The 55283-nt window shown below is 57.4% G+C and carries 57 protein-coding genes and 1 tRNA gene (1 of these 58 only partly in view); 28 read left to right on the top strand and 30 right to left on the bottom strand.

What is annotated here, in order from left to right; translation table 11 throughout:
- A protein-coding gene (locus B3797_RS05500; protein WP_311790592.1) for a LacI family DNA-binding transcriptional regulator crosses the window boundary here: on the bottom strand, positions 1-910 show its 5' portion. The gene continues 110 nt to the left of window position 1, outside the view; the window shows 910 of its 1020 coding nt (coding positions 1-910); it begins with the start codon at positions 908-910; the stop codon falls past the left edge of the window.
- A gap of 98 nt (positions 911-1008) precedes the next feature.
- Between B3797_RS05500 and B3797_RS05495 the strand changes: the two genes are divergently transcribed.
- On the top strand, positions 1009-2022 hold the full coding sequence (locus B3797_RS05495; RefSeq protein WP_311790591.1) for a Gfo/Idh/MocA family protein: 1014 nt from the start codon (positions 1009-1011) through the stop codon (positions 2020-2022).
- A gap of 5 nt (positions 2023-2027) precedes the next feature.
- On the opposite strand, the gene B3797_RS05490 is transcribed toward B3797_RS05495, so the two are convergent.
- Together B3797_RS05490 and B3797_RS05485 are read right to left on the bottom strand one after the other, a co-directional pair.
- Positions 2028-2912 (bottom strand): sugar phosphate isomerase/epimerase family protein, encoded by an 885-nt coding sequence (locus tag B3797_RS05490; protein ID WP_120455289.1) that lies wholly within the window; start codon positions 2910-2912, stop codon positions 2028-2030.
- Between the two features lie 21 nt (positions 2913-2933).
- Positions 2934-3965, bottom strand: coding sequence for a Gfo/Idh/MocA family oxidoreductase (locus B3797_RS05485; protein ID WP_311790590.1), 1032 nt, complete (start codon positions 3963-3965; stop codon positions 2934-2936).
- Positions 3966-4540: 575 nt separating this feature from the next.
- Between B3797_RS05485 and B3797_RS05480 the strand changes: the two genes are divergently transcribed.
- On the top strand, positions 4541-5464 hold the full coding sequence (locus B3797_RS05480; protein ID WP_311790589.1) for a TIM barrel protein: 924 nt from the start codon (positions 4541-4543) through the stop codon (positions 5462-5464).
- A gap of 10 nt (positions 5465-5474) precedes the next feature.
- Positions 5475-6644, top strand: coding sequence for a Gfo/Idh/MocA family oxidoreductase (locus B3797_RS05475; RefSeq protein ID WP_311790588.1), 1170 nt, complete (start codon positions 5475-5477; stop codon positions 6642-6644).
- Positions 6645-6923: 279 nt separating this feature from the next.
- Here the strand turns inward: B3797_RS05475 and B3797_RS05470 are convergent.
- From B3797_RS05470 to aspA, 6 genes are all read right to left on the bottom strand, one after another.
- Positions 6924-6999: transfer RNA gene (locus B3797_RS05470), tRNA-Phe, on the bottom strand.
- A 107-nt stretch (positions 7000-7106) separates the two neighbouring features.
- Positions 7107-7688 carry a division control transcriptional repressor DicD gene (dicD, locus tag B3797_RS05465; protein ID WP_311783265.1) on the bottom strand — a complete coding sequence of 194 codons (582 nt, stop codon included), beginning with the start codon at positions 7686-7688 and terminating at the stop codon, positions 7107-7109.
- 54 nt (positions 7689-7742) lie between these two features.
- The gene (locus B3797_RS05460; protein WP_311790587.1) at positions 7743-9443 is read right to left on the bottom strand and encodes a protein-disulfide reductase DsbD; all 1701 of its coding nucleotides are present in this window, start codon (positions 9441-9443) and stop codon (positions 7743-7745) included.
- Positions 9419-9733, bottom strand: a complete 315-nt coding sequence (cutA, locus tag B3797_RS05455; protein WP_120455299.1) for a divalent cation tolerance protein CutA — start codon at positions 9731-9733, stop codon at positions 9419-9421. The genes B3797_RS05460 and cutA overlap by 25 nt, the downstream gene beginning before the upstream one ends.
- 75 nt (positions 9734-9808) lie before the next feature.
- Positions 9809-11110, bottom strand: a complete 1302-nt coding sequence (locus tag B3797_RS05450) for an anaerobic C4-dicarboxylate transporter (RefSeq protein ID WP_311790586.1) — start codon at positions 11108-11110, stop codon at positions 9809-9811.
- A 99-nt stretch (positions 11111-11209) separates the two neighbouring features.
- Positions 11210-12646 (bottom strand): aspartate ammonia-lyase, encoded by a 1437-nt coding sequence (aspA, locus tag B3797_RS05445; RefSeq protein WP_311790585.1) that lies wholly within the window; start codon positions 12644-12646, stop codon positions 11210-11212.
- Between the two features lie 347 nt (positions 12647-12993).
- Between aspA and B3797_RS05440 the strand changes: the two genes are divergently transcribed.
- The 4 genes from B3797_RS05440 (at position 12994) to B3797_RS05425 (ending at position 16229) form a co-directional block, all read left to right on the top strand.
- Positions 12994-13452 carry an FxsA family protein gene (locus B3797_RS05440; RefSeq protein ID WP_033749241.1) on the top strand — a complete coding sequence of 153 codons (459 nt, stop codon included), beginning with the start codon at positions 12994-12996 and terminating at the stop codon, positions 13450-13452.
- Between the two features lie 237 nt (positions 13453-13689).
- Positions 13690-13983: a co-chaperone GroES gene (locus tag B3797_RS05435; protein WP_021507766.1), complete on the top strand. Its 294-nt coding sequence runs from the start codon at positions 13690-13692 to the stop codon at positions 13981-13983.
- A 45-nt stretch (positions 13984-14028) separates the two neighbouring features.
- A complete protein-coding gene (gene groL / locus B3797_RS05430; protein WP_120455310.1) occupies positions 14029-15678 on the top strand; it encodes a chaperonin GroEL in 1650 nt (549 codons plus the stop codon).
- 194 nt (positions 15679-15872) lie between these two features.
- Positions 15873-16229, top strand: a complete 357-nt coding sequence (locus B3797_RS05425) for a DUF4156 domain-containing protein (RefSeq protein WP_120455312.1) — start codon at positions 15873-15875, stop codon at positions 16227-16229.
- 139 nt (positions 16230-16368) lie between these two features.
- Here B3797_RS05425 and epmB read toward each other — a convergent pair whose 3' ends face one another.
- Positions 16369-17397 carry an EF-P beta-lysylation protein EpmB gene (gene epmB, locus B3797_RS05420; protein ID WP_311790584.1) on the bottom strand — a complete coding sequence of 343 codons (1029 nt, stop codon included), beginning with the start codon at positions 17395-17397 and terminating at the stop codon, positions 16369-16371.
- 41 nt (positions 17398-17438) lie between these two features.
- On the opposite strand from epmB, the gene efp reads away from it, so the two are divergent.
- The 3 genes from efp to B3797_RS05405 all read left to right on the top strand — a co-directional run bounded on the left by efp (position 17439) and on the right by B3797_RS05405 (position 18426).
- Positions 17439-18005 (top strand): elongation factor P, encoded by a 567-nt coding sequence (gene efp, locus B3797_RS05415; RefSeq protein ID WP_311783259.1) that lies wholly within the window; start codon positions 17439-17441, stop codon positions 18003-18005.
- Positions 18006-18056: 51 nt separating this feature from the next.
- Positions 18057-18188: an entericidin A/B family lipoprotein gene (locus tag B3797_RS05410; RefSeq protein ID WP_120455318.1), complete on the top strand. Its 132-nt coding sequence runs from the start codon at positions 18057-18059 to the stop codon at positions 18186-18188.
- Positions 18189-18291: 103 nt separating this feature from the next.
- A complete protein-coding gene (locus B3797_RS05405) occupies positions 18292-18426 on the top strand; it encodes an entericidin A/B family lipoprotein (protein ID WP_033749247.1) in 135 nt (44 codons plus the stop codon).
- Between the two features lie 33 nt (positions 18427-18459).
- Here the strand turns inward: B3797_RS05405 and B3797_RS05400 are convergent, their stop codons facing one another.
- Positions 18460-18984 carry a lipocalin family protein gene (locus B3797_RS05400; RefSeq protein WP_311790583.1) on the bottom strand — a complete coding sequence of 175 codons (525 nt, stop codon included), beginning with the start codon at positions 18982-18984 and terminating at the stop codon, positions 18460-18462.
- A gap of 134 nt (positions 18985-19118) precedes the next feature.
- Between B3797_RS05400 and epmA the strand changes: the two genes are divergently transcribed.
- Positions 19119-20096, top strand: a complete 978-nt coding sequence (gene epmA / locus B3797_RS05395) for an elongation factor P--(R)-beta-lysine ligase (protein WP_311790582.1) — start codon at positions 19119-19121, stop codon at positions 20094-20096.
- Between the two features lie 182 nt (positions 20097-20278).
- Here the strand turns inward: epmA and degS are convergent, their stop codons facing one another.
- The 3 genes from degS to zapG form a co-directional block, all read right to left on the bottom strand.
- Positions 20279-21343, bottom strand: a complete 1065-nt coding sequence (degS, locus tag B3797_RS05390; RefSeq protein WP_311783256.1) for an outer membrane-stress sensor serine endopeptidase DegS — start codon at positions 21341-21343, stop codon at positions 20279-20281.
- Positions 21344-21435: 92 nt separating this feature from the next.
- Positions 21436-22806, bottom strand: a complete 1371-nt coding sequence (gene degQ / locus B3797_RS05385; RefSeq protein ID WP_311783255.1) for a serine endoprotease DegQ — start codon at positions 22804-22806, stop codon at positions 21436-21438.
- Between the two features lie 109 nt (positions 22807-22915).
- Positions 22916-23317 carry a Z-ring associated protein ZapG gene (gene zapG / locus B3797_RS05380; protein WP_120455884.1) on the bottom strand — a complete coding sequence of 134 codons (402 nt, stop codon included), beginning with the start codon at positions 23315-23317 and terminating at the stop codon, positions 22916-22918.
- Between the two features lie 175 nt (positions 23318-23492).
- On the opposite strand from zapG, the gene zapE reads away from it, so the two are divergent.
- From zapE to sspB, 5 genes are all read left to right on the top strand, one after another.
- A complete protein-coding gene (gene zapE / locus B3797_RS05375) occupies positions 23493-24620 on the top strand; it encodes a cell division protein ZapE (protein ID WP_311783254.1) in 1128 nt (375 codons plus the stop codon).
- Between the two features lie 228 nt (positions 24621-24848).
- Entirely contained in the window at positions 24849-25277 is a 429-nt protein-coding gene (gene rplM, locus B3797_RS05370; protein WP_033793286.1) for a 50S ribosomal protein L13, read from the top strand.
- Between the two features lie 15 nt (positions 25278-25292).
- On the top strand, positions 25293-25685 hold the full coding sequence (gene rpsI / locus B3797_RS05365) for a 30S ribosomal protein S9 (RefSeq protein WP_031375459.1): 393 nt from the start codon (positions 25293-25295) through the stop codon (positions 25683-25685).
- A gap of 327 nt (positions 25686-26012) precedes the next feature.
- Positions 26013-26654 (top strand): stringent starvation protein SspA, encoded by a 642-nt coding sequence (gene sspA / locus B3797_RS05360; protein WP_033749254.1) that lies wholly within the window; start codon positions 26013-26015, stop codon positions 26652-26654.
- Positions 26655-26657: 3 nt separating this feature from the next.
- Entirely contained in the window at positions 26658-27143 is a 486-nt protein-coding gene (sspB, locus tag B3797_RS05355; RefSeq protein WP_311783253.1) for a ClpXP protease specificity-enhancing factor, read from the top strand.
- Positions 27144-27195: 52 nt separating this feature from the next.
- On the opposite strand, the gene B3797_RS05350 is transcribed toward sspB, so the two are convergent.
- Positions 27196-28614 (bottom strand): glutamate synthase small subunit, encoded by a 1419-nt coding sequence (locus B3797_RS05350; protein ID WP_311783252.1) that lies wholly within the window; start codon positions 28612-28614, stop codon positions 27196-27198.
- A gap of 54 nt (positions 28615-28668) precedes the next feature.
- Positions 28669-33138 (bottom strand): glutamate synthase large subunit, encoded by a 4470-nt coding sequence (gene gltB / locus B3797_RS05345; RefSeq protein WP_311783251.1) that lies wholly within the window; start codon positions 33136-33138, stop codon positions 28669-28671.
- An 850-nt stretch (positions 33139-33988) separates the two neighbouring features.
- Between gltB and arcB the strand changes: the two genes are divergently transcribed.
- Together arcB and mtgA are read left to right on the top strand one after the other, a co-directional pair.
- A complete protein-coding gene (arcB, locus tag B3797_RS05340) occupies positions 33989-36331 on the top strand; it encodes an aerobic respiration two-component sensor histidine kinase ArcB (RefSeq protein WP_311783250.1) in 2343 nt (780 codons plus the stop codon).
- Between the two features lie 884 nt (positions 36332-37215).
- Complete coding sequence (gene mtgA, locus B3797_RS05335) at positions 37216-37935, top strand: monofunctional biosynthetic peptidoglycan transglycosylase (RefSeq protein ID WP_311790581.1); 720 nt, start codon at positions 37216-37218, stop codon at positions 37933-37935.
- Between the two features lie 3 nt (positions 37936-37938).
- Here the strand turns inward: mtgA and npr are convergent, their stop codons facing one another.
- The 11 genes from npr to B3797_RS05280 all read right to left on the bottom strand — a co-directional run bounded on the left by npr (position 37939) and on the right by B3797_RS05280 (position 45930).
- On the bottom strand, positions 37939-38211 hold the full coding sequence (gene npr / locus B3797_RS05330) for a PTS phosphocarrier protein NPr (RefSeq protein WP_311783248.1): 273 nt from the start codon (positions 38209-38211) through the stop codon (positions 37939-37941).
- Entirely contained in the window at positions 38208-39062 is an 855-nt protein-coding gene (gene rapZ, locus B3797_RS05325; RefSeq protein ID WP_311783247.1) for an RNase adapter RapZ, read from the bottom strand. The genes npr and rapZ overlap by 4 nt, the downstream gene beginning before the upstream one ends.
- A gap of 54 nt (positions 39063-39116) precedes the next feature.
- A complete protein-coding gene (gene ptsN, locus B3797_RS05320; protein ID WP_120455344.1) occupies positions 39117-39596 on the bottom strand; it encodes a PTS IIA-like nitrogen regulatory protein PtsN in 480 nt (159 codons plus the stop codon).
- Positions 39597-39752: 156 nt separating this feature from the next.
- Positions 39753-40040: a ribosome hibernation promoting factor gene (gene hpf, locus B3797_RS05315; protein ID WP_311783246.1), complete on the bottom strand. Its 288-nt coding sequence runs from the start codon at positions 40038-40040 to the stop codon at positions 39753-39755.
- Positions 40041-40061: 21 nt separating this feature from the next.
- Complete coding sequence (gene rpoN, locus B3797_RS05310) at positions 40062-41495, bottom strand: RNA polymerase factor sigma-54 (protein WP_311783245.1); 1434 nt, start codon at positions 41493-41495, stop codon at positions 40062-40064.
- Between the two features lie 47 nt (positions 41496-41542).
- Positions 41543-42268, bottom strand: a complete 726-nt coding sequence (gene lptB / locus B3797_RS05305; RefSeq protein ID WP_311783244.1) for an LPS export ABC transporter ATP-binding protein — start codon at positions 42266-42268, stop codon at positions 41543-41545.
- A gap of 5 nt (positions 42269-42273) precedes the next feature.
- Positions 42274-42822 (bottom strand): lipopolysaccharide ABC transporter substrate-binding protein LptA, encoded by a 549-nt coding sequence (gene lptA, locus B3797_RS05300; protein ID WP_120455351.1) that lies wholly within the window; start codon positions 42820-42822, stop codon positions 42274-42276.
- Positions 42791-43369, bottom strand: a complete 579-nt coding sequence (lptC, locus tag B3797_RS05295) for an LPS export ABC transporter periplasmic protein LptC (RefSeq protein WP_120455353.1) — start codon at positions 43367-43369, stop codon at positions 42791-42793. Before lptC ends, lptA begins: the two co-directional genes overlap by 32 nt.
- Positions 43366-43932 carry a 3-deoxy-manno-octulosonate-8-phosphatase KdsC gene (kdsC, locus tag B3797_RS05290; protein ID WP_311783243.1) on the bottom strand — a complete coding sequence of 189 codons (567 nt, stop codon included), beginning with the start codon at positions 43930-43932 and terminating at the stop codon, positions 43366-43368. The genes lptC and kdsC overlap by 4 nt, the downstream gene beginning before the upstream one ends.
- A gap of 13 nt (positions 43933-43945) precedes the next feature.
- Positions 43946-44932 carry an arabinose-5-phosphate isomerase KdsD gene (gene kdsD / locus B3797_RS05285; RefSeq protein WP_311783242.1) on the bottom strand — a complete coding sequence of 329 codons (987 nt, stop codon included), beginning with the start codon at positions 44930-44932 and terminating at the stop codon, positions 43946-43948.
- A 17-nt stretch (positions 44933-44949) separates the two neighbouring features.
- A complete protein-coding gene (locus B3797_RS05280; protein ID WP_311783241.1) occupies positions 44950-45930 on the bottom strand; it encodes a calcium/sodium antiporter in 981 nt (326 codons plus the stop codon).
- Positions 45931-46155: 225 nt separating this feature from the next.
- On the opposite strand from B3797_RS05280, the gene mlaF reads away from it, so the two are divergent.
- The 7 genes from mlaF (at position 46156) to murA (ending at position 50961) form a co-directional block, all read left to right on the top strand.
- Complete coding sequence (gene mlaF / locus B3797_RS05275; protein ID WP_311783240.1) at positions 46156-46971, top strand: phospholipid ABC transporter ATP-binding protein MlaF; 816 nt, start codon at positions 46156-46158, stop codon at positions 46969-46971.
- 4 nt (positions 46972-46975) lie between these two features.
- Positions 46976-47758: a lipid asymmetry maintenance ABC transporter permease subunit MlaE gene (gene mlaE / locus B3797_RS05270; RefSeq protein WP_311783239.1), complete on the top strand. Its 783-nt coding sequence runs from the start codon at positions 46976-46978 to the stop codon at positions 47756-47758.
- 4 nt (positions 47759-47762) lie between these two features.
- A complete protein-coding gene (gene mlaD, locus B3797_RS05265) occupies positions 47763-48308 on the top strand; it encodes an outer membrane lipid asymmetry maintenance protein MlaD (RefSeq protein ID WP_311790580.1) in 546 nt (181 codons plus the stop codon).
- A 13-nt stretch (positions 48309-48321) separates the two neighbouring features.
- Positions 48322-48954 carry a phospholipid-binding protein MlaC gene (gene mlaC / locus B3797_RS05260; RefSeq protein ID WP_311783238.1) on the top strand — a complete coding sequence of 211 codons (633 nt, stop codon included), beginning with the start codon at positions 48322-48324 and terminating at the stop codon, positions 48952-48954.
- Positions 48955-48956: 2 nt separating this feature from the next.
- Positions 48957-49262, top strand: coding sequence for a lipid asymmetry maintenance protein MlaB (mlaB, locus tag B3797_RS05255; RefSeq protein ID WP_311783237.1), 306 nt, complete (start codon positions 48957-48959; stop codon positions 49260-49262).
- A 115-nt stretch (positions 49263-49377) separates the two neighbouring features.
- Entirely contained in the window at positions 49378-49635 is a 258-nt protein-coding gene (gene ibaG / locus B3797_RS05250) for a BolA family iron metabolism protein IbaG (protein WP_120455370.1), read from the top strand.
- Positions 49636-49701: 66 nt separating this feature from the next.
- Positions 49702-50961: a UDP-N-acetylglucosamine 1-carboxyvinyltransferase gene (murA, locus tag B3797_RS05245; protein ID WP_311790579.1), complete on the top strand. Its 1260-nt coding sequence runs from the start codon at positions 49702-49704 to the stop codon at positions 50959-50961.
- A 68-nt stretch (positions 50962-51029) separates the two neighbouring features.
- On the opposite strand, the gene B3797_RS05240 is transcribed toward murA, so the two are convergent.
- Together B3797_RS05240 and ispB are read right to left on the bottom strand one after the other, a co-directional pair.
- Positions 51030-51332, bottom strand: coding sequence for a helix-turn-helix domain-containing protein (locus B3797_RS05240; protein ID WP_120455374.1), 303 nt, complete (start codon positions 51330-51332; stop codon positions 51030-51032).
- Positions 51333-51582: 250 nt separating this feature from the next.
- Positions 51583-52554 carry an octaprenyl diphosphate synthase gene (gene ispB / locus B3797_RS05235; protein WP_311783236.1) on the bottom strand — a complete coding sequence of 324 codons (972 nt, stop codon included), beginning with the start codon at positions 52552-52554 and terminating at the stop codon, positions 51583-51585.
- A gap of 256 nt (positions 52555-52810) precedes the next feature.
- On the opposite strand from ispB, the gene rplU reads away from it, so the two are divergent.
- The 3 genes from rplU to cgtA all read left to right on the top strand — a co-directional run bounded on the left by rplU (position 52811) and on the right by cgtA (position 54797).
- On the top strand, positions 52811-53122 hold the full coding sequence (gene rplU, locus B3797_RS05230; protein ID WP_033749281.1) for a 50S ribosomal protein L21: 312 nt from the start codon (positions 52811-52813) through the stop codon (positions 53120-53122).
- Between the two features lie 15 nt (positions 53123-53137).
- A complete protein-coding gene (gene rpmA, locus B3797_RS05225; RefSeq protein WP_006121751.1) occupies positions 53138-53395 on the top strand; it encodes a 50S ribosomal protein L27 in 258 nt (85 codons plus the stop codon).
- Between the two features lie 229 nt (positions 53396-53624).
- Positions 53625-54797 (top strand): Obg family GTPase CgtA, encoded by a 1173-nt coding sequence (cgtA, locus tag B3797_RS05220; protein ID WP_120455378.1) that lies wholly within the window; start codon positions 53625-53627, stop codon positions 54795-54797.
- A 40-nt stretch (positions 54798-54837) separates the two neighbouring features.
- Here the strand turns inward: cgtA and B3797_RS05215 are convergent, their stop codons facing one another.
- Entirely contained in the window at positions 54838-55254 is a 417-nt protein-coding gene (locus B3797_RS05215; protein ID WP_096072476.1) for a hotdog fold thioesterase, read from the bottom strand.
- Positions 55255-55283: the final 29 nt, after the last annotated feature.

Here is a 55283-nt window from a genome sequence, read left to right as displayed (position 1 = left end):
GGGCGTGACGCTGGGTGTTCTGATCGAGCGTTAAGGTGAGGATGCGCTGCTGCAACAGGCGGCGCGTGGTGGCGTAAAGCTCATGCGTAATGTAAACCACGTCGCGTTCGCGGCGGTGGCGCGCCAGCGCCTGCGAAATCTCGCTGTTGCCGAGGCCGGTGTTATAGATGCCGACAATCGCCGGCGACTCCACCAGCGCCTTCTCCAGCAGCTTGCTGATGCGCTCGCGCTCCTCCTGTCCGGCCAGCACTTCGCGCAGCGCCAGATGCGGAAAGCGCTGCTGCAAAACGTCGCGAAAGCCTTCAATGCGCTGGCGATGCGCGCGATAGTCGACGCGGCCGCTGATCATCAGCACCTCGCCCGCGCGGGCCAACATGCTGCCCATCATCAGCCCGGCGGTGCGTCCGGCTTTAAGCTGATTGATACCTACATGCAGCAGCCGCTCGGCATCGGGCAGATCGGAAACCAGCGTAATCACCGGCACGTCGCGCGCTTTGCAGTCGCGCAGCGCCTGATAAATCGCAGGATGCTCATGAGCGAAGACCATCAGCCCATCCATCCTGCGGCTGCTGGCAATAATATGCGCCGCCAGCTTCTCCGGCGCGTTCTCGGCGATAAAGGTGCGCTGCAGGCGCAGGCGGCGATAGCCGAGCGCGTCGGCTAACTGCTGAAAATCCTGCGCCAGCTGCTGGAAGAAAAAGGAGTCGTTGCCGCTGAGGATCACTTCGATTTGCCACGGGTGACGGTGCTCTTCCGGCAGGATGCGGTTAAGGCCCGCCGCGCGCGCCGCGTCCAGTACCTTTTTCGTCATCGCTGGCGACACGCCGCCGCGTTCGTTGAGCACCCTGTCCACGGTCGCCACGCCAACGCCTGCGGCGCGCGCCAGGTTGCTGAGCGTCATTCGCTTCATGCTGAGTGAATTCCATCAATTTCTGCGTTCAGCCAGCCTGACAGAACGGGCTATTTTGACAAGGCCAACCATCCTGAACTGTGAAGAGGAAACCGAAAATGTCGCCAGTAACTCAACGCGTTGCCCTGATCGGCAGCGGCTTTATCGGCCAGGTTCACGCTGCGAATCTGGCGGCGCATCCTGGCGCCCATCTGGCGCTGGTGTGCGACCTTGACGAGACGCGCGCCGACGCGCTGGCGCAGCGGTATGGCGCGCGTGCCGGGCGCGTCAGCGAGGCGCTCAGCCGCGATGATATCGACGCGGTGCTGATCGCCAGCTCGACGCCGACCCACGCCGACTTTCTGGCGCAGGCGGTGAATGCGGGCAAGGCGGTCTATTGCGAAAAGCCCATCGACCTGTCTCTGGCGAAGGCGCGCGCGGTAGTGGAAAGCATTACGCCGCTGAAGGTGCCGGTTACCGTCGGCTTCAACCGCCGCTTCGACCGCAGCCACCAGCAGCTTAAGCAGCAGATTCAGCAGGGCGCGATTGGCATGCCGGAGCTGATCCAGATGGCGTGTCGCGCGTCGGAAATGCCGTCGCTAGAGTACCTGCGCGCGTCGGGCGGTCAGATGCGCGACCAGGCGATACACTTTTTCGATCTGCTGCGTTTTCTCACCGGGGATGAGGTAGAGGTTGTCGGTGCGCTGGGCGCGACGCTGGCGCAGCCTGCGCTGCGCGAACTGGGCGATGTGGATACCTCGGTGCTGATGATGCGGCTTGAGCGCGGCACGCTGGCGCAGCTCGACAACACGCGGCGCACCGCTTACGGCTACGATGAGCGCATCAGCGTGGTGGGATCGAAAGGGATGCTGGCGTCTGAGCCGCAGGCGACGCGCGGCGCGACGCTTTATCAGGAGAGCGGCATCACTCAGCCCGGCCTGTTTCCGGACTGGTTTAGCCGCGTGCGCGATACTTACTACGCCCAGCTGGATGCGTTTCTGCGCCATCTCGGCGGCGAAACGGTGGCGGATCTGCCTAGCCTGATGGATGGTCTTCAGGCGCAGGCGATTGCCGAAGCGGCCTGCGAATCGCTGGCCAGCGGGCGTTTCGTTCAGGTGGAGCGGCTGGTGTAAAGCGATTACCGGCTCAGCAGCTCGCGTTCAATCAGCTCACGCGTCTCTACCGCCTGGACTTTCATCTTCTCCGGATAGCCGAACAGCGCGGAAGCGATAATGGATTCGCCGCCCACTTTATAGGTGCGGTTGGCGAAATCCATCTCGCGCAGCGTCTGGAACAGGGTATCAAAGTCAACTTCGCCTTCGCCGACGCCAACGTGCTGGTGGATCGTAGCGTCCACGCCCGGCGGGTTAACGATATAGCGGCAGTGCTTGGTATGGTTCATGGTATCGGCGATCAGGACGTGGGAAAGATCGTCACCGGCATACTCCAGCATCGGCCTGACGTCGCCTTTACCGTTGTCGTAGAAAAAGGTGTGCGGCACGCTGTAGACATATTTCACGTTGTCGCTGCGGAACGATTTCACCATATCGGCGGTTTCGTTGCTGTTCTCGCAGAAATCCCACGGATGCGACTGGATTTCGACGCGAATATTCTCGCGCTCAAAAATCGGCAGCAGCTCTTCCATCGAGCGGTAGAACATCTCTTCGCAAATCTCCGGCTCGTTCGGGTTGCCGGAGAGTTCGGTGTTGATCACCTGCACGCCCATTTCGACTGCGATTTCGATCATGCGCTTCCAGTTTTTCACCGCCGCCTGACGACGCAGCTCATCCGGGCCGGACCAGCGATAAACCACGATAAACGAGGAGATCTCTACCCCGGTGGCGTTCAGCGCGTTTTTATATTCGCGCATGATTTCGCGGCTGGCCTTCGGGTGCTTATAGAACGGGTTGATCTGCGGATGAGGCGATTGCTCGATATATTTATATCCCCACTCCGCCACCTGGTGCACCATGCGGGTGATGCCCATATCCCTGATTACATCCACATCAAAAGCGATTTTCATCTTAACTACTCCAGGCTTAAGTTAGCGTTCTTCGTTAAATACCACGCCGATCTGCCGACGCGCCTCATCCATCGCGCGCAGCGTCAACAGCGACGTCGCCAGCGAGCGAACCGGCGAATCAGTGAGGCCCTGGCCTACGCACCAGGCAAAATGGTTGATTTCATGGCAGAGCTGCTGGTAGCGGTTAGCGGGTTCTTCCCAGTGCAGCGTATGACGCCTGTCGCTGGAAACCAGACGGAAGTTGCCAGGGGCGTAGAACTGGCCGTCGAGGTAGAGCGTGGCGTCGCGTCCGGCGATCACCGCCGTACCCGGCGTGTTGCTGAACAGCGTGGTGTGCAGCACCGACTGCATGCCCTGCGCATGGGTAAAGATCATCGCGGTCTGGCCGTTGACGCCACCCGGCGCGGGTTCGCCCTGCGCAATAATGCGCTCGGGCGCGCCGCCGACCAGAATACTAAAGGCGACAAGATAGCTGCCGAGATCGAGCATTGGCCCGCCGGCGAGATCGGCATTGAAAATACGATGATCCGGAGTAAAAAATTCGCCGTGGTCTGCAATGAGGCTGTGAACCTCGCCCAGCGCGCCGTCCGCCAGCAGCTGGCGGATAACGTCATATTTCGGCGCGAAGTCGCACCACATCGCTTCCATGCAGAGCCGCTGCGCCCGCTGCGCCGCCTGCTGCAGCTCTTCGCCCTGACGCGCGTTGAGCGCCAGCGGCTTTTCAATCAGTACATGTTTCCCTGCCTGCAACACGCGCAGGCCATCGGGAAAATGGTGGTTATGCGGCGTGGCGATATAGACCGCGTCGATATCATCGCGCGCCAGCAGCGCATCGATGCCGCCGCACGCGTGAGGAATGGACCATTTATCGGCGAACGCCTGCGCTTTCTCGCGGCTACGCGATGAAACAGCAACGAGCTGCTGGCCGGTATGGCGGCACAGCGCGTTGGCAAAGTGATCGGCAATCCAGCCGGGGCCGACAATGCCCCAGCGCAGCGCAGGGATCTGTTGCGCATCGGGCAGTCGCGGAGCAGGTAAGGTAGAGGGAAACATAATATCTCCAGATTTATTAGCACGTTAATGGAGCGCGGCGGCTAACCGCTTCGTCCGCCAGGCTTTCACTATAGAAAGCCTGCTGCTGCCCTCTCTAACCCTTTGATGATGGAATCCCATCAACCCTTCTGCTGGCAGAACGGGGAGATTTTTAACAAATGTATTTTCCAAATGAAACACGTTTAGAAATAAATATTTCATTATGCGAAGAGGATCAAATTTATAAGCGCTTTTTTATTCAAGATGCGGTAACTGCCGCCGCTTAGCCGGGATAGCAACAGCGAAATTTCAGAGTCAGCCGGGCGGGGGAGATCGCTGTCAGAACGGGGTGCCAGCGATGAAAATTGTCATGCATGTGAAGGCGCGATGCAGGAGCAAGCGTGGCGACAGCGGCCTGCATGCTGGCATCGCGAAAAGAGATAAATCAGTTAGTTAATGATTTAAATGGGAAATTTAATGTGATGATGATGTTAAAAATAACTATGACCGCTATCAAAGAATAAAATTTCCACAGTTGTTAGTTGCGGAAAAAATATTCGATACTCCCGGCAAAGCTACCTGCCAGGAGAGTGATCGTGACCATTCATATCGCCAATGCGCCCTGTAGCTGGGGCGTCGATAACCCTGATAATCCCTTTCTGCCGCCGTGGCAGACCGTACTACGCGAAGCGGCGCAGGCGGGCTACCGCAGCATTGAACTGGGCCCCTGGCGCTATCTGCCCAGCGACCCTGAGCAACTCAGCCGCGCCCTGAACCATCACGGCTTGTCGATCGTCGCCGCTACGCTGTTTGACGATCTGGTCAGCGAGGCGAATTTCCCCGCGATGGTCGACCTGACGCATAAGCTGTGCCGAACCCTGTCCCAGATCCCGACTGCAGAGAAGATACACGGCGACAACGCGCCCGCGCCCTATCTGGTGATAATCGACTTCGGCAATCCTGAACGCGCCAGGCTGGCCGGACAGTTTGAGCGCGCCCCGCGGCTCGGCGCGGCGGAGTGGCAGCGCCTGATGCGCCATATTACGGAAATCAGCGAGATTGCCTGGCGGGACTATGGCGTGCGGCCGGTGATCCATCCGCACGCTGGCGGCTGCATTGAGTTCGCCGACGAGCTGGCGCAGCTGGAGCAGGACATTCCACACCAGGTCGCGGGGCTCTGCCTCGATACCGGCCACCTCTATTATGCGGGCATGGACCCCATCGCCACACTGCGGCGCTACTGGCATCGTATCGACTATCTCCATTTTAAAGACGTCAACCATGAGGTGTGGCGCGATGTGCTGGCGCGCGGTCTCGACTTTTTCAGCGCCTGTGCTGAAGGGGTGATGTGCCCCATCGGGCAGGGTGCCATCGACTATCCGGCAGTGCGCGCTTTTCTGGCCGAGCAGGGCTATCAGGGCTGGATTACCCTGGAGCAGGAACGCGATCCGCGCCAGTCCGACACCAGCCTGCGCGACGTCAGCGCCAGCCTGAGCTATCTCAAATCCGTGGGTTTTTAAGGAGCAGAGGATGATTAACGGTACAAAAGCTGTGGATCGCGCCCTGCGCTGGGGCATGGTTGGCGGCGGTGGCACCAGCCAGATTGGCTATATTCATCGCTCCGCAGCGCTGCGCGACGGCAACTTCAGGCTGCTGGCGGGCGCGTTCGATATCGATGCCGAGCGGGGCCGCGCTTTCGGCACCTCGCTGGGCGTTGCGGCCGAGCGCTGCTATCCCGACTATGAGACGCTGTTCGCCGCGGAAGCGGCACGCGAGGATGGCATTGAAGCGGTCTCTGTCGCCACGCCCAATAACACCCACTTCGCTATCTGCCGCGCCGCGCTCAATGCCGGACTGCACGTCGTCTGCGAAAAGCCGCTCTGCTTTACCACGCAGGAGGCGGACGAGCTGGAGCGGCTATGCAAAGAGAAAAACAAGCTGATCGGCGTGACCTATGGCTACGCGGGACACCAGCTGATCCAGCAGGCGCGGGAGATGATCGCGCAGGGGATGCTGGGAGAGATCCGCATCGTCAATATGCAGTTCGCTCACGGCTTTCATCATGAAGCTGTGGAGTTACAAAATCCCAGCACGCGCTGGCGCGTCGATCCCAGATTTGTCGGACCCAGCTATGTACTGGGCGATCTGGCAACCCATCCGCTGTTTCTCGCTGAAACCATGGTGCCGCAGCTGAAAGTCAAACGGCTACTCTGCTCGCGGCAGAGCTTTATCGCCTCGCGCGCGCCGCTGGAGGATAACGCCTTTGTAATGATGGAGTACGAGAACGGCGCGGTCGGCACACTCTGGGCGTCGGCGGTGAACTGCGGCTCGATGCATGGCCAGAAGATCCGTATTGTCGGCGCGAAGGCGAGTCTGGAGTGGTGGGACGAACAGCCTAATCAGCTGCGCTACGAAGTGCAGGGTGAACCGGTGCGTATTCTTGAGCGCGGCATGCCGTACCTGACGCCGCGTGCGCTTGAGGAAGACCGCATTGGCGGCGGCCATCCTGAAGGCCTTTTTGAGGCCTGGTCGAATCTCTATCGCCGTTTTGCCCAGGCGTTCGCCGCCAGCGATCGCGGTGACGCCGCTTTTCTGCAAACCTTCTGGTATCCGGATGTTCATGCAGGTTTAGCGGGCGTGCGCTGGGTCGAGCAGTGCGTTAAATCAGCGGATGCGGGCGCGGTCTGGGTTGAGTGCTAGCGGCTCTCTGGCGCGCGCAGTCATTCTGACGCACGATGTGGCGAGGATATTTCGATGACGGGTTCCGCACAAAAGCAAAAACCCAGCCATAAGGCTGGGTTCTTTAATTCGTGGTGCCCGAACCCGGACAAAAATGCCGGGAGCATTTTTGCTTTGTCGCGCCCGCGCGGCAAACCCGCAAGGGCGAGCCGCAGGGATGCGGCGAGGATATCGAACCTGTTCGATGACGGGTTCCGCGCAAAAGCAAAAACCCCCGCCGAAGCGAGGGTTTCAAATTTGTGGTGCCCGAACCCGGAATCGAACCAGGGACACGGGGATTTTCAATCCCCTGCTCTACCGACTGAGCTATTCGGGCAACGGGGCGCATTAAACCGTAATGGCCGCTTCGCGTCAACGCCTTTCCGGTAAAAAAGCGGGAAAACGTGACTGATTGCCTGATTTTCAGGCAGAAGCGGCAAAACCCTAAGCCAGCGCACCGTTGGCGCGGCACAGCGCGATGCGCAGCACATCTTCCGCCAGCCGTTTGGCTGTCGCGACATCCTGTACATTACGCTTCACCAGCAGCTTGCTGAGACAGCCTTCCAGGATCAGCTCCAGCTGATCCGCCACCATTGTCGGATTATCAAGCCCCAGCTCCACCAGAATGCTATGGGTGAAGTGCCAGGAGGCCTGTTTCTGCTGTTCGGCAATCTGATGCACCGGCTGGTCCGGCTGCGGATAAAAGCTGCAGGCCGCAATAAACAGGCAGCCAGGATAGCGCCCCTTTTGCACCTGTTCACTCAGCACCTGATAGCGCGCCAGCAGCTTCTGCTCGCCGTCGAACTTATCGCTGAGTAAAACCTGGCGCCGCCAGCTGTCGATCTGCTGGCCGTGATAGCGCAGCGCATCGTAGAGCAGGGCATCGCTATCGGGCCAGAATTTCTCTAGCTGCGCCAGCGACAGTTCGCTGTTGGCAGACAGCTGCGGTAGTAATGACGTCGTCGCCGCCAGTCCATTTTTTTCGAGCACGTTCAACGTATGCTCGAGTATCTGTTCACGCTGCAAGTGACGTCTCCTCTCTGTACGAGTCCGCCTGTGGCGGAGTTACTCCAGTGTCGTTTAGCGCGTCCGATTCTGCAAATGCGCGCGGAAATCCTCAGCGTTGAGGAAGCCCGTCACGCGAGAATCCGGGATCTCACGGCCCTGCGCATCAAAAAACAGAATGGTCGGCAGGCCGAGCACCTGAAGATGCTGCAACAGGGCGTTATCCGTGGCGTTATTCGCGGTTACGTTAGTCTGCAACAGCTGAAAACGGCTCAGCGCTTCGCGCACGCCCGGATCGCTAAAGGTGTATTTTTCAAACTCCTTGCATGCCACGCACCAGTCGGCATAGAGATCGACCATGGTAACGCGGCCGTTAGCCTGCCGCAGCGCCTCGTCCAGCTGCGGCGCAGAGGCGATGCGCTGAAAGGGTAGCTGCGCTGCCGTCTGCGAGGCAGCAGGCGCGTTCCAGACCCACTCCTGTAACGGGCGGGCGCTGATTAACGCCGCAGCCAGCATCACCATCTGCAGGATACGCCATTTGCCGCCGTGGCCACGTAGGCTGCTGCAAAACGCCCAGGCGAAGCCAGCGACGCCCAGCGCGCTCCAGAGCCGCGCTCCCCAGAGATCGCCCAGTACGCGCTCCAGTAAAAAGACCGGCAGCGCAAGAATAACGAAGCCAAAGCCCTGCTTGACCGTCTGCATCCAGGGGCCGCTTTTCGGCAGCAGGCGGTTGCCAAATACCGTCACCGCAATCAGCGGCAGGCCCATGCCCATTGCGTAGAGCCACAGCGTGCCCGCACCGGCCCAGAGATTACCGCTCTGGGCGATATAGAGCAGGATGGCGCTGAGCGGCGCAGTGGTGCAGGGCGAGCAGATCAGCCCCGCCAGCGCGCCCATAAGGAAGACGCCGGGCAGCGAACCGCCCTGTTGGCGATTGCTCCAGAGCGTCAGACGCGTCTGGACGCTGGCGGGAAGCTGCAGCTGGAACAGACCAAACATCGAAAGCGCCAGCAGGGTGAAAATCAGCGACAGACCGATCAGGACATAGGGATGCTGCAGCGCCGCCTGAAAGCGCAGGCCCGCCGCCGCAACCACCACGCCCAGCAGCGTATAGGTGAGCGCCATGCCCAGGACATAGACTAACGCCAGGCTAAACAGCCGCAGCAGAGAGCCGCTGCGCTGGCCGCCGAGGATAATCCCGGCGATCAGGGGATACATCGGCAGTAGGCAGGGGGTAAAGGCGACGCCGATGCCAATCAACAGCGCCCAGAGCGGTGAGAAGGGCAGCGGCGTTGCGGGAGCGGGCGAGGCGCTGACCGCTGGCGTCGCCGCATCGGCGGCCACTGGCGTTAGCGGAATGGTGCGCGTTTCCGGCGGATAGCAGAAGCCTGCCGCCGCGCAGCCCTGATAGGTCACGACAAGGCTGGCGCCGCTGGCGGCCTGCTGTAGCTGTACCGGCACACGGAGATCCTGCGGATAGATTTCGCTTTTGCCGTAGAACTCATCCTCATGCGGCTGGCCTGGCGGCAGCTCTATCGGCGCTATCTGCGCCTGGCGCGCGCTGAAATGAATCTGCTGTCGGTAAAGGTAGTAACCCTCTTTGACCTTCCAGCTGAGGGTTAGCTTATTGCCCTGCTGGCTGAAATCGAAGGCAAACGCCTGATCCACAGGAACAAAGCGGCTATTGCCGTTAGAGGTGAAAATCGACGCCTGCGTCGGCAGCGCGATAAACAGCGCCAGCACAAAGGCGATCAGGCAAGAGATGCGTGCAGCCATGACAAGTATTCACTGTCTCCATGTTGAACCGGTAGCGCCAGCAGTTCAGGAACATCATAAGGATGTTCGCGCTTAAGCAGATCCATCAGCGCCTGCTGGTGCGTCGTATCGCTTTTTAACAGCAGCTGAACTTCGCTAGCCTGCTCAAGTTTGCCTTGCCAGACGTAAAGCGAAGTCGCGCCGGGCAGCAGCGTAACGCAGGCGGCAAGCTTCGCTTCCAGTGCCTGGGCGGCGAGCCGACGCGCGCAGGCTTCATCCGGCGCGGTACAAAGAATCACAACGGCGTTCATTGCGTCGCTCCTGTTGCGGAAAGCGAGGATGATAGCACGCTCGCGGCGCTTCAGGCTTTACAGGTTGTAACGGCGCTACAGCACCAGACCGCCAATCAAAAAGCCAAACAGCACCGAAAGCGCAATCGCCAGCACGCCGGGTACGATAAAGGCGTGATTGAAAACATAGTTGCCGATCCGCGTTGAGCCGGTATCGTCCATCTCGACGGCGGCGAGCAGCGTCGGATAGGTCGGCAGCACGAACAGCGCGGAAACGGCGGCGAAGGAGGCGACGGCGGTATGCGGCGAAACGCCCAGCAGCAGAGCGGCGGGCATCAGCGCTTTGGCGGTCGCCGCCTGCGAATAGAGCAGCATCGAGGCGAAAAAGAGCGCCACCGCCAGCAGCCAGGGTGCCTGATGCAACAGCCCGCCTGCCAGCTGCTGGATCTCACCGATATGCGCTTTGACGAAGGTGTCGCCGAGCCAGGCGACGCCCATCACGCAGACGCAGGCGCTCATGCCTGACTTAAAGGTGCTGGCGCTGAGGATGGCGCTGGTGTCGATTTTGCAGCTCAGCGAGATCAGCGTTGCGATGGTCAGCATAAACACCACTATCGCTTCGTTGCGCGGCAGCGGCGGATTGGCAATTAATCCCACCCCGTCGCTGATGGCGGTGGCGTAGAGCACCACGGCGGCGATCCCGACCAGAAATAGCAGCACCGACCGTTTTGCGCCCGGCTTCTCTTCATAACGGCTGGCCCCGCGCAGGCGCACTTCGCCTTTGGCGAGGCGCGCCTGGTAAACCTCATCTTCATGCAGCTCTTTGCCGAGGAAGTTGGTCACCAGCGCCGCGAGAAACAAGCCGATCATCGTCGAGGGGATCGCGACCGCCAGCAGGGAGATATAGCCGACGCCGCGTGGCTCCAGCAGGGAGGCGAAGAAGACCACCGCGGCGGAGAGCGGCGAAGCGGTAATGGCGATCTGCGAGGCGACCACGGCGATAGAGAGGGGACGCGACGGGCGAACGCCTTGCTCTTTCGCGACTTCGGCAATAACCGGCAGCGTCGAGAAGGCGGTATGGCCGGTGCCGGCCAGCAGCGTCATCATATAGGTTACCAGCGGCGCCAGCAGGGTGACGTAGCGCGGATGGCGGCGCAGCAGCCGCTCCGCCAGGCTGACGAGATAGTCCATGCCGCCCGCGACCTGCATCGCGGCGATAGCAGCGATCACCGCCATAATAATTTCAATGACATCAAAAGGGATTGCGCCCGGCTTCAGCCCACAGACCAGCGTCAGCGCCAGCACGCCCAGACCGCCCGCGAAGCCGATACCGATCCCGCCCAGACGCGCGCCCAACCAGATCGCCAGCAGGACGATCGCTAATTCAACGACGATCATTCGTCACCTCATCAGAGTGAAAAGAGCCGGTTATGTACCAAATAAAAAGGCGCGCCGTGTTGATCGCGGCGCGCCTTTCTTCTTAATTACGTGAAAGAGTTACTGTTCGTTTTCGTCAGTGTAGCGACGGGCTTTATAAACCGGGTACATCAGGTTCTGCACCGAGAAAATGTCGTCCAGCTCGCTTTCGGTCAACAGACCGCGCTCCAGCACGACTTCGCGCACGCTTTTACCTGTCTCCGCGCAGATCTTGCCGACGATATCGCCGTTGTGATGACCAATATACGGGTTGAGGTAGGTCACGATGCCGATAGAGTTAAATACATAGGCTTCGCACACCGCTTTGTTGGCGGTAATGCCGTTAACGCATTTTTCCAGCAGGTTGTAGCAGGCGTTGGTCAGAATGCTGATTGACTCAAACAGCGCCTGGCCGATCACCGGCTCCATTACGTTGAGCTGTAGCTGACCCGCTTCCGCCGCCATGGTCAACGTGGTGTCGTTGCCGATCACCTTGAAGCAAACCTGGTTAACCACCTCCGGCACGACCGGGTTGACCTTCGCGGGCATGATCGAGGAGCCAGCCTGCAGCTCAGGCAGGTTAATCTCGTTAAGGCCCGCTCGTGGACCAGAAGAGAGCAGGCGCAGGTCGTTACAGATCTTCGACAGCTTCACCGCCAGGCGCTTCAGCGAGGAGTGCACCATTACGTAGGCGCCGCAGTCGGAGGTCGCTTCGATCAGATCTTCCGCCGGCACCACCGGCAGGTTGCTGACTTCGGCGAGACGCTGGACCGCCAGCTGCTGATAGCCGTCCGGCGTGTTCAGACGCGTGCCGATCGCCGTAGCGCCGAGGTTCACCTCCAGCAGCAGTTCAGCGGTGCGCAGAATGTTGCGCGTCTCTTCGTTCAGCAGGACGTGAAAAGCGTGAAACTCCTGGCCCAGCGTCATCGGCACCGCGTCCTGCAGCTGCGTACGGCCCATTTTGAGAATGGTCTCGAACTCTGCCGCTTTACGCTCAAAGCCTTCGCCCAGCTCTTTAATGGCGTCCAGCAGCTTCAGGATCGAGCTGTAGACCGCGATGCGGAAACCGGTGGGGTAGGCGTCGTTGGTGGACTGGCACTTATTAACGTGATCGTTCGGGTTGAGGAACTGGTATTCGCCTTTCTGATGGCCCATCAGCTCCAGCCCGATATTAGCCAGCACCTCGTTGGTGTTCATATTGACCGAGGTGCCCGCGCCGCCCTGATAGACGTCGACCGGAAACTGATCCATGCACTTGCCGTTGTTCAGCACCTCATCACAGGCCTGAATAATGGTATTGGCGATATTGCGCGGGATGGTCTGCAGCTCTTTATTAGCGAGCGCGGCGGCCTTTTTCACCATCACCATGCCACGCACAAATTCGGGAATGTCGCTGATTTTACTGTTGCTGATACGGAAATTTTCAATCGCACGCAGAGTATGAGCGCCGTAGTAGGCATCGGCGGGGACTTCACGCATGCCTAGCAGGTCTTCTTCGATACGAATGTTGTTCGCCATGATAACCTTCTTGTTATTGGCCGCTTGCGCTGGCGCCATCCATCACAGGTGATGTATTGATTTGTCGTGGAAAGCCGGAGCGGACAGTGTATCCGCCTCGCCACCGGCGCGCACGATCATATGCTGCTGCCGGGCTAAAGCGCGAGCGTGGATACGTATCCATGCATCAATTATCGTCGCAATAACCACGATATGTGATATCGCGCACAAATTTAACCCTACTGTAAATATTTGAAAACAGCGGTTGAATTAGCCGCGCCACAGGCCCATCTCATGGCTATGCCGTTTAACAGGGCATTTTTCGCTGTCTGCCTGACGCAGAGCAGCCCGACTAAAAGGAGAATACGGTGCGCTGGTTACCGTTAATCATTATTTTTGCGCTCGCCTGGATTGAGATCACGCTGTTTATTCAGGTGGCTCACGCGCTGGGCGTGTTGCTGACCATGCTGCTGGTGATTTTCACCTCGGCGATTGGCGTTTCGCTGGTGAAAAATCAGGGCATGAAAAACTTTATGCTGATGCAGGAAAAGCTGGCGCGCAACGAGAGCCCGGCTGAAGAGATGATCAAAAGCGTGTCGCTGATTATCGCCGGTTTCCTGCTGCTGCTGCCCGGTTTCTTTACCGATTTTCTCGGCCTGCTGCTGCTGTTGCCGCCGGTGCAGAAACATCTGACGCTCAAACTGATGCCGCACCTGCGCGTCTGGCGCGGGCCGGGCGCTGGCCCTGACAGCGGATTTACCGTTGATGGCGAATATGAACGTAAGGACAGCGATCGTATCGGCCATGACGATCGTCACGATCGCTAAGGGCTTCCAAAAGAAAAGCGTGACCTGCGGGCCACGCTTTTTTTATGCGCGGTGCTAAAAGTGTCGTTGCTGCGCAAAAAACAGGCAGTTGTCATTACCAGGTAAAAAAAATTGTCCTGCCGCCCCTTGAAAGCGATTTTGACCGACCCTATCTCTTGCACCACGAGGCCGGAAGCCCTGCAGCCCGGCGTTCAACCCAAAAATGAATGATTGGACTTCTCAAAGGAGAGCTATCTAATGAAAATTCGTCCGTTGCACGATCGCGTTATCGTCAAGCGTAAAGAAGTTGAAGCTAAATCTGCTGGCGGCATCGTTCTGACCGGCTCTGCAGCAGGCAAATCAACCCGTGGTGAAGTTCTGGCCGTGGGCAATGGTCGCATCCTGGAAAATGGCGATGTGAAGCCGCTGGACGTCAAAGTGGGCGACCTGGTGATCTTTAGCGAAGGTTACGGCGCAAAAACCGAAAAGATCGACAACGAAGAAGTGCTGATCATCTCTGAAAGCGACATTCTGGCGATTGTTGAAGCGTAATTACGCGAAATTCACTGAACGAAACGAATTTAAGGGACAATTGAAATGGCAGCTAAAGACGTAAAATTCGGTAATGACGCTCGCGTAAAAATGCTGCGCGGCGTGAACGTACTGGCAGATGCAGTAAAAGTTACCCTGGGCCCGAAAGGCCGTAACGTGGTTCTGGATAAATCTTTTGGTGCACCGACCATCACTAAAGATGGCGTGTCCGTAGCGCGTGAAATCGAGCTGGAAGACAAGTTCGAAAACATGGGCGCGCAGATGGTGAAAGAAGTCGCGTCTAAAGCTAACGACGCAGCGGGCGACGGCACCACCACCGCGACCGTACTGGCGCAGTCTATCGTTAACGAAGGTCTGAAAGCTGTAGCTGCAGGCATGAACCCGATGGATCTGAAGCGCGGTATCGACAAAGCCGTTATCGCCGCCGTTGAGCAGCTGAAAGCGCTGTCTGTACCTTGCTCTGACTCTAAAGCTATCGCTCAGGTCGGCACCATTTCCGCTAACTCCGATGAAAGCGTCGGTACCCTGATCGCGCAGGCGATGGAAAAAGTGGGTAAAGAAGGCGTAATCACCGTTGAAGAAGGCACCGGTCTGCAGGACGAGCTGGACGTGGTTGAAGGTATGCAGTTCGATCGCGGCTACCTCTCTCCGTACTTCATCAACAAGCCGGAAACTGGCGCAGTAGAGCTGGAATCACCGTTCATCCTGCTGGCTGACAAAAAAATCTCCAACATCCGCGAAATGCTGCCGGTGCTGGAAGCCGTTGCTAAAGCAGGCAAACCGCTGCTGATCGTCGCTGAAGACGTAGAAGGCGAAGCGCTGGCAACGCTGGTGGTCAACACCATGCGCGGCATCGTGAAAGTTGCTGCAGTGAAAGCGCCGGGCTTCGGCGACCGTCGTAAAGCTATGCTGCAGGATATCGCTATTCTGACCGGCGGTACCGTTATCTCTGAAGAGATCGGTATGGAGCTGGAAAAAGCGGCGCTGGAAGATCTGGGCCAGGCGAAGCGTGTCGTGATCAACAAAGACACCACCACCATCATCGATGGCGTGGGCGAGGAGTCTGCTATTTCCGGCCGCGTGACGCAGATTCGTCAGCAGATCGAAGAAGCGACCTCTGACTACGACAAAGAGAAACTGCAGGAGCGCGTAGCGAAACTGGCAGGCGGCGTTGCCGTTCTGAAAGTGGGCGCAGCAACTGAAGTTGAAATGAAAGAGAAGAAAGCGCGCGTTGAAGATGCCCTGCACGCAACCCGTGCTGCGGTAGAAGAAGGCGTGGTAGCTGGCGGCGGCGTAGCGCTGGTGCGCGTAGCGGCACAGCTTGCTGATCTGACTGGTCAGAACGAAGATCAGAACGTCGGTATCAAAGTCGCGCTGCGCGCGATGGAAGCGCCGCTGCGTCAGATCGTTTCCAACGCAGGCGAAGAGCCGTCTGTTGTTGCTAACAACGTGAAAAACGGCGACGGCAACTACGGTTACAACGCGCAGACCGAAGAGTACGGCAACATGATCGACTTCGGTATTCTGGATCCGACCAAAGTGACCCGTTCTGCTCTGCAGTACGCGGCCTCTGTTGCCGGTCTGATGATCACCACCGAGTGCATGGTGACCGACCTGCCGAAAGGCGACGCGCCTGATTTAGGTGCTGGCGCTGGCGGCATGGGTGGCATGGGCGGTATGGGCGGCATGATGTAATTGCCCTGACGCTTTCGTCATCTGAAAAACCCCCGATCGGAAACGGTCGGGGGTTTTTCTTTTGCAGATGAAAGGGTATAAGTAAGGGCGCAATACTTCGGCTTTGCGGGTTCAGGGCAATGAATGTTCAGAAAAAAGAGACATTTTTCTGCTACGCTGCCGCCCGATACTGATGATAATAAATGGGGATTACAATGCGGATTAACCTCTTGCTCGGACTGGCGGTCGGCACCTTATTGCTGGCTGGATGCAGCAGCTCTCACCAGTTGAGCGCTGGCGGCGAACGTGTCACCTTCACCGACCAACAACCGGGCAGCGAATGTCAGCTTCTGGGAAATGTCACCGGTTCACAAAGTAACTGGCTGAGCGGCTCCGGCGGCGAAGGCAGCTCTCTGCGCGGCGCAGCCAACGACCTGCGCAACCGCGCGGCGGAAATGGGCGGCAATGTGATTTACGGCGCCACCAGCCCGACGCAAAATCTGTGGTCCGCTTTCGCGCCGCTGGACAGCAAAATGAACGGGCAGGTCTATAAGTGCCCGGCGAAAGGCTGATCGCGTTCGCAAGCTTACTGATAACGGCCGGTTTTTACCGGCCGTAAATTTTTAGCAGGCGCAAAGCCCGGCTTGAGATAGCGGCTTTGCTCTGAAACCGCCGCTTATGACCCGCAAAGGCAAGGGCAGCCGGACCTCTCTACTCCTGACGCAGCTGCAAATCGAGCGGCGTTTTGCTCGGCTCGCCGCCAATCTCGCGCGCCAGCTTCGGCACCATATACCCAGACACCTGCGTCAGCAGCTCGCGTACCAGCGCGCGCGCCTCTTCGTCGGAGACAAAAAAGTGCGCCGCTCCCTGCACCTTATCCAGAACGTGCAGGTAGTAGGGCAGGATGCCCGCGTCGAACAGGGCGTTGCTGAGACTGGCGAGCGTCTGCGCGTTGTCATTGACGCCGCGCAGCAGCACGCTCTGGTTCAGCAAGGTGACCCCGGCGCGCTTAAGCTGCTGCATGGCAGCCGCCAGCGCTTCGTCGATCTCCTGCGCATGGTTGATATGCGTCACCATCAATACCTGTAAACGCGTTTCGGCGAGGATTTGGCACAACCCGTCGGTAATACGTGCCGGGATCACGACCGGCAGACGACTGTGGATACGCAGGCGTTTCAGGTGCGGGATCTGCGCCAGCGCGTCGATCAGCCACGCCAGCTCATGATCCTTCGCCATCAGCGGATCGCCGCCGGAGAAGATGATTTCGTCCAGCTCGGGATGGGCCGCGATATAGTCGATAGCCGTCTGCCAGTTGCGTTTGTTGCCCTGGTTATCCTGATAGGGAAAGTGACGGCGGAAGCAGTAGCGACAGTTAACCGCGCAGCCGCCTTTAACCAGCAGCAGCGCGCGGTTTCTATACTTATGCAATAAGCCCGGCACCACGCTGCTCTGTTCGTCGAGCGGATCGGCGCTGTAGCCTGGCGCCTGGATAAACTCCTGGCGCTGGGTGAGCACCTGCAGCAGCAAGGGATCCTGCGCATCGCCTGGTTTCATGCGGGCGATAAAGGCGCGCGGCACGCGCAGCGCGAAAAGCCGGCGGGCATCATGGCCAGCTGCCAGTTCGGCATGCTGTTCGAGGCCTAAAAGTTGCAGTAATTCATCAGGTTCGGTGACAACATCAGCAAGTTGCTGCAACCAATCTTCTCTGGAAGGGGTTTTTAGGGTTACAATGTGTGCCATTTTTTTGGCTATTACCAGTTCAATATTTACAGAGGGCCTTTATGGCGACTTATCTTAGCAACGATTTTCGTTCCGGTCTTAAAATCATGTTCGAAGGCGAACCTTATGCCATCGAATCCAGTGAATTCGTTAAGCCAGGTAAAGGCCAGGCATTCGCACGCGTTAAAATGCGTCGTCTGCTGACCGGTACGCGCGTTGAGAAAACCTTCAAGTCTACCGACTCAGCTGAAGGTGCGGATGTTATTGATATGACGCTGCAGTACTCTTACAACGACGGCGACTTCTTCTACTTTATGCACCCGGAAACTTTCGAACAGTACCAGGTCGAAGCGAAGATCCTGGAAGACGTGCAGAAGTGGCTGCAGGACAACTCAGAGTGTATCGTCACGCTGTGGAACAACAAAGCCATCGCCGTTCAGCCGCCGAACTTTATCGAAGCAGAAGTTATTGAAACCGATCCGGGCCTGAAAGGCGACACCGCTGGTACAGGCGGCAAGCCTGCCAAACTGGCGACCGGCGCAGTGGTAAAAGTGCCGCTGTTCGTACAGATCGGCGAAGTGGTTAAAGTCGATACCCGCTCCGGCGAATACGTGTCACGCGTAAAATAAGTGCGAAGGCGCATCCTGGGATGCGCCTTTTTCTTTGGTGAGTAAAGAAGAATGAAAAAACAGCTAACGCTTTTCACTCTTGTGCTGCTGGCCTGTTCCGCGCTCAGCGCCTGTAATACTTTTCATGGCTTCGGCGAAGATGTTTCCCACCTTGGCGGCGCCATCTCGCGCGCGGCAAAATAGACCCGGTAGATAACCTTTTTTCTGCGCGTTTCAGTCCGTTTGGCCATAAGCAGTCTATGCTTAAAGCGCTGTACTTGACTGCAACCACAAAAAGGACATTGCCATGTTAAAGAAAAGTATTGTTGCGATTTTCTCAGTGCTGGTGCTCTCTTCTCTGCTGTCCGCCTGTAACACCACCCGTGGTGTCGGCGAGGACGTAGAAGCGGGCGGCCAGGCTATTCAGCGTACTGCGCAGTAAATTCTTCAAGCCGGTACGATCTCTTCGTACCGGTTATTTCTGTTTGACCCAGATAAGCTCATCCACCGGGAAACCGGCCTGCCGCGCCTGATCCACCAGCTTCTGCTTCACGCCTTCTTCCAGCTGCGGCGTGCGCGATAATATCCAGAGATAGTGACGGTTGGGGCCGCACACCAGCGCATAGCGGTAATCCTTATCCAGTGCGATAACGTTGTATCCGGCGTAGAAAGGTCCAAAGAACGAGACTTTCAGGGCGGCGCGCTGCGGATCGCCGGTAAAGTACGCCTTGCCTTCGCTCTCCTGCCATTTCTGCTTCTGCGGCTTGTAGCCGCGGTTAACCACCTTGATACCGCCGTCATCGCGCGGGCTATAGGTTGCGGTCACCTGTTCCAGGCCGCGCTCGAAGCGGTGATCGAGACGCGCTATTTCATACCAGGTGCCGAGGTAACGCTGGCTGTCGAACCCTTCGACAACGGTAACGTTTTTCGGCGGCGTGGTAGAGCAGGCTACTGAAAGCACAGAACTCAGGCCTGCAATAAAGGTTTTCCATGGGGACATACACGATTCCTTTTTAGCTGAACAGATTAAGTATAGATGCCGCTGCGATTTTTCCCTGGGTTTGGGCGGCTCATTGTCTGCCGAGAGCATTGCAGGTAGACTTCCACCCCTTATTTGTATACGGAGTCATCACCATGAGCGAAACGGCAAGCTGGCAGCCGAGCGCACCCATTGCCAATTTGTTGAAACGTGCGGCTATCCTCGCGGAAATTCGACGTTTCTTTGCCGATCGCGGCGTGCTTGAGGTCGATACGCCGGCGATGAGCCAGGCGACCGTCACCGATATCCATCTGGTGCCCTTTCAGACGCGCTTTGTTGGCCCCGGCGCGACGCAGGGACGCGATCTCTGGCTGATGACCAGCCCGGAATACCATATGAAGCGCCTGCTGGCCGCAGGCAGCGGGCCCATTTATCAGATGGGGCGCTGCTTTCGTAACGAGGAGGCGGGTCGTCACCACAATCCTGAATTCACCATGCTGGAGTGGTATCGTCCGCACTACGATATGTATCGCCTGATGAATGAGGTTGACGATCTCCTGCAGCAGGTGCTGGAGTGCGACAGCGCTGAGTCGCTCTCTTACCAGCAGGCGTTTATTCGCCATCTCGATCTCGACCCCTTGTCAGCCGATAAAGCGCAGCTGCGCGAAGCGGCGGAGAAGCTGGGTGAAGGCGAACTGGCAAACCGCGAAGAGGATCGCGATACCCTGCTGATGCTGCTGTTTATGCTGGGCGTAGAGCCGAAGATTGGCATTGATAAGCCGACCTTCGTTTACCATTTTCCAGCCAGCCAGGCGGCGCTGGCCGAGATCAGCACTGAAGATCACCGCGTTGCGGAGCGTTTTGAGGTCTATTACAAAGGCGTGGAACTGGCGAACGGTTTCCGTGAACTGACCGATAGTCGCGAGCAGCGTCAGCGTTTTGAGCAGGATAACCGTCGGCGCGCAGCGCGTGGGCTGCCGCAGCATCCGGTCGATAATTTTCTGCTGGATGCGCTGGCGCATGGCATGCCTGCCTGTTCCGGCGTGGCGCTCGGCGTGGATCGTCTGATTATGCTGGCGCTGAAGGCGGATTCGCTGAGCGAGGTTATCGCTTTCCCGGTGGATCGCAGTTAGAAAAGGGCCTTGCGGCTGTAGCTTCCGGGCCTGAGCGGGTAGCGGGAACCGATCGCAAAGTCGCTCAAGGCATCCTTGCTCGCTCGGCCCGCGCCTTCCCTGGCGCGGGACGCTTTGCTCTTCGGCTCCCGCTACCCACTTCTCAACGCTGAAGCTGTCTGAAAGAGGCAACCGCCTTAGAATCAGTTCTCGCTGTCAGGAAACTCCTGAATAGTGACCGGCAGCGTCAGCTTCTGATCGTTGCGTAATACGTCGACTTTAATCACCGACCCTGGGCGGATCTCCGCGACCTGATCCATCGTCTCCTGAGCGGAAACGGCCGGTTTGCCGTTGACGCTTAGCAGCACGTCATTCACCTGAATGCCCGCTTTCTCCGCCGGGCCGCCAGGCGTCACCACGCTAACGATAATGCCCTGAACGTGATCGATACCGCTGCCCTGATTATGCAGCGCAGGCAGCTCGCGCCCGGTAATGCCGATATAGCCGCGAATAACGCGGCCGTCGCGGATCAGCTTATCCATAATCTTGCTCGCCAGCGCGGTAGGAATGGCGAAACCAATGCCTTCCGGCGTCTCGCCGTCGTTGCTTTTATCAAAGGTCAGGGTGTTGATGCCCATTAGCTCGCCCAGCGAGTTAATCAGCGCGCCGCCGGAGTTGCCCTGATTGATGGAGGCGTCAGTTTGCAGGAAGTTCTGGCGCCCCGATGAGCTCAACCCGACGCGGCCAGTGGCGCTGATAATACCCTGCGTAACGGTTTGGCCCAGGTTATAGGGGTTGCCGATCGCCATCACCACATCGCCGATATGCGGCACGCGGTGTGGGTTAATCGGGATAACCGGCAGGCTGGAGGCGGTAATTTTCAGCACCGCCAGATCGGTCATTGCGTCCGAACCTACCAGGTTGGCTTCAAAGAAACGGCCATCCTGCAGCGCGACGATAATCTGATCGGCGTTGTTGATAACGTGCTTGTTGGTAAGGATGTAGCCTTTAGCGTTCATGATCACGCCGGAACCCAGCGTGGTAATGCCGCGGTTGTTATTGCCGTGGGCGCTGCGGTTGTAGACGTTGACTACTGCGGGCACAGCGCGGCGTACGCCGGCATTAAAGCTGAATGGCGTCTTATCGTTGCTGTCGTCATGGTCGAGAAGGGCGCTGGTGCCGCCCATACGCAGTGCGGGCAGCGCCGCAAGCAAAATGCCCGCGACTATCAGGCCCAACACCACTGAACGCAAAAGTTTAGGAAACATGGTGTTAACTTACGCCAGGGGGAGATCGCAGGGCAGAATAGCACGAGAAAGGCGAACAAACACGCGATCGTGTTGTTCGCCTGTAGAGAAGATTAACGCAGCAGCAGGTAGATAGATTCGTCGCCGCGCACCACGTTCAGCGCCAGCACCGGCGGTTTACCTTCCAGCACCTTGCGCATCTCAGCGAGGCTGTTAACGCGCGTGCGGTTAACGCCGACGATCACATCATCTTTTTGCAGACCGACCTGCTCAGCAGGCGTGCCTTTTTCAATGCTGTCGATCTTCACGCCTTTATCGCCAGTTTTCGTCGCGCCGTCGCTCAGCATTGCGCCCTGCAGCGCAGGCGACATTAACTGGGCGCTCGCAGTGCTCTGCGCGCTTTGCTCCAGCGTTACCTCGACCGAGAGCGGCTTGCCGTCGCGCAGCAGGCCGAGCTTCACTTTCTCGCCCGGCGCGGTGGTGCCCACCTTCACGCGCAGTTCAGCAAAGCTGGTGATCGGCTTGTCGTTAATCGAGGTGATAATATCGCCTGACTTAATCCCCGCTTTCTGGGCGGCGGACTGTGGCAGCACCTCGGAGACGAACGCGCCGCGCTGCGCATCGACGTTAAACGCCTTGGCGATATCCGCCGTCATTTCGGTACCTTTGATACCGAGCTGGCCGCGTTTCACTTCGCCATATTTAATCAGCTGCTGCGCCAGATTCATCGCCATGTCGCTGGGGATAGCGAAGCCGATGCCGATATTGCCGCCGCTTGAGGCCAGGATCGCCGTATTGATGCCGATCAGCTCGCCATTAAGATTGACCAGCGCGCCGCCGGAGTTGCCGCGGTTAATAGCGGCGTCGGTCTGGATAAAGTTTTCCAGGCCTTCCAGATTAAGCCCGCTGCGGCCCAGTGCAGAGATAATGCCGGAGGTGGCGGTCTGACCCAGACCAAACGGGTTGCCGATCGCCACGGCGAAGTCGCCCACTTTCAGCTGATCGGAGTCGGCGATTTTCACCTGGGTCAGGTTCTTCGCGCCTTCAACCTGAATCAGGGCGATGTCGGTCTGTTCGTCATGTCCAATCAGCTTCGCGTCATATTCGCTGCCGTCGCCAAGCTGCACGCTGATTTTGTCCGCGCCGTTAACCACATGGTTATTGGTGAGGATATAGCCCTTAGCGGCGTCAATAATCACGCCGGAGCCCAATCCTTCAAAAGGCTGCGCCTGATCGCCGCCCGGTCCCTGACCGAAAAAGCGTTTTAACGGCTCAGGAATATCCTGCGCCTGGCTGGCCGCTTCCGTACCTTCAACATGGACGCTGACTACCGCCGGTAACACTTTTTCCAGCATCGGCGCCAGGCTGGGTAATGGCTGGCCCTGAATCTGCGCGGGTAATGTCGCCATCGCAGCAGGCGCCGCGGCAAGGCTCATCCCAATACTCAAGGCTAATGCGCTTAACAGTCGTGCTTGTTTTTTCATTGCTACAACGCTCTCGCTGCGAAAAGTGGGGGAGTAAACGTATGTGACAGCTGATTCAGGGTCGGGTTCGCAAAAATGCGGGGCGCAACGTGATTGCGCCCCAATAAGATTAGTCGCGCGCGGCGCGTTCGCCACGCAGCAGGCCGGAAGCGCCTTCAGAATAGTCGCGCGGGATCTGAACCGGCGCCTGATCGTTATCCGCTTCCGCTTCAGTCAGCTGATAGGCAAAAGGATTTTTTTCGCCCGGCAGGTTCGGCAGCAGATCGTTCGATCCTTTCGCCATATGCTGATAAAGCTGGCGATAGTCGCGCGCCATATTATCCAGCAGCTCTGCGCTCTGCGCGAAGTGGTTAGTGAGCTCTTCGCGGTAATCCGCCAGCTCCGCTTTAGACTTCTCCAGCTCGTACTGCATGCTACGCTGTTCACGCAGCTTTTTGTTACCAAAACGCATGGCAACCGCGCCGATAATAATGCCAATTACTAAACCAATTAGCCCGTATTCCCAGGTCATAATGACTCCCATGTAATTTCCGTTGCTTGTAGGGCATCCACCATTTCAATAATAGCCACTATACCCGTTAATCTTATGGATGTGGAACTCTGAGGCGGCATGCCTTAGTGTAGAGCGGCCTTTTTTTCATCAACCGAACTGTGAATAAGACCTTATCAGGGATTCTGAGAGAACCATGCAAACCTCATCTCCGCTTGCGCGCTATGAGCAGGCGCTGTCGCAGGGCGACTTTAAACCCGATGATGTACAACGTGAAGCGATCACCCGACTGGACGCCGTTCAGCGGGCGCTGATCGCGCGTCAGCCTGAGCAACCTGCGAGCGGCAAAGGATTATTTGGCCGCCTGTCCCGACTGATGGGCAAAGAGAAAAGCGAAACGCAGGCGCCGGTGCGCGGCCTCTATATGTGGGGCGGCGTAGGGCGCGGCAAAACCTGGGTCATGGATTTGTTTTTTCAGTCTATTCCTGGCAACCGCAAGCTGCGCCTGCATTTCCATCGCTTTATGCTGCGCGTGCATGAAGAGCTGACCCAGCTGCAGGGACAGAGCGATCCTTTACTGACGATCGCCGACCGTTTTAAAGCCGAAACGGATATTCTCTGCTTCGATGAATTCTTCGTCTCCGATATTACCGACGCTATGCTGCTCGGCACGCTGATGGAGGCGCTCTTCGCGCGCGGCATCACGCTGGTGGCGACGTCGAATATTCCACCGGACGATCTCTACCGCAACGGCCTGCAGCGCGCGCGCTTTCTGCCAGCAATTGAGCAGATCAAACAGCACTGCGACGTGATGAACGTCGACGCCGGCATCGACTACCGGCTACGCACCCTGACCTCAGCGCACCTGTGGAACTCGCCGCTGAACGAGGCGACGCACGCCGAAATGGAACGCATGTTTAAGGCGCTGGCGGGCAGCGCGCGCGACGACGCGCCGGTGCTGGAGATTAACCATCGTCAGATGCCGACGCTGGGTGTCAGTGAAGGTGTGCTGGCGATCGACTTCCTGACGCTGTGCGGGGAAGGGCGCAGCCAGCATGACTATATCGAGCTGTCGCGTCGCTTTCACAGCGTGCTGCTCTATGACGTGCCGGTGATGATTTATAAAACCGAAGATCAGGCGCGACGCTTCCTCGCGCTGGTGGATGAGTTCTACGAGCGCCACGTCAAACTGGTAGTCGCGGCGGAAACCTCGCTGTTTGAAATCTATCAGGGCACGCGGCTGAAATTTGAGTATCAGCGCTGCCTGTCGCGCCTGCAGGAGATGCAGAGCGAAGAGTATCTGCGGCTGCCGCATCTGCCCTGATCGCGCCCAATAAAAAGATCAAATAGAGTTCGATTTTTGTAATCGACTTCTCTATAATCTTGCGACCCCACGTTACAGCAACTGGATTTATTTCCCGAATCCGTTGTGCTCCGGTAACTCTATCCGAAGGGGTGGGCTTGCTGGTCAAAATGGTCGTGTGAGCCTCAACCGTTTACTTAAGCGTTTGGGTTTTCACCAACGTGTAACTTAATTTGGGTAAGCTTTTCGATGAAAACTTTTACAGCTAAACCAGAAACCGTACAGCGTGACTGGTATGTTGTTGACGCAACTGGCAAAACCTTGGGTCGCCTGGCGACTGAACTGGCGCGCCGTCTGCGTGGTAAGCATAAAGCGGAGTACACTCCGCACGTTGATACTGGTGATTACATCATCGTTCTGAACGCTGACAAAGTCGCCGTTACCGGCAACAAGCGTACTGACAAGATTTACTATCACCACACCGGCCACATCGGTGGTATCAAACAGGCGACCTTTGAAGAGATGATTGCTCGCCGTCCTGAGCGTGTGATTGAAATCGCGGTTAAAGGCATGCTGCCGAAGGGCCCGCTGGGCCGTGCAATGTTCCGTAAGCTGAAAGTTTACGCGGGCAACGAGCACACCCATGCGGCACAGCAACCGCAAGTTCTTGACATTTAATCGGGATTACAGGCAATGGCTGAAACTCAAAACTACGGCACTGGTCGCCGCAAAAGCTCCACCGCTCGCGTATTCATTAAGCCGGGCAGTGGCAACATCGTTATCAACCAACGTTCTCTGGAACAGTATTTCGGTCGCGAAACTGCCCGCATGGTAGTTCGTCAGCCGCTTGAGCTGCTGGACCTGGTTGGTAAATTCGATCTGTACGTCACCGTTAAAGGTGGTGGTATTTCTGGTCAGGCAGGTGCGATCCGTCACGGCATCACCCGCGCTCTGATGGAGTACGACGAATCTCTGCGTGCTGAACTGCGTAAAGCGGGCTTCGTTACCCGTGACGCACGTCAGGTTGAACGTAAGAAAGTCGGTCTGCGTAAAGCACGCCGTCGTCCGCAGTTCTCCAAGCGTTAATTGTTTGCGGCTCCGGCTGCTACGATTGGCACAAAAAACCCGCTTCGGCGGGTTTTTTATTTTCCCCTTCGGCGCGTCTGAATAGCGCTAAAATCCCTGCGCTGCTCGCAAATTCCCCGCAAATCTCGAATCCCCGCCCACAAGCTGCCCAAAATCTGGTAAACTCTGTGTCACTTTGCGCCCATAAGTCGGCGTGTTATGTCGGTCAACCGTCGGGATGTCGGAGAGACAAGACTAGCGCAGGCTGTGAGCGAACGATTGAGCAGGTGAGTCGCCGTGTGGTTGGCTATTCGCAGTAACTTTTTGTGAACAAACTTGGAGGTTTTCATGGCTGTCGCTGCCAACAAACGTTCGGTAATGACGCTGTTTTCCGGTCCTACTGACATTTTCAGCCATCAGGTACGCATCGTACTGGCTGAAAAAGGCGTTAGTGTAGAGATCGAGCAGGTCGAAATGGATAACCTGCCGCAGGATCTGATTGACCTCAACCCGTATCGCACTGTGCCGACGCTGGTAGATCGCGAACTGACGCTGTATGAATCCCGCATCATTATGGAATACCTGGACGAGCGCTTCCCGCATCCGCCGCTGATGCCGGTTTATCCGGTTGCGCGTGGCGAAAGCCGTCTGATGATGCACCGCGTCGAGCAGGACTGGTACAGCCTGATGCACACCATTGAAAAAAGCAGCGGTCAGGAAGCGGAAGCCGCGCGTAAGCAGCTGCGTGAAGAGCTGCTGGCGATTGCGCCGCTGTTCGCCCGCACCCCGTTCTTTATGAGCGAGGAGTTTAGCCTGGTGGATTGCTATCTGGCACCGCTGCTGTGGCGTCTGCCGTCTATGGGCATCGATCTTGCTGGCGCCGGTTCGAAAGAACTGAAAGGCTATATGAATCGCGTATTTGAGCGTGACTCTTTCCTCGCTTCACTGACGGAAGCGGAACGTGAAATGCGCCTGCAAGCCCGGGGCTAATCTATGGAAATGTCGCAACTCTCAGCCCGTCGTCCTTACCTGTTGCGCGCGTTTTACGACTGGCTGCTCGACAACCAGCTGACGCCGCATCTGGTGGTCGACATCAATCTGCAAGGCGTTCAGGTGCCGCTTGAGTACGCGCGCGATGGCCAGATTGTGCTGAACATTGCGCCGCGCGCGGTCGGCAATCTGGAACTCGGCAACGACGAAGTGCGTTTCAATGCGCGTTTCGGCGGCGTGCCGCGTCAGGTTTCTGTGCCGATGGCCGCTATTCTGGCAATCTACGCGCGTGAAAATGGCGCGGGCACTATGTTCGAGCCGGAACCGGCCTATGAGCTGGGCGCACAGGACGCGGAAGAGACGCCGGCCGATCCTGTGATGTCAGTAATTGATGGCGATCGTCCGGACGATGCCACCGAAGAAGACAACTCGCCGGATGACGATCCGCCGCCGCGCGGCAATCGCCCGTCGCTGCGCGTGGTGAAATAAAAGATAAAAAAAAGCCGGCTGCGATAGCCGGCTTTTTTGTCGCTGTAGAAGCTTACACTTCCAGATAGTCCATAATGCCTTCTGCGGCTTTACGGCCTTCGGCAATTGCTGTCACCACCAGGTCTGAACCGCGCACCGCATCGCCGCCGGCGAAGATTTTAGGGTTGCTGGTTTGAAAGGCGCTCTCCGCGTGTTCCGGCGCGATAATGCGTCCCTGGCCATCCAGCTCTACGCTAAAATCGGCAAGCCATTCCATTTTGTGCGGACGGAAACCGAACGCCATTACCACTGCGTCTGCGGGCAGCACATGCTCCGAGCCGGCCACGATCTCAGCGCGACGACGTCCTGCCGCATCGGGCTGGCCCATCTCGGTACGCGCCACTTTTACGCCGCTGACGCGACCGCTGGCGTTGATTTCGATGCCCAGCGGCTGCACGTTGAACTGAAACTCCACACCCTCTTCACGCGCGTTTTTCACCTCGCGTTTCGAGCCTGGCATATTCGCTTCATCACGACGATAGGCGCAGGTCACGTGCGTTGCGCCCTGACGGATTGAGGTACGTACGCAGTCCATCGCGGTATCGCCGCCGCCCAGCACCACAACGCGCTTGCCTTCCATATTGACGTAAGGCTGGTCGTCCTGCTGCGCAAAGCCCATGGTATGTTTGGTGTTGGCGATCAGGAACGGCAGCGCATCATAGACGCCTGGCGCATCCTCATTCTCCAGTCCGCCGCGCATCGACTGATAGGTGCCGACGCCAAGGAAAACCGCATCATAGGCGTTCACCAGGTCGCTCATCTGTATGTCGCGGCCCACTTCAGTATTCAGCTGGAACTCAATGCCCATTTCGGTAAAGAGCTTACGGCGTTTGATCATCACCTCTTTTTCCAGCTTGAACGACGGAATGCCGAAGGTCAGCAGGCCGCCGATTTCCGGATGGCGATCGTAAACCACCGCTTTCACGCCGTTACGCGTCAGCACGTCGGCGCAGGCGAGGCCCGCCGGGCCAGCGCCGATGATCGCCACCCGCTTGCCGGTCGGTTTAACGTGCGACATATCCGGCTTCCAGCCCATCTCCATCGCTTTATCGTTGATGTAGCGCTCGATATTGCCGATAGTGACCGCGCCGAACTCGTCGTTCAGGGTGCAGGAGCCTTCGCACAGACGATCCTGTGGACAAACGCGTCCGCACACTTCCGGCAGGCTGTTGGTCTGATGCGACAGATCCGCCGCTTCCATAATGCGGCCTTCGTTCGCCAGCTTCAGCCAGTTAGGAATGTAGTTGTGAACCGGACACTTCCACTCGCAGTAAGGGTTACCGCAGGAGAGACAGCGATCGGCCTGCGCCTTCGCCTGGCTCTCGGAAAAGGGCTCATAGATTTCCACAAACTCAATTTTACGAATTTTCAGCGGCTTCTTTGGCGGGTCAACGCGCTGCAAGTCGATAAATTGATAGACGTTTTGACTCATCGTAACCTCTTACGGCTATCCCGTCCGGCGCGACGCGCCAGACGGGGCGAACTATTACTGTGCCTGCACACGCAGCTCGGCTGCGGAACGACTGCGGTGACCCAGCAACGCTTTAACATCACTGGACTTGGGTTTAACCAGGGCGAAGCGCGACGACCAGAGCGGCCAGTTGGCAAGGATCTCCTCGCCGCGGCTGGAACCGGTGTGTTGCACATGTTCGGTGATTAAGCCGCGCAGGTGCTCCTCGTGGATCGCCAGCTCGTCGACGTTAAGCACTTCCACCAGCTCCGGGTTGACGCGCTTGCGGAACTCGCCGTCTTCATCCAGCACGTAGGCGAAGCCGCCCGTCATGCCAGCGCCGAAGTTCACGCCGGTGCGGCCCAGTACGCAGACAATGCCCCCGGTCATATATTCACAACCGTTGTCGCCAATCCCTTCAACGACCGTAATCGCGCCAGAGTTACGCACCGCGAAACGCTCGCCTGCGCGGCCTGCGGCGAACAGCTTACCGCCCGTCGCGCCATAGAGGCAGGTATTGCCCGCAATGGTCGCTTCGTGGCTGCGGAACGCGGAGCCGACCGGCGGACGGATCGCCAGCATACCGCCAGCCATCCCTTTGCCGACGTAGTCGTTGGCGTCGCCGGTCAGCGTCAGTTCGACGCCGCCTGCGTTCCACACGCCGAAGCTCTGACCGGCGGTGCCGGAGAAGTGCGCGCGGATCGGATCCGCCGCCAGTCCCTGATCGCCGTGGATCGCCGCGATAGCACCAGAAAGCGTCGCGCCTACGGAGCGGTCGGTGTTGCGGATGTCGAAGAAGAAGGTCTTACTCTGTCTTGCTTCCACAAACGGCATCGCCTGGTCATGCAGCGCCTTATTCAGCTCGCCTTTGTCGAACGGCGGGTTGCTGCCTTCGGTGCAGTGCAGCGCTTTGCCCGGCATCGGCGTCGCGGTTTTCAGCAGCGACGAGAGATCCAGGTTCTGCTGCTTGGCGGTGAAGCCATCCAGCTCTTTCAGCAGATCGGTGCGGCCAATCAGGTCAGTCAGGCGTTTTACGCCCAGGCTGGCCATCAGCTCGCGGGTTTCACGCGCAATGAACTCAAAGTAGTTAGTTACCTTGAAGGGCAGGCCGTGATAGTGGTTCTTACGCAGCTTGTCATCCTGGGTCGCTACACCGGTCGCACAGTTGTTAAGGTGACAGATACGCAGATATTTACAGCCCAGCGCCACCATCGGGCCGGTACCGAAGCCAAAGCTTTCCGCGCCCAGGATCGCCGCCTTGATAATGTCGCGGCCGGTCTTCAGGCCGCCGTCTACCTGCAGACGGATCTTGTGGCGCAGACCGTTGGAGACCAGCGCCTGCTGCGTTTCCACCAGGCCAAGCTCCCACGGACAGCCCGCATATTTGACCGAACTTAACGGGCTGGCGCCGGTGCCGCCGTCATAGCCTGCGATAGTGATCAGGTCGGCATAGGCTTTCGCCACGCCGGTAGCGATGGTGCCGACGCCCGGTTCGGAGACCAGCTTCACTGAAATCATCGCCTTCGGGTTCACCTGTTTCAGGTCGAAAATCAGCTGCGCCAGATCTTCAATCGAGTAGATGTCGTGATGCGGCGGCGGCGAAATCAGCGTAACGCCCGGTACGGAGTAGCGCAGCTTCGCGATGTAAGGCGTTACTTTATCGCCCGGCAGCTGACCGCCCTCGCCAGGCTTGGCGCCCTGCGCCACTTTAATCTGAATCACGTCGGCATTGGCCAGATAGGCTGGCGTAACGCCGAAGCGGCCCGATGCGACCTGTTTGATGCGCGACACTTTATTGGTGCCGTAGCGCGCCGGATCTTCGCCGCCTTCGCCGGAGTTAGAGTAGCCGCCGAGCGAGTTCATCGCTTCGGCCAGCGCCTCATGCGCCTCCGGGCTGAGCGCGCCGATTGACATCGCTGCGGTATCAAAGCGTTTAAACAGCTCGCTGGCCGGCTCGACGTCGTCGATATGGATCGATTCGGTGCCCGGCTGCAGCTCCAGCAGATCGCGCAGCGTCGCTACCGGACGCTCGTTCACCAGCTTCGCGTACTCCTGATAGTCGCTGTATTCGCCGCTCTGTACGGCGCGCTGCAGCGTAGCGACCACATCCGGGTTGTAGGCATGGTATTCGCCGCCGTGGACGTACTTCAGCAGGCCGCCCTGGTCCAGCGGTTTACGCTGCAGCCAGGCGCGCTTCGCCAGATTGATCAGGTCCTGCTGGAAGTCAGCGAAGTTCGCGCCGCTGATGCGGCTGACGACGCCCTGGAAGCAGAGGCTCGACACATCGGCATGCAGGCCCACCGCTTCGAACAGTTTCGAGCAGCGATAGGAGGCGATAGTCGAGATGCCCATTTTGGACATGATCTTGTAGAGACCTTTGTTGATGCCGTTACGGTAGTTCAGCATCACCGCGCGATAATCTTTCTCGATGACGTTGCTGTCGACCATCTTCGCCAGCGATTCATAGGCGAGGTAAGGATAGATAGCGGTCGCGCCGAAACCGAGCAGTACAGCGAAGTGGTGCGGATCGCGCGCGCTGGCGGTCTCAACGATGATGTTGGCGTCGCAGCGCAGGTTCTTCTCAACCAGGCGCGTCTGCACCGCGCCGACGATCATCGGCGCCGGAACCGGCAGACGGTTTTCGCTGATAGCGCGATCGGAGAGCACCAGCAGTACGGTGCCGTTGCGTACCATACGCTCTGCCTCGTCGCACAGGGCGTGCATCGCCTGCTCCAGCGTCTGCGTCGCCGGGTCGAAGGTGCAATCCAGCGTATCGGCGCGATAATATTCGCCTTCCATCGTGGTCAGCTGATTGAAATCGGACCACAGCAGGATAGGGGACTTAAAGCTGACGCGGTGCGCCTGGCCTTCCGCCTCGCAGAACACGTTCATCTCGCGGCCGATGCTGGTGGCCAGCGACATCACATGGTTTTCACGCAGCGGATCGATCGGCGGGTTAGTCACCTGCGCGAACTGCTGGCGGAAATAGTCATAAATGATGCGCGGACGGCTGGAAAGTACGGCGAACGGCGTATCGTCGCCCATTGAGCCGACCGCTTCCTGGCCGTTCTCGCCCAGCACGCGGATAATGGTGTCGAGCTCTTCGCTGCTGTAGCCGAACTGCTTCTGGTATGTCGCCAGCAGCGGGTCGTTAAGCTCGCGGCTGCCGACCTGGTTGTCAGGCAAATCTTCGAACGGCACCAGACGCTTAACGTTTTTCTCCATCCACTCTTTATAGGGATGGCGGCTCTTGAGATCGTTATCGGTTTCCGCCGAATGCAGAATGCGCCCGATACGGGTGTCGATCACCATCAGTTCGCCAGGCCCGACGCGGCCTTTCTCCACCACTTCGTCTGGCTGGTAGTCCCAGATGCCGACTTCGGAGGCGCAGGTGATCAGCTTGTCTTTGGTGATCACGTAGCGCGCCGGGCGCAGGCCGTTACGGTCAAGGTTACAGGCGGCATAGCGGCCATCAGACATCACGATGCCTGCCGGGCCGTCCCACGGCTCCATATGCATCGAGTTAAAGTCGAAGAAGGCGCGCAGTTCTGGATCCATATCCGGGTTGTTCTGCCAGGCGGGCGGCACCAGCAGGCGCATAGCGCGCACTAAATCCATGCCGCCGTTCAGGAACAGCTCCAGCATGTTATCCATTGAGCTGGAGTCAGAGCCGGTTTCGTTAACAAACGGCCCGGCGTTCTGCAGATCGGGGATCAGCGGCGTATTGAATTTGTAGGCGCGCGCACGCGCCCACTGCCGGTTGCCAGCGATGGTGTTGATTTCGCCGTTGTGCGCCATATAGCGGAACGGCTGCGCCAGCGGCCAGCGCGGCACTGTGTTGGTGGAGAAGCGCTGATGGAACAGGCAAATCGCCGACTCCAGACGCAGATCCGCCAGATCGAGATAAAAGCGCGGCAGGTCGGCCGGCATACACAGGCCTTTATAGATATTGACCTGGTTTGAGAAGCTACAGATGTAGAACGCTTTATCGTCGCTCTGCTCAATGCGCTTTTCCGCGCGGCGGCGAGCCATATAGAGACGACGCTCCATATCGCGCGGACGCCAGCCAGCCGGCGCATTGATAAAAAGTTGCTGAATGCGCGGCATAGAAGAGAGGGCAATCTCTCCCAGCACATCCTGATTGACGGGCACGTCGCGCCAGCCGACCACAGAGAGGGTTTCACGGACCACTTCCTCTTCCACGATACGGCGGCTCGCCTGAGCCTCTTCCTCATCGTGGCTAAGGAAAAGCATGCCCACGGCGTAATTTTTCGCCAGGCGCCAGCCTTTCTCTTCCGCCACTACGCGGAAAAAGCGGTCAGGTTTTTGTAATAACAGACCACAGCCGTCGCCGGTCTTGCCGTCGGCAAGGATCGCGCCGCGGTGTTGCATACGGGCCAGCGCATGAATGGCGGTACGCACTACCTTGTGGCTAGGTTCGCCTTCTATATGGGCGATGAGGCCGAAACCACAGTTATCCTTTTCAAGGGATTTGTCATACAACATTTCAGTGAACCTCCCCAGGCTCTGTGGATTCCCTTTGGTCGGGCTACGGGCGCAGAAAGAGCTAAGCGACAGGCTGGCGCGCATCGTGCGCTGCACTCCTTTGTCGCCCCATCTGTCTGGCCGTTGGCGTCGTTGTCACAAGCGTCGTGGTCTTGTTACAGGGGGAATCTCTGTTACTGCATAAATATGACGAGTTGAGCACCCGTCCAGAAAGCTTCCAGCGGATTTCCAACTTATCGGGAAAGCGGAATTACGTCAAATAGCGTTCCTGGTCGTGTTTTTATCAAGGTTAATTGAGTTAATTTCTTGAATTTAATGAAATTTAACCCTAAAAAACTGTCGGTTGACCATTTAGCATGACCGGCGGAAATGTGAACTGTCTCACTGTCATGAAGCGGTCATATCCCTTTAGCGTGCTGGCTTGAAGGGGTTTGACAGCAGAATCTGCTACATAGCAGATTACCCGCACATCATGTATCTGTTTTTCTTATAACGGCATATTTGAATCAAATGCGGGGTCGCCATAAGTAAAATTAATCAAAGCAGGTTCGATTATCCACGCAGTTAAAATGAATTTCTATTCAAAAAAATAAAGAGGTGCCGGGACAACAGAACGCTGTCGGCAAAGAGAAATGAAAGACTTAGATCACAATCGCCGGTAAACAGGCGGCCCTCCAGATTATTCGGTTGGCACAATTAGTCAAGTGATTTAGCGTCTGCGCAGGCATCGTCGCCGATCGTGGCGTCAGATGCACCATAACGGGGCATAACGCGCGCTTTCCTGCGCATCGTCGCGCCAACCGCAGGGTAATTACGCTATGATGAGCCTGTTCTTTTCCAGGGAGTTCGTATGAAACAGATTCGCCTGCTGGCGCAGTATTACGTTGATTTAATGGTTAAGCTGGGACTGGTGCGTTTTTCGTTGTTGCTGGCGTCGGCGCTGGTGGTGCTGGCGATGGTTGTGCAGATGGCGGTGACCATGGTGCTGCGCGGGCATGTCGAGAGCATCGACGTCGTGCGCTCGGTTTTCTTCGGGCTGCTGATTACGCCCTGGGCGGTCTACTTTCTCTCCGTGGTGGTCGATCAGCTGGAAGAGTCGCGCCAGCGTCTGTCGCGGCTGGTAGATAAGCTGGAGGAGATGCGCACCCGCGATTTAGAGCTAAACCAGCAGATGAAAGAGACCATCACGCAGCTCAACCAGGAAATTAACGATCGTATTAAAGCGGAGCAGGCGCGCGAGCAGGTGATGGATAAGCTGCGCGAAGAGATGGCCCGCCGCGAACAGGCGCAGATCGAGCTGGAACAGCAATCTTCGTTTCTGCGCTCTTTCCTCGACGCCTCCCCCGATCTGGTGTTCTACCGCAACATCGACAAGCAGTTTTCCGGCTGTAACCGCGCTATGGAGCTGCTGACCGGAAAAAGCGAAAAGCAGCTGATTGGGCTGACGCCGCGCGATATTTACGATGAGGACGCCGCCAGTAAGGTGCTGGAGACGGATGAGAAGGTTTTCCGTCATAACGTCTCGCTTACCTACGAACAGTGGCTGCAATACCCTGACGGGCGCAAAGCCTGTTTTGAAATCCGCAAAGTGCCTTACTACGACCGCGTTGGCAAACGCAGCGGGCTGATGGGCTTTGGCCGCGATATAACCGAGCGTAAGCGCTATCAGGACGCGCTGGAGAACGCCAGCCGGGAGAAAACCACCTTTATCTCAACTATCAGCCACGAGCTGCGTACGCCGCTTAACGGCATTGTCGGCCTGAGCCGTATTCTGCTTGATACCGATCTCAATCAGGAGCAGTTGAAGTACCTCAAAACCATCCACGTTTCCGCTATTACGCTCGGCAATATCTTCAACGACGTCATTGAGGTGGACAAGATTGAGCGCCGCAAGGTGCAGCTGGATAACCAGCCGCTCGACTTCACCGGCTTCCTCGCGGATCTGGAGAACCTCTCCGGGCTGCTGGCGCAGCCGAAGGGGCTGAAGTTCGTTATGGCGCCGAACCTGCCGCTGCCGCATAAGATTTGCGCTGACGGCACGCGCCTGCGTCAGATCCTGTGGAACCTTATCGGCAACGCAGTGAAGTTCACCCAGCATGGGGAGATCGTAGTGCGCGTCGCCTATGAGCAGAACGAAACGCTGCGCTTTGAGGTTGAGGACTCCGGGCAGGGGATTCCGCAGGAGGAGCAGGACAAGATTTTCGCCATGTACTATCAGGTGAAAGATCAACACGGCGGCAAACCGGCGACCGGCACCGGCATTGGACTGGCGGTATCGCGTCGGCTGGCGCAGGCAATGGGCGGCGATATCAGCGTGCGCAGCGCGCCGGGGCAGGGCTCCTGTTTTACCGTACTGATTAAAGCGCCGCGCGTGGCGGAAGAGGTGGAGGATGATGACAGAGACGACAGCATGCCGCTGCCGGCGCTGCACGTCTTGCTGGTAGAAGATATCGAGCTGAACGTGATCGTGGCGCGCTCGGTGCTGGAGAAGCTGGGCTGTAGCGTTGAAGTCGCGATGACAGGCCAGGCCGCGCTGGAGATGTTCGACCCGCTGGAGTTCGATCTCGCCCTGCTGGATATCCAGCTGCCGGATATGACCGGTCTCGACGTTTCGCGCGCTATCCATCAGCGCTACCCTGGTGCCAGCCTGCCGCCGCTGGTGGCACTGACCGCCAACGTGCTCAAGGACAAGAAAGAGTATCTGGACGCCGGTATGGATGACGTGCTCAGCAAGCCGCTATCCGTACCGGCGCTGACCGCCATGATTAAAAAGTTCTGGGATCATCAGAGCGAAGAGAGTGAGGCTGAACGCCCCGAAAGCGATAGCAAGACGCGCACGCTGCTTGATGTGCCGATGCTGGAACAATATATCGAGCTGGTAGGCCCTGGCCTGATTACGCAGAGCCTGACGATGTTTGAACAGATGATGCCTGGCTATCTGGAGGTGCTGGATTCAAATCTGATGGCGCGCGATCAGAAAGGCATTGCGGAGGAGGGACACAAAATCAAAGGCGCGGCGGGATCGGTTGGGTTACAGCATCTACAGCAGGTGGCCAGGCAGATTCAGAGCCCGGAACTGCCGGCATGGTGGGACAACGTAGGCGAATGGATCGAAGAGCTAAAACAGGAGTGGCGTCATGACGTTCAGGTGCTGCGCGACTGGGTAGCGGAAAGAGAAAAGTCAGGGTCTTAAAAAAAAATGACCCCAGTCGAAGACCGGGGTGCGCGAATACTGCGCCAACACCAGGGAAAAAGGCGCTGTTGCTATACTTAGAGGAGTTAAAGTGCAGCAGCGTGGTATTGGTTAACGTCTGTCATCACCTTAGCAAATTCATCAATGACCAGGGAAAGATTCATTAAAATGTGTGATGTTGAGCAGCGTTTAAATACAGAAAACATTAATTTGGCAACACAGTCAAGTAAGGAATTAGTTTCTGCGTTGCATTGCGCTTATTTTGATCAATTGTACTATTTTTTGTGCGGTTTTTGTTTGCCAGAACGAACGGAGCATGGCCTCAGGCAAGAGAAAAAGCGTCTGACTGGCAACGGACACTTTTTATCAATGTAAGGCAATGAAATTTATGGGATAACAGGGTATTTACCTCGCTTTATCCAAAACGTTTTGGAAAGCACGCCTGTAAAGTTCCAGATTTGATTTAAGTCGTACTGCTTTACAGGGGTTAGGCCGGGAAAGCGAACGCTATTGACCCCACCAGAAAGATCAAATTAGCAGTCCGAAGCTGTATATTGTGTAACCATCATAGTCAAATGGTGAAATGCAGAACAGTGCGCTAAAGAGCATAGTTTAGAAAGGTGAATGATTCGAAATCATCCTTATCACAAATGATTAAGTATAGAGCGTGAAAACCGATAAGCGATTAGGGCGTATGGAACCGATTCCTTTTTAACGGAAGTGCTTGATGTCATTCGATCTGTTTTGAGATTCTGGTAGTAAAATGTCGCTGTTAAGGATAAAAAAAACGCATTTTATTGCGCTTCTTCAGCGATTTTGACCAAGACGGGACTTTTATCACGTCGGTAATTGATTAATGCAGGGAACAGGTAAGAGAACATTGCATGAGCAAGAATAAAGGGAGCCGCTGGCGCCGTATTAAACGAGCCGGCATCGACGCTGTCGTCGTTATCCTCGGTATCTGGGCGGCTGGGATTGCCCTGTTTGCCTTCCTGCCCGTACCCTTTTCAGCGGTGATGGCGGAACGGCAGGTTGGTGCCTGGCTGCGCGGCGATTTTCATTACGTCGCGCATTCCGACTGGGTGGGGCACGACGAGATCTCCCCCTGGATGGCGCTGGCGGTCATCGCCTCGGAAGACCAGAAATTCCCAGAGCACTGGGGCTTTGACGTCGGTGCAATTGAAACGGCGCTGGGCAGCGAAAGCGAACGCATGCGCGGCGCTTCAACGCTGTCGCAGCAAACGGCGAAGAATCTCTTTCTCTGGGATGGACGCAGCTGGGTGAGAAAAGGGCTGGAAGCGGGATTAACAGTGGGCATTGAAACCGTCTGGACGAAACGGCGCATTCTGACGGTTTATCTGAATATCGCCGAGTTTGGGCAGGGAACCTTTGGCGTAGAAGCGGCGGCGCAGCGTTATTTTCATAAACCGGCCAGCCGCCTGACGATAGCCGAAGCCGCGCTGCTGGCGGCTGTGCTGCCTAACCCCATCCGCTTTCGCGCCGATGCGCCTTCAGGCTACATACGCCAGCGTCAGCAGTGGATTATGCGTCAGATGCGCCAGCTGGGCGGTGAAGGCTTCCTGCTGCGTAACCACCTTAGCTAGCGATTAGTCTTCGTCGAAACCAGCCTCGAAAAGTTCGATAACGGCAGCCAGCGCCTGCTGTTCTTCCGGGCCGCTGGCTTCGATTTCAATATGCCCGCCCTTTGCCGAGTCGAGCATCAGCAGCGCGATAACGCTGCTGGCCTCCGCCTCGGTCCCGGACTCGTTACGCAGCAGAACCTCAGCGTCAAAGCTCTGCACCAGTTCAAACAGCTTCATGGCCGGACGCGCATGCATGCCCAGCCTGTTTTTAATTTCTACAGTTTGTTTGACGGTCATGATTTGCGTTTTTCCAGCGTGCGATGGCGCGACTGTACATTTTTGCCGCGTGAGCGGAAGTAGTCCGCCAGCTGCTCGGCGATATAAACCGAACGGTGTTTACCGCCCGTACAGCCGATAGCGACGGTCAGATAGCTGCGGTTGTTGGTTTCCAGCATCGGCAGCCACAGCTCAAGGTAGCTACGCGTCTGGTAGATAAAATTGTGCACTTCGGTATGGCGATCGAGAAACGCCGCGACGGGGCGATCGAGGCCGGTCATCGGACGCAGCTTGGGATCCCAGTGCGGGTTAGGCAGAAAGCGCACGTCGAAAACGTAGTCGGCATCGATAGGGATGCCATGCTTGAAGCCAAACGACTCAAATACCATCGTCAGCTCGCGTTCGCGCTTGCCCAGCAGCCGCGTGCGCAGCATCTCCGCCAGCTCGTGAACCGACATCTCAGACGTATCGATAATTAAATCGGCCCGTGAGCGCAGCGGCTCCAGCAAATCGTTCTCTTCGTCGATAGCGCTTTCCAGCGACAGGTTCTTACTGGAGAGCGGATGCAGGCGGCGCGTATCGCTGTAGCGGCGGATCAGCGTATTGCGATCGGCGTCCAGAAACAGCAGCTGCGGTGAAAAGGCGTCCGGCAGATTATTCAGCGCAGTTTCAAAAATTTCCGGCGACTCCGGCATGTTGCGCACGTCGATGCTGACGGCAGCCGAAATATTACGCTCTACCAGCGAGTTCGCCAGCTCGGGCAACAGCACCACGGGCAGGTTATCGACGCAGTAGAAACCCATATCTTCAAGCGCGCGTAGCGCCACCGATTTTCCTGAGCCTGACCGACCGCTAACGATCATCAGCACCATGACCTTCTCTCCCGTTTTAAACCGGCGCGCACGCCGGTAAAAGCGCAGCGCGCGTTACTGCTCCTCTGGAGCTTCTGTAATAATGGCGTAGAGTTCTTCATCGCTTTGCGCTGCGCGCAGGCGGCGACACACGGTCTTGTCAGCCAGACGTTTCGCGACCAGAGACAGGGTGTGCAAGTGAGTTTTGCACTGGTCCGCGGGCACCAGCAGCGCAAACAGCAGATCGACCGGCTGGTTGTCCACCGCGTCGAATGCGATAGGCTGGTCAAGGCTGATAAAGACGCCTACGGCGCGCAGCGTATCCTCTTCCAGCTTGCCGTGTGGAATAGCGATACCGTTGCCGATGCCGGTACTGCCCATGCGTTCACGGGTCAGGATCGCTTCAAACAGCGTTTGATGCGGCAGATTAAGCTGCTTCGCTGCCAGTTCGCTGATAATTTCCAGCGCGCGCTTTTTACTCTGGCAGTGTACGCCGTTGCGCGTACAGTCCGGCGTCAGCACGGTGCTCAGTTCCAGTGTCAGATCGTTGTTCATTGTCGTTTCACTTGCGAGTTCACAGAGCCGCGAGCCTGCCGCGCTTAACAGCCGCGCGGTATCCCGTGGCGCTTGCACAGATGGCAAAACGGGGCGGTAAATCCGCCCCATCCAGACCGCCCTGAGCGCGCGGCGCGCGCTCTGCAAGCGTGAAGGTTAGTGTTTTTTCAGTTTGTCTTTATGCCGGGTTAGCTGACGGGCGAGTTTATCGACCAGCCCGTCAAGCGCCGCATACATATCTTCCGCTTCCGCCGTGGCGTGCAGCTCGCCGCCGTTGACATGCAAAGTCGCTTCCGCAACCTGAGTGACCTTTTCCACTTTCAGAACAATATAAACCTGATTGATACGATCGAAATAGTGTTCCAGTTTGGCAAATTTACTGCTGATGAATTCACGCAGCGCTTCGGTGATTTCAACATTTTGCCCAGTGAGGTTTAGCTGCATAGGTCTTCCTTCTCATTTCTGTCAAACCAGCTGTTTACGCTGGTTGGAGGGCGGGATAGATAAAGACTCGCGATATTTAGCGACGGTTCGGCGCGCCACCATGATGCCTTGTTCAGATAACATGGAGGTAAGCTTACTGTCACTCAAGGGTTTAGCGGGATTCTCCGCCGAGATTAATTTTTTCACCAGCGCGCGAATAGCCGTAGAGGAGGCTTCGCCACCGCCTTCGGTATTGACGTGGCTGGAGAAAAAATATTTAAGTTCAAAAATGCCGCGCGGGCTGTGCAGATATTTCTGCGTGGTCACGCGCGAAATAGTGGATTCATGCATATCCACGGCCTGCGCGATATCCGCCAGCACCATCGGACGCATAAACTCTTCGCCCTGTTCGAAAAAAGCCTGCTGCTGCTCAACGATGCAGCGCGTCACTTTCAGCAGCGTATCGTTGCGGCTTTCCAGGCTTTTAATCAGCCATCGCGCCTCTTGCAGATTGCTGCGGATAAACTGGCTGTCGCTGTCGTTACGCGCGGCGCCGCCCATAGCGGCATAGTGTTGATTGATCTTCAGTCGCGGCACGCTGTCGGCATTCAGTTCTACCGTCCAGCGCGTGCCGATCTTGCGTACCAGCACGTCGGGAATGACATATTCCGGCTCGCCGGTCTGTACCGACTGGCCAGGGCGCGGATCCAGCGACTGGATCAGCAGCATCGCCTCTTTCAGCACATCTTCTTTGAAACGGGTTACGCGCATCAGGCTGCGGAAATCGTGATTAGCCAGCAGATCGAGGTGGTTGCTGACAATCAGGCGCGCTTCGGCCAGCATCGGCGTGGTCGGCGCGAACTGAGAAAGCTGCACCAGCAGGCAGTCGCGCAGATCGCGCGCGCCTACGCCCACCGGATCGAAGCGCTGGATACGCTTCAGCACCGCCTCGACCTCATCCAGCGCCAGCTCGTCATTGCCCATGCTGTCGAGGATCTCGTCAAGCGAAACGGTAAGGTATCCGGTATCGTCGATAGCATCGACGATCGAGGTGGCAATAGCGCGATCGGTATCGGTGAAAGGGGTGAGATCCACCTGCCACATCAGGTAATCCTGTAGCGACTGCGTTGTCTCACCCTGATAGATCGGCAGTTCGTCATCCTGATAATCAGTGCCGGTGCCGGAAGGCGTGCCTGCGGTGTACATTTCGTCCCAGGTGGCGTCGAGCGGCAGATCGTCCGGCATCTCTTTCTGTTCAAGCGCCTCGCGCGTGTCCAGCACCTCATCTTCCTGATAGTCGCGGCTGTCGATCTCTTCATGCACTTCAGCCTGTTCCAGCAACGGATTGCTCTCCAGCGCCAGCTGCAGCTCTTGCTGCAGCTCAAGCGTAGAGAGCTGCAGCAGCCGGATTGCCTGCTGCAACTGCGGAGTCATTGCCAGCTGTTGGCTGAACCTGAGTTGCAAACCTTGCTTCATATTCAGGACGAAATTTCCTAAGCAAACATCGTATTAACGACACCTTATCAGAGTCTGAACTCTTCGCCCAAATAAACCCGTTTAACCTGCTCATCTGCAAGAATTTCATTGGGCGTGCCGTGGGCGATAAGACGCCCCTGGCTGACGATATAAGCGCGTTCGCAAACCGCCAGGGTTTCACGCACGTTATGGTCGGTAATCAGTACGCCGAGGCCGCTGTCGCGCAGGTGCTCGATAATCTTTTTGATGTCGATAACCGAGATGGGATCGACGCCGGCAAAAGGCTCATCAAGCAGGATAAATTTAGGATTAGCAGCCAGCGCGCGAGCGATTTCTACGCGGCGGCGTTCGCCGCCCGACAGCGCCTGACCCATGCTGTCGCGCAGATGGGCGATATGAAACTCATCCATCAGCTCGTTGGCGCGATCCTGGCGCTGCTCTTCGGTAAGATCGTCGCGGATTTGCAGCACCGCCATCAGGTTGTCATAGACGCTCAGGCGGCGGAAAATCGACGCTTCCTGCGGTAGATAGCCGATACCGCGACGCGCGCGCGCGTGCAGCGGCAGAATGCTGATATCGTCCTGGTCGATCACGATGCGGCCAGCGTCGCGCGGCACGATGCCGACGACCATATAGAAGGTGGTGGTCTTACCCGCGCCGTTAGGGCCGAGCAGGCCGACGATCTCGCCGGATTTCACCTGCAGGCTGACATCTTCCACCACGCGACGGCCTTTATAGGCCTTCGCCAGGTTTTCTGCGATTAATGTGGCCATAGCGATCAGTTACTCTTTTTCGGGCTGTTAGCGTTCTTGTCCTGCAGCTGCGACGGCACCAGCACAGTGGTGACGCGTTTGCTCTGGCCCTGGCTGTAGGCCTGCATTTTCTGCTCTTTGACCAGATAGGTAATGCGGTCGCCTTTAATATTGCTGTCCTGCTGCTCAATGTAGGCGTTGCCGGTCAGCTCAACGAAATCTTTTGCCAGCTCATAGTGCAGTTTGGCGGCGTGGCCCTGAACCGGCTTGCCGCTGTCCTGCATCTGATAGAAGGTAGCGGGATTGCCGTAGGCATCGACGATGGTTTTGTTGCTGTCGCCGCCGGGACGCGTCACCACCACTTTGTCAGCGGTGATTTTGATCGTTCCCTGGGTCACGATGACGTTGCCGGTAAAGGTCGCCACATTGCCTTGCAGATCGAGCGCCTGATTCTCGGAATCGATGTTGACGGGTTTGTCCGAGTCGCCGGTCACCGCCAGCGCGGGCAAACTGGCCGCCAGCAGCGCGCCGACCAGGAAAAACTTAAGGCTGTTGTTGTGCATTTTGGATTTCATAATAAGTTTTGACCTTTTCAATCAACTCGGCGTTTTTCGTCCGTAAATTTCCGCGCATCTTCATGCCGGTAGAGTTAAAACCGCGCCCGAATAAGGTTACCTGATCGTCGGACGTCACATCCTGCGAGACGAGGTTGACCTGCGCGTTGTCAGTTTTGATGCGCTGAAGCTGCGAATCCTGCGTCAGGGTGTTCACCTCGACATGGCCATACAGATACAGCATACGATCTTTCGTTAATTTGGCTTTATCGGCGCGCACAGACCAGGTTGGCACCTTATTTTCGTCGTAGGTGGTCATGACCGGCTTGTCGAACCAGCTCACCTCATCCGCCGAGAAATAGGTTACTTTTTCCGACACCAGTTTGTAGGCCAGCGCCCCTTGCGGGTTGTAGACCACGGTATTCGAATTCGCGCTGGTATAGGTCGGTTCCTGATCGTTGGCGGCGACCGGCGCGCTATTGTCATCCTGGCTGGTCAGGTTCCAGCCGATCAGCACCAGCGCAATCAAGGCCAGAATCAGCGTTATCCAACGCCTGCTTTTACTCATACTGATTGCCCTTTGGCATCCTCAAATTTGTTCTGCGCCATTAAAATCAGGTCGCACAGTTCGCGCACTGCGCCGCGTCCGCCCGCAATGCGCGTGACGTAATGGGCGCGCGGCAGCAATACCGGATGCGCATCCGCTACCGCCACGCTCAGCCCTACGCGGGCCATCACCGGCCAGTCAATAAGGTCATCGCCGATATAGGCGACCTGTTCGTCGGAAAGCGACAGTTTATCCAGAAGTTCGCGATAGGCCAAAAGCTTATCGGACTGTCCCTGGTAAAGATGACGAATGCCTAAAGTTTTGCAGCGATCCTCCATCAGGCGCGCATTGCGCCCGGTAATAATCGCTACCTCTATATCAGAGGTTAGCAAACAGCGGACGCCGTAGCCGTCGCGCACGTTAAAGGCCTTCAGCTCTTCGCCATTATTACCCATATAGATCACGCCGTCCGACATCACGCCGTCGACGTCGCAAATCAGCAGCCGGATCTGGCTGGCGCGCGCCATCACCTCCGCGCTGACCGGGCCGTAGCAGGTTTCCACCAGGGAAGTATTTACCGACATTCTCATTTCCTGTTCAGACTACGCCGGCGCGCAGCATGTCATGCATATGTACCACACCGAGCAGACGATCGTCATCGGCCACCAGCAGTGCGGTAATGTTTTTGTTTTGCATCAGGTTCAGCGCTTCTACCGCCAGCATATTGGGACGAACCCGAATGCCGCCGCGCGTCATGACTTCCGAAATAGTGGCCTTCTGGAAGTCGATGCCCATATCGAAGATGCGGCGCAGGTCGCCGTCGGTAAAGATGCCTTCGATCTTCATCAGATCGTCGACAATTACCGTCAGCCCTAAATTTTTACGCGTGATCTCCAGCAGCGCGTCGCGCAGCGAGGCGTCGCGCGTGACGTGCGGGATCTCGTCACCGCTGTGCATAATGTCGCTGACGTGCAGCAGCAGCTTGCGTCCCAGCGCGCCGCCCGGATGCGACAGCGCGAAATCTTCTGCGGTAAAGCCGCGCGCTTCCAGCAGCGCGACCGCCAGCGCGTCGCCCATTACCAGCGTCGCAGTGGTGCTGCTGGTAGGCGCGAGTCCGAGCGGGCAGGCTTCCTGAGGCACTTTCACACACAGGTGCACGTCCGCGACGCGGCCCATCGCGCTGTCGGGGCGGCTGGTAAGGCAGATAAGCTTCACATGCTGCCGCTTCAGCACCGGGATCAGCGCCAGAATCTCATTGGACTCGCCGCTGTTGGAGATGGCGAGCACAATATCACTGTGGCCGACCATGCCGAGATCGCCGTGGCTGGCTTCGCCGGGATGCACGAAAAAAGCGGGCGTGCCGGTACTGGCGAAGGTAGCGGCCATCTTTTTGCCGATATGGCCCGATTTGCCCATGCCCATAACGACGACTTTGCCCTGGCAGCGATAGATCATCTCACAGGCGCGCGTGAAATCGTCGTTAATATACTGGTCCAGCTGCTCCAGACCTTCACGCTCAATGCGCAGTACCGCTTTTCCCGCCGTCTGAAAGTCGAAATTCGCAATTGAAAGCTGAGTTGACATGGCAAATCGGTCCTTTGTTATCCGTCGATGAAAGCGGGCTGAATCCACAAAAGCGCGCCCCAGACGATGAAACCACAGAGTAAGAACGCACCCGCAACGCGGCCGATGCGGCGGCTGCGTTGCAGGCAGAGCAGGGCGAACAGCACGCTGACTCCCAGCATCACCCAGTAATCGCGCGCAAAAGCGTGTTCATCGACGCTGCCGGGGTTTATCAGCGCCGGTAAGCCCAGCACGATGGCGATATTATAAATATTGGCGCCGATTAAATTGCCGATAGCGATATCATCTTCGCCCTTCAGCGCGCCCGCCAGCACCGTCGCCAGCTCCGGCAGGCTGGTGCCTACCGCAATGAGCGTCCCGCCCATCACCAGTTCGCTGACGCCGAAGTAATCGGCAAAGGCGGTAGCGTTGTCGATCACCATGCGCGTCGCCATCGGCAAAATAATCAGCGCGACCGCCAGCCAGAGAAAGGCTACCGTATTGCCGCTCTCTTCACGCGGCAGTTCTGCAAGCTGTTCGCGCGTCAGGGTGTCGCTATTGTCCCGTTCGGCGCGGCGGGCAAAGCGGATCGCCACCAGCAAATAGACGATGGCGATAGCGATCAGGCCGAGACCGTCAAGGCGGCTCAGGTAGTTATCGAACAGCATCAGACCGCTGAGTAGCGAGACCAGCAGCATCAGCGGTAGCTCGCGTCGTACCAGATTGGAGTATATGTTCAGGGGGTGCAGCAGCGCCGCGGCACCGAGTATCAGTAGAATGTTGGTAATGTTGGAGCCCAGCGCGGTGCCTACGGCGAGATCCATCTGACCATGCTGCGCCGCTGAAAAAGAGAGGATCATCTCCGGCAGCGACGTGCCGATGCTGACGACCGTCATGCCGATAATCAGCGGCGGGATACCAAAGGATCGACACAGGATCGCGGCGCTAAACACCAGGCGATCGGCACCATAAGCCAGTAAAATCAAACCGATGATCAGCAGGGCAGAGGCTACGAACATGGAAAATCCTTGGATGAAATGCGTTGCCGGCACGTCTTGTGCGGCAGGTTTCAGGTTCTGTCATCATAAACAGGCGCTGATTTTGACCGTCTGAGCGGCAAAAGTAAATTTTATGCCCGCTTTAGCCAAATGAAGGCGGTAAGTTTCTGTAAAGCTATCGTGTGCTGGCGTGTTACAGGCTACCATCGTACGCTTTATAACGCCCGCTCCACAGAAGAGGTAATAATGGACCAACAGGAAACGAACCTGGTTGAGGTTCGTGGCGTCAGTTTTTCACGCGGCGATCGTCCAATTTTTGACGATATTTCGTTGACGGTGCCAAAGGGAAAAGTCACGGCCATTATGGGACCGTCGGGCATAGGTAAAACTACGCTGCTTCGCCTGATCGGCGGCCAGTTACAGCCCGATCGGGGCGAGATCTGGTTTCGCGGCGAAAACATTCCTCGGCTGTCCCGCGCGAAACTCTATGAAACCCGTAAAAAGATGAGCATGCTGTTCCAGTCCGGCGCGCTGTTCACCGATCTGACCGTCTATGAAAACGTGGCCTGGCCGCTGCGCGAGCATACTCAGCTTCCTGCGCCGCTGCTGCACAGTACGGTGATGATGAAGCTGGAGGCGGTGGGATTACGCGGCGCGGCGCAGCTAAAACCGGCAGAGCTTTCCGGTGGTATGGCGCGGCGTGCGGCGCTGGCCCGCGCTATCGCGCTTGAGCCGGAGCTGATTATGTTCGACGAACCTTTCGTCGGCCAGGATCCCATTACCATGGGCGTGCTGGTAAAGCTGATCGACGAGCTGAACCACTCGCTGGGTCTGACCTGCATTGTGGTATCGCACGACGTGCCTGAGGTACTCAGCATCGCCGACAGGGCCTATATCGTGGCCGGGCAGAAAATCATCGCTCAGGGCAGCACGCCGGAGCTGCGGGAAAACCCCGATCCGCGCGTGCGTCAGTTTCTGGATGGGATTGCGGACGGACCTGTCCCGTTCCGGTTTGCCGCCGGAGACTATCTTGCCGATTTAATCGGCTCAGGGAGAATGTAAGCCAATGTTGTTAAAGGCGCTGGCGTCATTGGGACGTCGGGGAATTAATACCTGTTCCACCTTTGGCCGGGCAGGCTTAATGCTGTTTCACGCGCTGGTGGGCAAACCTGCCTTTCGTAAACACGCGCCGCTGCTAATCAGGCAGCTCTATAGCGTCGGCGTTTTGTCGCTGCTGATCATCGTGGTTTCCGGGCTGTTTATCGGCATGGTGCTGGGGCTGCAAGGCTATCTGGTGCTGACAACCTACAGCGCGGAAACCAGTCTCGGCATGCTGGTGGCGCTGTCGCTGCTGCGCGAGCTGGGGCCGGTGGTCACCGCGCTGCTGTTCGCCGGCCGCGCCGGATCGGCACTGACGGCGGAGATTGGCCTGATGAAGGCGACCGAGCAGCTCTCCAGCATGGAGATGATGGCGGTGGATCCGCTGCGTCGCGTCGTTTCGCCGCGCTTCTGGGCGGGCTTTATCAGTATGCCGCTGCTGACGCTGATCTTCACCGCCGTCGGTATTGCAGGCGGCGCGCTGGTAGGCGTGAGCTGGAAGGGCATCGATCCCGGCTTTTTCTGGTCGGCGATGCAAAACGCGGTCGATTTTCGCACTGACGTAATCAACTGCATTATCAAAAGCGCCGTTTTTGCCGTGACGGTCACCTGGATCGCGCTGTTTAACGGTTACGACGCGATTCCGACCTCTGAAGGGATTAGCCGCGCGACGACGCGCACCGTGGTGCACGCCTCACTGGCGGTGCTCGGTCTGGATTTTGTGCTGACAGCACTGATGTTTGGGAACTAATGCAATGCAAAGCAAAAAAAGCGAAATTTGGGTTGGCGTGTTTATGCTTCTGGCGCTGGTGGCGATGCTGTTTCTCTGCCTGCGCGTAGCAGATCTTAAGTCGCTCGGCACGCAGCCGACCTGGCGGCTCTATGCTACCTTCGATAATATCGGCGGGCTGAAAGTAAGCTCGCCGGTCAAAATCGGCGGCGTGGTGATTGGCCGCGTTACCGACATCTCCCTGGAACCTAAAACCCTGCTGCCGCGCGTCACTATGGCGATCAGCGACGAGTACGCCAATAAGATCTCTGACACCAGCTCGCTGGCGATCCGCACGCAAGGCTTACTCGGCGAGCAGTTTTTAGCATTGAATTTAGGTTTCGACGATCCCGAACTGGGCTCGGCGATGTTGAAAGACGGCGATACGCTCCGCGATACCAAGTCGGCTATCGTGCTGGAAGACCTGATTGGTCAGTTCCTGTATAAGAGCGGCGGCGACAATAAAAATGGCACGAATAACAAGGATCCGCAGAGCGCCGACAGCGCGCCTGCGGCCCCGGCCCAACCTTAAGAGGTAAAAATTAATGTTTAAGCGTTTACTGATGGTTGCCATGCTGGTCATCGCGCCGCTGGCTGCGGCGAATGCAGCCGATCAAACCAACCCCTATAAGCTGATGAACGAAGCGGCGGCGAAAACCTTCACCCGCCTGAAAAACGAGCAGCCGAAAATCAAGCAGAACCCCAACTACCTGCGCGACGTGGTGCGCCAGGAGCTGCTGCCATACGTTCAGATTAAGTATGCCGGCGCGTTAGTGCTGGGCCGCTACTACCGGGAAGCGACGCCGGCGCAGCGTGAAGCCTATTTCAACGCGTTCGGCGATTATCTGGCGCAGGCTTATGGCCAGGCGCTGGCGCTCTACCACGGCCAGACTTATCAGATCCAGCCGGAGCAGCCGCTGGGCAACGCCAATATCATCGCGATTCGCGTGACCATTCTCGATCCCAACGGTCGCCCGCCGGTACGTCTGGATTTCCAGTGGCGTAAGAACAGCCAGACTGGAAACTGGCAGGCCTACGATATGGTGGCGGAAGGGGTCAGCATGATCACTACCAAACAGAACGAGTGGAGCGACCTGCTGCGCACCAAAGGCATCGACGGCCTGACCGCGCAGCTTAAAACCTACGCGGCGCAGCCGATTACGCTGGATAAACAGTAACGATGCATGAGTCATTACGCTGGCAGCGTGACGCCAGCACGCTGTCGCTGTACGGCGAACTGAACCGCGATACGCTGCTGGCGCTGTGGCAGCAGCGCGACACGCTGATCGACAAAGCGGAGATTATTGACGTCTCGGGACTGGCGCGCGTCGATTCAGCCGGTCTGGCTTTGCTGGTTCATCTGCGGGAAATTGCGCGTGCGCAGGGCATTACGCCGCGTTTTAGCGGCATCAGCGAAAAATTGCAGTCGCTGATTACTCTCTACAATCTTCAGCAGATTATTGTTTCTGCGGAAAAAAGCAGCTGATCGCTTTTCTGCTCTGTTAAGCCCCTGTTTTTCGCAGGGGCTTTTGCATGTTTAAGAGTCCGCCGCTTTCCTCTAAGATGTTACCCTTTATTATTTTCAACTTAAGTAATGAGCAATGGAAAACAGTGAAATTCAGGCTGTGCTGATGAAAGCGCTGCCGCTGGAAGAAGTGCATGTGATGAGCAACGACGGTAGCCACTTTCAGGTGATTGCCGTAGGTGAAATGTTTGGCGAACTGAGCCGTGTGAAGAAACAGCAGGCCGTTTACGCGCCGCTGATGGAATACATTGCCGACAACCGCATTCATGCCGTCTCCATTAAAACCTATACCCCTGCTGAATGGGCGCGTGACCGTAAACTCAACGGTTTCTGAGCCTGCATCATGGGCGCTCGCCGCTGGCGAGCTCTACCCGTCTTTAGTTAATTGAGAGCCGTGTTAATGGACAAATTTCGTGTGCAAGGCCCCACCCGTCTGAGTGGTGAAGTGACCATTTCCGGGGCGAAAAATGCCGCGCTGCCGATTCTGTTTGCTGCGTTGCTGGCTGAAGAGCCGGTCGAGATCCAGAACGTGCCGAAGCTGCGCGATATCGATACCACTATGAAGCTGCTGAGCCAGCTGGGTGCGAAGGTTGAGCGCAACGGTTCCGTCCACGTTGACGCCAGCAAAGTCGATATTTACTGCGCACCGTATGAGCTGGTGAAAACCATGCGCGCATCTATCTGGGCGCTGGGCCCGCTGGTGGCGCGCTTTGGCCAGGGACAGGTTTCTCTGCCGGGCGGCTGCGCGATTGGCGCGCGTCCGGTCGATCTGCATATTACGGGTCTGGAGCAGCTGGGCGCGGAAATCAAGCTGGAAGAGGGCTACGTTAAGGCCTCTGTCAACGGCCGTCTGAAAGGCGCGCATATCGTGATGGATAAGGTAAGCGTCGGCGCGACGGTCACCATCATGAGCGCCGCGACGCTGGCGACCGGCGTCACCATCATTGAGAACGCAGCGCGCGAGCCGGAAATTGTCGATACCGCCAACTTCCTGATTACGCTGGGCGCGAAGATCAGCGGCGCAGGCACCGATAAGATCACCATTGAAGGCGTTGAGCGTCTGGGCGGCGGCGTCTACCGCGTGCTGCCGGATCGTATCGAAACCGGCACCTTCCTGGTAGCGGCGGCGATCTCAGGCGGTAAAGTGCTGTGTCGCAACACCCAGCCGGACACGCTGGACGCGGTGCTGGCGAAACTGCGCGACGCGGGCGCCGGCATTGAAACCGGCGATGACTGGATCAGCCTGGACATGCATGGCAAACGCCCTAAAGCGGTAAACGTGCGTACCGCGCCGCACCCTGGCTTCCCGACGGATATGCAGGCGCAGTTCACCCTGCTTAACCTGGTCGCGGAAGGGACGGGCGTGATCACCGAAACGATTTTCGAAAACCGCTTTATGCATATTCCTGAGCTGATTCGTATGGGCGCGCACGCGGAGATCGAGAGCAACACCGCTATCTGTCACGGCGTGGAAAAACTCTCCGGCGCACAGGTAATGGCGACCGACCTGCGCGCATCGGCGAGTCTGGTGCTGGCGGGCTGCATCGCTGAAGGCACGACGCTGGTGGATCGCATCTACCATATCGATCGCGGCTATGAGCACATCGAAGACAAGCTGAAGGCGATGGGCGCTCAGATTGAGCGCGTAAGCGGCGAGTAATCGCGACTTTTATCGTTACTGAAACCAGCCACGTTCGCGCGGCTGGTTTTTTTGTGCCTGAAGGATCTTCAGGTGCTGGTGGGATCCTGCTTGCACTTCTCATGCCCTGAAGGGGATCGAATACGCTTTTTACGATCCAGCAGCAGATGCGTCTTCGGATCGTAGTAGCGGCTTGGCCAGATCTCAGCGGGATGGACGTTAATCGCGTCGGCAATCAGCCATTCGCCTTTTGGCCATGGACGCGACAGGGCATTCGCCAGCGTGGATGAACTTAATCCTGCCTGGCGTGATAATGCCGCCAGCGTTGTACCGCGTCTGCGCAGCGCGGCTATCACATCGGCTGGATGCCAGTCTTTATTCCTTTTTTGCATATCGCATTCTCCTTGTTCCTTGCATGTCTGTTCCCTGTATAGCCAGGGGCGTTATCGGTTTCTCTTATCTGGAAATTTATAGAAATTTTATAACAGAAACGTTCCATTTCTTTCCAGTAATTTTTGGACCAGTCCCGAGAAGTGCGCGTCACCACGCAAAAGCGCGGCAACAGACAGAAGGTATTGCTGAAAAAGGCGAAGCGGAGAGGAAAATCAGAGAGCGGAGCTGCGCAGGCAGCTCCGGGGGATATCAGAAATCGCGCTGTACAGACATATGCGCCAGCGATTCAAGCGCGCTGCGCCAGGGCGATTCCGGCAGTGCGCTGAGCGCCTCAATCGCTTTATCCGCTTCCTGTTCGGCGCGCTTGCGCGTCCACTCCAGCGAGCCGCACTGGTGCATCGCGGCCAGCACCGGTTCAAGAAGATGACGGCCGTTGCCCTGTTCGATCGCCTCGCGGATCATTTTCGTCTGTTCCGGCGTGCCGTTATGCATCGCATGCAGCAGCGGCAGCGTCGGTTTGCCCTCGCTCAGATCGTCGCCGGTATTTTTACCCAGCGTGGCGCCGTCGGCGCTGTAGTCGAGCAGATCGTCGATTAACTGGAAAGCTGTGCCAAGGAAGCGTCCGTAATCCTGCATCGCTTGTTCCTGCGCCGGAGTCGCCTCGGCGAGAATGGCAGATGCCTGCGACGCCGCCTCGAACAAACGCGCGGTTTTGCTGTAAATCACGCGCATATAGCTCTCTTCGGTGATGTCAGGGTCGTTGACGTTCATCAGCTGTAATACTTCGCCTTCGGCGATCACGTTCACCGCTTCGGACATCAGCGCCAGGATACGCAGCGAACCCATGCTGGTCATCATCTGGAAGGCGCGCGTATAGATAAAATCGCCGACCAGCACGCTGGCCGCATTGCCGAACGCCGCGTTCGCGGTGGCTTTGCCGCGACGCATATCGGATTCATCCACCACGTCGTCATGCAGCAGCGTCGCGGTGTGGATAAATTCGATCAGCGCCGCGTTAGTGACGTGCAGTTCGCCCTGATAGCCCAGCGCGCGTGCTGAGAGCACGGCGATCATCGGGCGGATGCGCTTACCGCCGCCGCTGATGATGTAATAGCCCAGCTGATTAATCAGCGAGACCTCGGAATTCAGCTGGTCGAGGATGGTCTGGTTGACGGCCGCCATATCCTGTGCGGTTAATTCATTAATTTGTTCTAAGTTCATTCGTCTGTTCAGCTTTGACTCGTTTCAACGGCTCATGGTACGTGCTTTAACCAGCCTGAGTTCAGGTAATCTGTTACTGATTGTACTTGAATTTTCCGGATGAGAAACGTTTGCGATCGGCCTGTGTTTTTTTTCTGCAAGAGAGTGCAAAGTGCACTTGTCTTCTGCTGGAGTTTTGCGTAGAATTCGCGCCCTATTGTGAATATTTATCGCGCCGCCTGATGAACGAAAGGCATGCGCAGAAGCGGAGTTTTATATGTACGCGGTTTTCCAAAGTGGTGGTAAACAACACCGAGTAAGCGAAGGTCAGACCGTTCGCCTGGAAAAGCTGGACATCGCAACCGGTGAAACCATTGAGTTTGACCAGGTGCTGATGATCGCAAATGGCGAAGACGTGAAAATCGGCGCGCCACTGGTTTCAGGCGGCGTGATCAAGGCTGAAATCGTTGCTCACGGTCGTGGCGAGAAAGTTAAAATCGTTAAGTTTCGTCGTCGTAAGCACTACCGTAAGCAGGCTGGCCACCGTCAGTGGTTCACTGATGTGAAAATTACTGGCATCAGCGCTTAAGAGGAGATCTGACAAATGGCACATAAAAAGGCTGGTGGCTCGACTCGTAACGGTCGTGACTCCAATGCAAAACGTCTGGGTGTAAAACGTTTCGGTGGCGAATCTGTTCTGGCAGGTAGCATCATCGTTCGTCAGCGTGGCACTAAATTCCACGCCGGTAACAACGTAGGTTGTGGTCGTGACCACACTCTGTTCGCTACCGCAGACGGCAAAGTAAAATTCGAAGTGAAAGGTCCGAACAACCGTAAATACATCAGCATCGTTGCTGAGTAAGGTTGTCGTGACGCAGACAGCGACTGTCTGAACGCACGAATAAAAGCCCCGCAGCCATTGCGGGGCTTTTTACATTCTGCGACCTGTCGTTCTGTATTGCTGTACACTTTATGTACGCCTGATGCAAATCAGTCCTGATTTATCCGCCGCCGGTCAGCGCAGACAGACCCTGGCGGACCCGTTCGCTGCTCTCTCAGGAGCGCGAACGATTGTGTGACGGAGAAATAAAATGAAGTTTGTTGATGAAGCGACAATCCTGGTGGTTGCCGGCGATGGCGGCAATGGCTGCGTCAGCTTCCGCCGTGAGAAATATATTCCTAAAGGCGGCCCGGACGGCGGCGACGGCGGCGACGGCGGTGACGTTTACCTGGTTGCCGACGAAAACCTGAATACCTTGATTGACTACCGCTTTGAAAAATCTTTCCGCGCCGAGCGCGGTCAGAACGGCCAGAGCCGGGACTGTACCGGCAAGCGCGGTCAGGACATCATCGTCAAGGTGCCGGTTGGCACGCGCGTGATCGATCAGGGTACCGGCGAAACGCTGGGCGACATGACGCGCCACGAGCAAAAGCTGATGGTCGCCAAAGGCGGCTGGCACGGGCTGGGCAACACCCGCTTTAAGTCTTCGGTAAACCGTACTCCGCGTCAGAAAACCATGGGTACGCCGGGCGAGAAGCGCGATTTACAGCTGGAGCTGATGCTGCTGGCCGACGTCGGCATGCTGGGCCTGCCGAACGCCGGCAAATCGACCTTTATCCGCGCCGTATCGGCGGCTAAGCCAAAAGTGGCGGACTATCCGTTTACCACGCTGGTGCCGAGCCTGGGCGTGGTGCGTATGGACAGCGAGCAGAGCTTTGTGGTTGCCGATATCCCGGGCCTGATTGAAGGCGCTGCTGAAGGCGCTGGCCTCGGCATCCGCTTCCTGAAGCACCTGGAGCGCTGCCGCGTGCTGCTGCACCTTATCGATATCGCGCCGATTGACGAGTCCGATCCGGTGGAAAACGCGCGTATTATTCTCGGCGAGCTGGAAAAATACAGCGACAAGCTGTTCAACAAGCCGCGCTGGCTGGTGTTCAACAAAGTTGACCTGATCAGCGAAGAGGAAGCGCAGGCGCGCGCCAAAGCGATTGCTGAGGCACTGGGCTGGGAAGAGAAGTACTACCTGATCTCTGCGGCAAGCCGCCAGGGCGTTCAGGATCTCTGCTGGGACGTGATGAGTTTCATCAACGCCAACCCGAAAGAAGCGGAAGAAGAAGAGAAGAAACCCGAGAAAGTCGAATTCATGTGGGATGATTACCACCGTGAAGCGATGGAAAGCGCGGTTGAAGAAGAAGATGAAGAGTGGGATGACGACTGGGACGAAGATGACGACGAAGGCGTCGAAATCATCTACCAGCGTTAATGCCGGAAAAAAAGGGACAGCGAAAGCTGTCCCTTTTTGTTTATCCCAGCACCGCCACCGTCAGACGCGACGAGCAGCAGAGCTGGCCGCGCGCGTTGCGGATCTCTATCTGCCACACCTGATTGCGTGAGCCGATATGCAGCGGACGGCAGATGCCGCGCACTTCGCCGCTGGAGACTGAGCGGTGGTGGCTGGCGTTCACCTCAATGCCGACCACGCTTTTTCCCTCTTCGGTGCAGAGGTAGCCAGCGATCGATCCCATCGACTCCGCCAGCACCACCGACGCGCCGCCGTGCAGCAGGCCGAAAGGCTGATGGGTACGCGCGTCGACCGGCATCACCGCTTCCAGATAGTCGTCGCCGATCGCGGTAAAGCGGATGCCGATATGCGCCACCAGCGAGTTCTCGCCGATAGCGTTCAGCGCGTCGAGATCGGTTTCGCGTTTCCAGATCGCCATCGGTCAGGCTCCCAGCGTCGCGCCGCCGT

This window comes from Pantoea sp. UBA5923, assembly GCF_002431095.1.
GTDB lineage: Bacteria > Pseudomonadota > Gammaproteobacteria > Enterobacterales > Enterobacteriaceae > Pantoea > Pantoea piersonii.
Note: the sequence above shows the minus strand (reverse complement) of the source record. Positions and strands in the feature narration are given on the sequence as shown.

Bases quoted from the DNA above. Each gene is read 5' to 3' on its own strand.
- rpsI (WP_031375459.1), top strand. From the start codon at position 25,293: ATGGCTGAAACTCAAAACTACGGCACTGGTCGCCGCAAAAGCTCCACC.
- hpf (WP_311783246.1), bottom strand. From the start codon at position 40,040: ATGCAGCTAAACCTCACTGGGCAAAATGTTGAAATCACCGAAGCGCTG.
- groL (WP_120455310.1), top strand. From the start codon at position 14,029: ATGGCAGCTAAAGACGTAAAATTCGGTAATGACGCTCGCGTAAAAATG.
- mlaD (WP_311790580.1), top strand. From the start codon at position 47,763: ATGCAAAGCAAAAAAAGCGAAATTTGGGTTGGCGTGTTTATGCTTCTG.
- efp (WP_311783259.1), top strand. From the start codon at position 17,439: ATGGCGACTTATCTTAGCAACGATTTTCGTTCCGGTCTTAAAATCATG.
- B3797_RS05475 (WP_311790588.1), top strand. From the start codon at position 5,475: ATGATTAACGGTACAAAAGCTGTGGATCGCGCCCTGCGCTGGGGCATG.
- B3797_RS05490 (WP_120455289.1), bottom strand. From the start codon at position 2,912: ATGAAAATCGCTTTTGATGTGGATGTAATCAGGGATATGGGCATCACC.
- epmA (WP_311790582.1), top strand. From the start codon at position 19,119: ATGAGCGAAACGGCAAGCTGGCAGCCGAGCGCACCCATTGCCAATTTG.
- npr (WP_311783248.1), bottom strand. From the start codon at position 38,211: ATGACCGTCAAACAAACTGTAGAAATTAAAAACAGGCTGGGCATGCAT.
- cutA (WP_120455299.1), bottom strand. From the start codon at position 9,733: ATGAACGCCGTTGTGATTCTTTGTACCGCGCCGGATGAAGCCTGCGCG.
- lptA (WP_120455351.1), bottom strand. From the start codon at position 42,822: ATGAAATCCAAAATGCACAACAACAGCCTTAAGTTTTTCCTGGTCGGC.
- mlaB (WP_311783237.1), top strand. From the start codon at position 48,957: ATGCATGAGTCATTACGCTGGCAGCGTGACGCCAGCACGCTGTCGCTG.
- B3797_RS05450 (WP_311790586.1), bottom strand. From the start codon at position 11,110: ATGATCGTCGTTGAATTAGCGATCGTCCTGCTGGCGATCTGGTTGGGC.
- B3797_RS05460 (WP_311790587.1), bottom strand. From the start codon at position 9,443: ATGGCTGCACGCATCTCTTGCCTGATCGCCTTTGTGCTGGCGCTGTTT.
- arcB (WP_311783250.1), top strand. From the start codon at position 33,989: ATGAAACAGATTCGCCTGCTGGCGCAGTATTACGTTGATTTAATGGTT.
- B3797_RS05410 (WP_120455318.1), top strand. From the start codon at position 18,057: ATGAAAAAACAGCTAACGCTTTTCACTCTTGTGCTGCTGGCCTGTTCC.
- rplM (WP_033793286.1), top strand. From the start codon at position 24,849: ATGAAAACTTTTACAGCTAAACCAGAAACCGTACAGCGTGACTGGTAT.
- B3797_RS05435 (WP_021507766.1), top strand. From the start codon at position 13,690: ATGAAAATTCGTCCGTTGCACGATCGCGTTATCGTCAAGCGTAAAGAA.
- cgtA (WP_120455378.1), top strand. From the start codon at position 53,625: ATGAAGTTTGTTGATGAAGCGACAATCCTGGTGGTTGCCGGCGATGGC.
- B3797_RS05215 (WP_096072476.1), bottom strand. From the start codon at position 55,254: ATGGCGATCTGGAAACGCGAAACCGATCTCGACGCGCTGAACGCTATC.
- B3797_RS05240 (WP_120455374.1), bottom strand. From the start codon at position 51,332: ATGCAAAAAAGGAATAAAGACTGGCATCCAGCCGATGTGATAGCCGCG.
- mtgA (WP_311790581.1), top strand. From the start codon at position 37,216: ATGAGCAAGAATAAAGGGAGCCGCTGGCGCCGTATTAAACGAGCCGGC.
- aspA (WP_311790585.1), bottom strand. From the start codon at position 12,646: ATGGCGAACAACATTCGTATCGAAGAAGACCTGCTAGGCATGCGTGAA.
- rpoN (WP_311783245.1), bottom strand. From the start codon at position 41,495: ATGAAGCAAGGTTTGCAACTCAGGTTCAGCCAACAGCTGGCAATGACT.
- ptsN (WP_120455344.1), bottom strand. From the start codon at position 39,596: ATGAACAACGATCTGACACTGGAACTGAGCACCGTGCTGACGCCGGAC.
- mlaC (WP_311783238.1), top strand. From the start codon at position 48,322: ATGTTTAAGCGTTTACTGATGGTTGCCATGCTGGTCATCGCGCCGCTG.
- B3797_RS05405 (WP_033749247.1), top strand. From the start codon at position 18,292: ATGTTAAAGAAAAGTATTGTTGCGATTTTCTCAGTGCTGGTGCTCTCT.
- gltB (WP_311783251.1), bottom strand. From the start codon at position 33,138: ATGTTGTATGACAAATCCCTTGAAAAGGATAACTGTGGTTTCGGCCTC.
- epmB (WP_311790584.1), bottom strand. From the start codon at position 17,397: ATGGCACACATTGTAACCCTAAAAACCCCTTCCAGAGAAGATTGGTTG.
- lptC (WP_120455353.1), bottom strand. From the start codon at position 43,369: ATGAGTAAAAGCAGGCGTTGGATAACGCTGATTCTGGCCTTGATTGCG.
- mlaE (WP_311783239.1), top strand. From the start codon at position 46,976: ATGTTGTTAAAGGCGCTGGCGTCATTGGGACGTCGGGGAATTAATACC.
- B3797_RS05485 (WP_311790590.1), bottom strand. From the start codon at position 3,965: ATGTTTCCCTCTACCTTACCTGCTCCGCGACTGCCCGATGCGCAACAG.
- sspA (WP_033749254.1), top strand. From the start codon at position 26,013: ATGGCTGTCGCTGCCAACAAACGTTCGGTAATGACGCTGTTTTCCGGT.
- mlaF (WP_311783240.1), top strand. From the start codon at position 46,156: ATGGACCAACAGGAAACGAACCTGGTTGAGGTTCGTGGCGTCAGTTTT.
- degS (WP_311783256.1), bottom strand. From the start codon at position 21,343: ATGTTTCCTAAACTTTTGCGTTCAGTGGTGTTGGGCCTGATAGTCGCG.
- sspB (WP_311783253.1), top strand. From the start codon at position 26,658: ATGGAAATGTCGCAACTCTCAGCCCGTCGTCCTTACCTGTTGCGCGCG.
- degQ (WP_311783255.1), bottom strand. From the start codon at position 22,806: ATGAAAAAACAAGCACGACTGTTAAGCGCATTAGCCTTGAGTATTGGG.
- ispB (WP_311783236.1), bottom strand. From the start codon at position 52,554: ATGAACTTAGAACAAATTAATGAATTAACCGCACAGGATATGGCGGCC.
- rplU (WP_033749281.1), top strand. From the start codon at position 52,811: ATGTACGCGGTTTTCCAAAGTGGTGGTAAACAACACCGAGTAAGCGAA.
- zapE (WP_311783254.1), top strand. From the start codon at position 23,493: ATGCAAACCTCATCTCCGCTTGCGCGCTATGAGCAGGCGCTGTCGCAG.
- B3797_RS05350 (WP_311783252.1), bottom strand. From the start codon at position 28,614: ATGAGTCAAAACGTCTATCAATTTATCGACTTGCAGCGCGTTGACCCG.
- rpmA (WP_006121751.1), top strand. From the start codon at position 53,138: ATGGCACATAAAAAGGCTGGTGGCTCGACTCGTAACGGTCGTGACTCC.
- murA (WP_311790579.1), top strand. From the start codon at position 49,702: ATGGACAAATTTCGTGTGCAAGGCCCCACCCGTCTGAGTGGTGAAGTG.
- zapG (WP_120455884.1), bottom strand. From the start codon at position 23,317: ATGACCTGGGAATACGGGCTAATTGGTTTAGTAATTGGCATTATTATC.
- B3797_RS05495 (WP_311790591.1), top strand. From the start codon at position 1,009: ATGTCGCCAGTAACTCAACGCGTTGCCCTGATCGGCAGCGGCTTTATC.
- lptB (WP_311783244.1), bottom strand. From the start codon at position 42,268: ATGGCCACATTAATCGCAGAAAACCTGGCGAAGGCCTATAAAGGCCGT.
- B3797_RS05425 (WP_120455312.1), top strand. From the start codon at position 15,873: ATGCGGATTAACCTCTTGCTCGGACTGGCGGTCGGCACCTTATTGCTG.
- B3797_RS05400 (WP_311790583.1), bottom strand. From the start codon at position 18,984: ATGTCCCCATGGAAAACCTTTATTGCAGGCCTGAGTTCTGTGCTTTCA.
- kdsD (WP_311783242.1), bottom strand. From the start codon at position 44,932: ATGTCAACTCAGCTTTCAATTGCGAATTTCGACTTTCAGACGGCGGGA.
- kdsC (WP_311783243.1), bottom strand. From the start codon at position 43,932: ATGTCGGTAAATACTTCCCTGGTGGAAACCTGCTACGGCCCGGTCAGC.
- ibaG (WP_120455370.1), top strand. From the start codon at position 49,378: ATGGAAAACAGTGAAATTCAGGCTGTGCTGATGAAAGCGCTGCCGCTG.
- B3797_RS05280 (WP_311783241.1), bottom strand. From the start codon at position 45,930: ATGTTCGTAGCCTCTGCCCTGCTGATCATCGGTTTGATTTTACTGGCT.
- rapZ (WP_311783247.1), bottom strand. From the start codon at position 39,062: ATGGTGCTGATGATCGTTAGCGGTCGGTCAGGCTCAGGAAAATCGGTG.